We start from the raw sequence: 57,671 nt of genomic DNA, 5'->3' as shown, positions 1-57,671 counted from the left end.
GTGATCGACGTCCAGTCCATCGTTTGAGAATACGTCCTGCAACGTAAGCAAGGATGCCCTTTAGGGGAGTGGCAACACTCCCTCTTTTTGGATTCTCCCACCCTATTTCGGAGCCACACCATGCATATCGATGACCACTCCCTGTGCAACGACTTCCCTCAGCAACGTGAACTCATTCTGCGCCTGATCAATGGCAATGAAGAGTTTGCCCGCATCGCGGAAGCCTATACCCGTATCGATATCGAGATTCACGCCCTGGAAGTCGATGAATCGTCGATCGGCGATGACTCCATGCACCAACTCAAGCACCAGCGCAGCCTACTCAAGGATGGCCTGTACGAGCGAATGATGGCGGCTGAGTAAAGCGACGACTGCTCATTACCTGAAAATAGCGGCCGATTATTATCCATCGGCTTGTGTGACTGACTACCTCTATCATTAGATTGCCTGATCAGCTGGCCTTTGCAGGCCGGCTACTCTTTTTTCGGATATAGAAATGCATACTCCCCCCTTTAACAGGCCTACGGCATACATCCAGATAATCCAGTTTCTGAATCATCGCTCCAAGCTTGCTGGCACCATGATCAGACGGCTTCAAGTCGGGCATCTTCTTCTTTAGATAACTTCCTACTGCTGATAAGGAAGTCCAGCCATCTTTCTGCTGCAGTTCATTCACCGCATTCAAGATATGCGACCTCAACTGCCTCTGTGCCTTGGTCGGCTTGACGAGGGCTACCGGCTCAGCGGCCGGCTTGCTGACGGGCATGGCCGGGACGGGCTTCTCAGCCACCTTGCGCAGCCCTTCGCTGTAGATGAACTTGTCACAGGCAGACACGAAGGGCTGAGGTGTCTTGTCTTCACCGAAGCCATATACCAGCATGCCGCTCTCTCTCAAACGAGCCGCCAGCCGTGTAAAGTCGCTGTCCGAAGAGATGAGGCAGAACCCCTCCACGTTCCCCGAGTACAGCAAGTCCATGGCATCGATGATCAACGCAGAGTCAGTTGCATTCTTGCCCTGGGTATAGCTGAACTGCTGAACCGGATGAATGGCATGACGCAGAAGATGCTCTTTCCATGGCGCAAGATTCGGCGTCGTCCAGTCTCCGTAAGCCCGCTTGATGGTGCTGACACCCAGTTTTGAAATCTCTGCCAGCAGCGCTTCGCAGATAGCAGCCTGCGCATTGTCAGCATCAATAAGTACCGCCAATCTATTGCGTCCTATCTGTGACATGTATCGCTCCATGATGTACGTCACTGAAATCCTGTTATCTCTCCTTGGGATAATATGTCATGTAATGACCTTGATGCTCACCAGATAAGTCATACCCTTAGCAAACGCCTCCTAGCCGGTTTCAAATCCCTCTATCAAGGCATCCATCAAAACCCTCACTCGCCGAGGAAGAATCTGCGTCTCCGGGCGGACGATGTAGATGCTGGTATCTGCGCCGTCCCCACGTATGTCTTCCAGCAGCGGGAGCAAGCGTCCAGAAGCCAGGTCATCGGCGATCAGGTAGTGCGGCAGACAGGCAATGCCGCGACTGCCCAGACAGGCGGCGTGCAGGGTTTCCAGAGAATTGGAGAGGAAGCCGCAACGCATGTCGGGCAGTGACTTGAGCCCCCAGGCGTTGAACCCGCCGGGAAGATTCAGGATCAGGCTGACATGCTCCGCCAGCTCCGGCACTGAGCGCGGCGTGCCGTGGCTTGCCAGATAGTCCGGTGATGCACAGATGACGCGATGATTGGTGGCCAACCGCCTGGCGATCAGGCCGAGCTCGGGCTGTGCGGTGCTGCGTATCGCCAGATCCATCCCTTCATGGACCAGGTCGACCACCGCGTCCGACAGCGTCAGGTCAACGATCACCTCGGGATAGCGCTCCATGAAGCGCAACAGCAGGGGCATCACCTGCAGCTTGCCCAATGCATTGGAACACGAGAGGCGAATGCGCCCCTTGAGCGCGCCGCTGCCTTCGGCGATCTCCTGTTCTACATTGCGCAGGCGCTCCTGCAACTCGCGCGTCTCCAGGGCATAAAGCTGCCCCGCTTCACTCAAGCGCATCTGCCGAGTGGAGCGAATCAACAACTGGGCACCAAGACGCTGCTCCAGCTGCGCGATGCGCTTGCTGATCGCGGAGTGGGTAATGCCAAGCTGGCGCGCCGCCCCGGTGAAGGTGCCGGCGTCGACGACGGCGTGAAAGATGTCGAGGTCCGTATGCGTTTTCATATGTTCCATTTGCTCACGGATACTGTGCGCGCACAACGGATTATCACCGTCCGCAAGGCATGTCACCCTGTCATCAGTTCCTGAAATGACAGATTTAGTGCCACATTGCTCGCCATATCCCTTGCCACATCTTTTACTTAACGCGCACCTAGAGAGACATCGCCACCATGACAGACCAGCCGACAGCCTCCGCCCTGTTCACCCCTTTCACGCTGCCAAGCGGCCGGGTGCTCGCCAACCGAATCGTCAAGGCTGCGATGTCGGATTCTCTCGGCGATGGCACGGGGCACCCCAGTGAGGCACAGCTGCGCCTTTACGAGCGCTGGGCAGAGGGTGGCGTGGCGGCGTCACTGGTCGGTGAGGTACAGCCTGATCACCACCATGCCGAGAAACCGGGCAATCTGGTGCTCAACGCGCAGTCGGATCTCGCAGCCTTCACGCAACTGGCCCAGCGCGGTCAACAGCACGGTGCAGACCTCTGGCTGCAGCTCGGCCACGCCGGTGCGATGGCCTACCCACCGACCAGCACGGCGCACGGCCCCAGTGCCCTGGATATTCCCGGGCTACGTTGCGAGGCCATGAGCCTTAAGGCCATCAAGGCATTGCCCGCGGCCATGGCAACGACGGCGCGCCTGGCCCGTGACGCCGGATTTGGCGGAGTACAGGTGCATGCGGCACACGGCTTCCTGCTCAGCCAGTTTCTGTCTCCCCTCTTCAATCAGCGCACGGATGACTACGGCGATAACCTGGAGAACCGCATGCGGCTGATGAGGGAAGTGATCATTGCCGTGCGTGAGGCCGTCGGCCACGACTACCCGGTCATGGTGAAACTCAACTCCAGTGATCAACTGCAAGGCGGTTTCGAGGAGTCCGAAGCGTTGCAGGTGATAGCGGCACTCGATGAGTTGCCCATCGATCTGATCGACATCAGTGGCGGCACCTACTTCCCCGGCGCCAGCTCGGCGTCGGATGCCAGCGCCAGCGGCCCCTACTTCGTCGAATTCGCCAAGCGTGCACGCGAGGTAACGACCCTGCCCCTGATGGCAACCGGCGGCTTCAAGACACTCGCGCAGGCCGAAGACGCCGTGGCACAGGGCGCCGTCGACCTCGTCGGCCTGGCCCGACCACTGGCGCTGCACCCGTCACTGCCCGCCCTCTGGCAGGCCGGAGAATGCCCCGCGCCAGAATTCCCGCGTTTCAGCGCGCCGCCTGAAGGCGGGGTGACAGCCTGGTATACCCTGCGCCTGACCCAGCTGGGGGAGGATCGTGAGCATGAATCACTGGGCGAACTGGAGACGGTGCTGGCCGACTATGAAGCCCGCGACGCCACACGCGCCGAGACCTGGAATGCGCACTTCTCTAACTGAGTCGCTTTCAGTAGGACAGACGCAGAACGCCGCAGCGCTGACGCTGCGGCGTTCATGTTTCAGTCCCTTGCAGTGATGCATGTCAGGTCGTGGGAAACCGCACCAATGAAGCGTCTTCAGGCAGCGTTGTGCACACTGACTGAAGGCGCTTCACTGCCGCCCCTGTTTCCCTGCGACTTGCCCTGGCGCTGATAGCTGCCCTTGCCCTTGCGCGCCTTTACCACGCGTTGCTTGAACATCGGGGTACGCAGCGCCGCCTTGAGCGCGTTGTCTTGCACCTTGCGCTTGTGAGTCATGGTGTCTTCTCCTGTAGCTTCTCTATCGCCAGTCCAGTATACGCCCTTTCGGCATGCAGAGTGATCAACCTCCGCTTCCCCCCTCGTCGCTGGCCTGGTGAGTGAATAGCCCCGCGAATAGTTCTGCGAATAGCCCAGCAGATCCTCTAGCCCTCCCCACCAGCGAATCCTCCAGCAAATCCTCCAGCGAGGATCATTCGATAATCTGGCGCCCTTTTCCCTCCTGATCCCGTCTCTTTCTCCATTCACACAGCACTCACTATTGTGACACCCCTTTTCCATCCTCCTCACACCCCTATTTTACGCAAAATCACAAAATTACCAGCACCCACTTGCTTGACCAATAGATCATTTCAGCCCTCCACCCGCTTGACTCAGCATGCCTTGAATAGGCAGAAAATCATCCACCTTCGAATCGACATTGCAACACGGCAATCTTCTTTTCTTTCCACATGAAAAACAAGCCAGATAACGCCACGGAAAACCACCACCACAACATCAAAAATATACACGCAAATCAACAGTTTACAAAAAAATAACCCGAGCCATGAGTCGATAAATCGCATCCTTGCGCTTGGCCTTTCCAAAGTGACACAACCCGAAATAATCTTACCATTAAAGTCTAAACACCCTCGTGATCGTGTACACTTCATACACTCAGAATCAATGCCTCACATTTGAGATGGCGCATCATTTCTGCGAGGATGCCTCACGTTCCGCGAGCCGTAGATTGCTCTCAAGGCAAGAAAAATACGGCTTCCGTGTTCAGGTTCAGAGAAATGTCAGGTGGCCAGTCAACTGGATTCCTTACCTTTCCAGGCCACTCAAGCGCTGGATAATGCTCATTATTATCGCGCTCCACTACATAGGAAAAAGCACCTGGTCAACACGAGATCCCGCAACTCGTTGTTCACGGAACATGACGTCTCATTACAGTCTCAACAGGAAATACCCATGACAAAACGCATTGCGATCATTGGCGCAGGGCCGAGTGGCCTGGCACAGCTGCGCGCCTTTCAATCTGCCGCTGACAAGGGTATCGATATTCCCGAGATAGTCTGTTATGAAAAACAGAGTGACTGGGGTGGTCTGTGGAATTACAGCTGGCGCACCGGTCTCGATCAGAATGGTGAACCCGTCCACGGCAGCATGTATCGCTACCTGTGGTCCAACGGCCCCAAGGAATGTCTGGAGTTCGCGGATTATTCCTTCGAGGAGCACTTCGGCCATCCCATCGCCTCGTACCCGCCACGTGCGGTGGTCTTCGACTACATCAAGGGTCGGGTCGAGAAGGCAGGCGTGCGCAAGTACATCCGCTTCAACTGCCCGGTGCGCCACGTCAGCTTTGACGACACCCGCGAGCAGTTCACCGTCAGTGTCCATGACCTGCAGGCCGATGCGGTCGTTCAGGAGCAGTTTGATCACGTCATCGTGGCATCAGGTCACTTCTCGACCCCCAACGTGCCGGAATTCCCGGGGTTCTCGCAGTTCAATGGCCGTATTCTGCACGCTCATGACTTCCGCGACGCGCTGGAATTCAAGGGCAAGGACCTGCTATTGATCGGCAGCAGCTACTCTGCCGAAGATATCGGTTCACAGTGCTACAAGTATGGCGCTCGCAGCATCACCACCAGCTATCGCACCGCCCCGATGGGCTTTGCCTGGCCGGACAACTGGGAAGAGAAGCCGCTGTTGCTGAAAGTGGACCGCGACACGGCCTATTTCCGCGATGGCAGCAGCAAGAAGATCGATGCCATCATCCTGTGTACCGGCTACCTCCACCACTTCCCCTTCCTGGATGAGCCACTGCGCCTCAAGACGGGCAATCGCATGTGGCCGCTCGGTCTCTACAAGGGCGCTGCCTGGGAAGAGAATCCGCGCATGTTCTACCTCGGCATGCAGGACCAGTGGTACACCTTCAACATGTTCGACGCCCAGGCATGGTGGGTGCGTGACGTGATTCTCGGTGAGATCGCGCTGCCCAGCCGCGAGGCGATGCAGGCGGATAGTCAGGCATGGCGTGACAGGGAAGAGACACTGGACAGCGATGAATCAATGATCCTCTTCCAGGGTGATTACGTGAAGTCACTGATCTCGGAGACGGATTATCCGAGCTTCGATATCGACGGCGTCAATCGCACCTTCCTCGAGTGGGAGCACCACAAGCACGAGAACATCATGACCTTCCGTGACTACTCCTACCGCTCGCTGATGACCGGCACCATGGCCCCGCGCCATCACACGCCCTGGCTCGACGCGATGGATGATTCGCTGGAAGCCTTCCTGGCGCAGCCCGACAAGAGCGCCAGACAAGCAGGCGGCGAGACAGCCACCGCCGAGCAGCTCGCGACTGACGACGCCTGAGCAGGCCATCTCAGTCAGCAGCCGTCTGAGCGAGCAAGCCGTCTGAGACGACGAGCTGCGTGATCCTCCAGGCAACGATGCCGCCGAGTCATGACACGACTCGGCGGCATCGTTCTATCAATTCACACGTGCAACAGCTCACTCGTGCAGGAGCTCACACGTGCAGCAGCTCACACGTGCATGAGTGAACCAGTGCATGAATGAATCAGAGCAAGCGTGCGCAAAGGCCTGCGCCTTGCGGCCGGCCCTGCTCAGGCTCTATACCGCTTCGCGACTGTCGCTGCTTGGCAGATCGCAAAGTGATGTCAGCGCCTGCGGCTGCGCGATGACCCGCTCCGGCGCCATGCTGGCCAGTCGCTCGGGGCTTTGCCATCCCCAGCTGACCGCAGCGGCACGACACCCTGCCTCGTGCGCGGCGCGAATGTCGCTGACGGCGTCGCCCACCATCCAGCTGCGCTCCACCGCCACTTGCGGCGCTGCCAACAGACCCGCCAGCTTGGCCCCCTTGCTGCCCGCGATCTCGCCGCCCAGCACCTGTGACACGCAATCCGCCAGGCCGGCGGCGGCCAGCGTGGCACGAATCATCTCGCTGTGATTGGCCGACAGCACCATGACGTCGCCCTGCTCGGCGAGTGCCGACAAGGCCTCGCGCATGCCGGTGAAGACCGCCGGCGGCGCCGCCTGGCGGGTATAGGCAAAGACATGCGCGGCAAAGCGCGCGACGGCCTCGCCCGTGAAGCCCTGCACACGCGCCATCTCCTCGAAGGTCACGTTGTCCAGCGACTCCCAGCTGTCGCGTTCCAGCACGATCGTCCGCCCTTCCAGGTGCGCCGCATGCGCACAGGCCTTGAGGCACAGTGTCAGGCTGTCGGCAATCACACCATCAAAATCAAAGACATATAACGCTTTGTTCATTCTTTTGCTGCCTCAGCTGCCTGCAAGGTATTGCTCAACGGCTCGCGCTCGCGAGTCGGAATCCGCTCATCGCGCTGCAGAGCGATCAATTCATCGAGCGCCTCCAGCGACTGGGCGGCCTCGAGCGTGTCGTGGAAGAAATAGCGGCGACTGTCATCCATGTAGAGGTGCAGGTGATTGACGATCTGCTCCTCGCCTATCATCAGCACGCCATAGGCCGGCGGCTCATGACTGCCTGCAAGACAATCCGCCGCGGAGACCAGATCCAGCCCGACCTGATGATTGACGCCCGGCAGGGTCGAGAACGAGAGCCCTCGCCAGACACCGCTGGCCGGACGATGCACATGCCCGAACAGCAAGTGCTCGACGTTGCCATGCCGCTGGATCACGTCATGCAGCGCCTGTGAATTCTGCAAGCGGATGCCATCCATGTAGCGGATACCGAGGGCCATGGGCGGATGATGCAGCGCCAGCAGAATACGGCGATCGTGATGCGCAGCCAGACAGGCATCCAGCCACGCCAGGCGGGACTCACACAGCAGACCGCCATGCTCCCCCGCGACGGCCGAATCGAGCATCACCAGCACGCAATCATCGGTGCCGGGGCCGAAGGCATGCGCATACTGCACGAAGCCTCCGTCATCACAGGGCAGCTCCGGGAAGGCGGCCTGCAGAGTCTCACGCGCATCGTGATTGCCCATGCCGAGGAAATACGGCATCGACAGTTCTTCCAGCACCTCACGCAGCGCCTCGAAGGCGGCCGGCTCACCGCGATCGGTCAGGTCACCGCTGATGATCACACCCTGAGCATCGCCGTGGTGCAGATTGATATCGGCGACGGCAGCCGCCAGCCGTGCACGCGGGTCCAGCCCGTAAAGTCGCTTGTCAGGGGCGACCAGATGGGTATCGGTCAGATGAATCAGTTTCATGCTATCGCGCGTTCCATGAGTGCCACCTTGAGGGGCCGCCATTATCAAGCTCTCAGGTGACGACTGCGTGACGCACGCCACACTCTCTTCGCGCAAAGCCAATCGGGTGCAATGGCACCTATCAAAAACGCCGCAGCGCTGAGCGCTGCGGCGTTTGATATGCCGGTCTTGATGCCCTGAGGGTCACGGCGTCTTCTTGCTCTCGAAGGACGCTTTCTCGTGGCGCAGGATGTTGGCGCTCAGCGCAATGCAGACGCCAGCGGCGACCAGCAGGCACACCGCCACGGCACCAGAGTTGCTGAAGAAGAAGGCGTAGTTGCCTGCGTGTACCACAGTATCGACAGTTTCCATTGCAAGACTCCTTGCGAAAGCGGATATCGGTTCGGTCTACCAGTACTGCAATAACGGGGCCAGTCAGCGCTTATCTCGACATCATCTCGACAGACCGGCCCCTTCAGAAGGTGCACCGGGACTCAGCTACCAGGGCTCAGCTGATGTCCGGGCGCTTGTCCATCGGCGCCGCGACCACCCCACCGGAACGTGCCGGCACACTCGAAGATGACTCGGTTGCCATGCTCTCCGGGTAGGCCTTGGCCGGGACTTCGAACAGGTCCAGCCCCAGTACTTCGACATGCGGCGGTACGCGCAGCAGGTTGAACTTCTTGAGCAGATAGGCCACGCCCCAGCCCGGAATGAAGCCCGTCAGCGCCATCACCACCGCGCCGGTCAGCTGGCCGGTGAAGGAGACGTCCGGCACGCCTTCGCCGACATTCGGGAAGCCGGCCGCGAAGATGCCCACCAGTACCACGCCGTAGAAGCCGCAGAAGCCATGCACCGCGAAGGCGCCGACGGAGTCATCCAGGCCACGCTTCTCGAGCAGTGCGCCGATCTTCGGCATCAGGGCGCCACCGGTGACCGCCAGCACGAAGGCCAGGCCCGGGTTGTAGAGATCCAGCCCCGCCGCGACGGTGATGATGCCGCCCAGCGCACCGGACATGGTCCAGAAGGGATCACGCGAGGACAGATAGGCACCGATCACGCCGCCACCGAAGCCCATCAGGGTATTGAAGGCGAAGGCAGAAAGGTTGGTACGATTGCCGTAGATGGTGGTCCAGCCGATGTCACCGGTGTTGAAGATGATGCAGCCGCCGAGGAAGCCGAAGAAACCGACGATGATCAGCATCAGGCCGATCAGGGTCATCGGCATGTTGTGCGGCGCGATCACCTGCGGCTTGCCATCGTCACTGTACTTGCCGATGCGCGCGCCCAGATTGAGCAGCACCCCCAGCGCGAAGAAGCCGGCCACGGCGTGCACCACACCGGCGGCGCCGACATCGTGGTAGCCCAGCTTGTGCAGCATCCAGCCATCCGGATGCCAGCCCCAGGCGCCCGCCATGATCCAGACACCGGCACCGAGAATCACCGCCAGAATCAGGAAGGCCCCCAGGCGGATGCGTTCGATCACCGCCCCCGACAGGATGGAACCGGTAGTCGCGCCGAACAGGGCAAAGGCGGCGAAGAAGATGCCGGTGCCCATGTCATCGGCGTCCGGACGCATGCTCGCGCTCCACGGCAGAGCGGCGGACGCCTCGATGGGGATCAGCCCGTTGGGGAAGGCGTTGTAGATCCACCAGCCCACGAAGTAGAAGGCGGGGATGATCGAGGCCAGCGTCAGCACGTTCTTCATGCCGGATGCCAAGGCATTCTTGGAACGTGAGGCACCGATCTCATAGGCCAGAAAGCCTGCATGGATCAGGAACATGATGGCGGTACACCACCAATAGAACACCTCGATGTTCATCGCCTGATGCATATCCAATATGCTTTGCAACGTCTTTTCATCCATCGTCTTTTCTCCTTTACCGGAGCTTGTGGATCAGCGCGCCTCACTGTGCAAGCGGCACTGCCCGTCCGGGGGTTGTTGTTGTTTTTCAAGGGGACCTGCTGGATAAAGCAAGCGACATGCCAGATGACCCTCATCGGCCACCCTCAGCAATTCGTTGTTTTTACTGCATCATTCTTGAAACCGAGGACTCCTCTTCAGATATGAAGCCCATGAAGCCTTCCCTGCGAGGAGGATGGGCGTTATTGAGGCATGCCGGCCACGGCATGCACCGTGAGATGACTTGCAGGGCGCTGCATATACGCAAGTCATTGCGCGCGACTCACCTCTCATGCTTCCCCTCCTGGCAGTGAGATCAGCTACGCACCTTGAGGCGCTCCGGGTCATGGAAGGGCAATGTCACCACCTCGGCGGCGAGGCGCTTCTGATGGCCATCCAGCTGGCCGATCTCAAGCTGGGTTCCCGGGCTTGCGAAGTCCGGTGCCAGGCGGCACATCGCGATGGAGCGATCGAGCAGCGGCGACTGGGTGGCACTGGTGACCACGCCCACCGGATAGCGGCCGTGATAGACGAGATCGCCGTGGCTGACCAACTCGCTGCTGTGCATCTTCAGACCCATCACGCGATGCCGTGATTCCGGCGCCTCGCGTTGCAGCGCTGCCCGCCCGACGAAGTCATCCTCCTTGCTCTTCATCGGCACGGTGAAGCCGATGCCCGCCTCATAGGGGGAGGTCTGCGGGCAGAATTCATGACCGGCGAAGATCAGCCCCGCCTCGATTCTCAGCATGTCGAGGGCATCCAGTCCCAGCGGCGCGATGCCATGGGGCTCACCCGCCGCCCAGATCGCTTCCCATACGGCCGGGGCATCCTTGGGATGACACCAGACTTCATAGCCGAGCTCACCGGTATAGCCGGTGCGCGACACCATCAGCGGGATGCCATCCGGTCCCGACAGACGACCGATCATGAAGCGGAACCAGCCCAGCGTTTCCACCTCAGGCTGGGTGCGCGCATTCCAGATCAACGGCGCCAGCACCTCACGACTCTTCGGTCCCTGCAGCGCGATGTTGTGCAGCTGATGGGTGGAGTCACGCACCGTGACGCGATAGCCCTGGCGCTGGGCAAGCTCCCTGAGCCACTGGCCGCTGGCCGCTGGCCGGGTCACCGCAGATCCAGCGGAAGGTCTGTTCGCCCATGCGGAACAAGGTGCCGTCATCGAGCATGCCGCCGGTTTCCTGACACATGGCCGAGTACACCACCTCGCCGATGGAGAGCCGTCGTACATTGCGGGTCAATGCGTATTGCAGCAGGCGTTCGGCATCGGGGCCGGCGACCTCGAACTTGCGCAGCGCCGAGAGATCCATCATCGCGACCCGCTCGCGGCAGGCCAGATATTCGGCCCGCGCACCCCACCCTTCGTAATGCGTGGCCAGCCAGTAGCCGTGGTAGTCGATGAACTGCTTGGTCAAGGCGGAGGTGCAGGGATGAAAGGCGGTGGGCAGTGTCATGCGCGGCAATTCCTCGGGCCGATTGCGATAGGCGATCCCACGGGGGAAATCATGTTCAGCGGCGTAGATGCGCACCTGGATATCGGTCGGTACCCAGCCGTTGGCGGCGTCGATGTCATCCGGACAGGCCGATGAGGCGCAGATGAGGTCACGGTCGGCGCGCAGCAGCACGTAGTCGCCGGGGCGCGACCAGGGCTCATCCACCGCCAGGGTGCCGCAAGGCTCTACATAGGCATTGAAGAAGAAGTTGATCGCCGGCCAGCTGGCACGCTGTTGAATGCCATGCGACGCCGACAGGGCGTTGTTGAAATTGATCGTGCAGCTATCGTGGCCGAAGTAGCCGTGGTGTTCGTAATACTGCGGCGAACAGGCGAGCATGAAGCTGTCATGGCGCCCCACCGTGTCCTGCACGACCTCAAGCATCGGATGCAGGTGCTGATCGAAGAACACGGAGTAGAGCCCCGGGTTGGGCATGCAATGACCGGACAGGCTGCGCGTGGCGCCGGCGTCCAGCCCCAGCTCTTCCCCCTGCGCCCAGGCATTGGCATCGAAGGCCACGAAATCGGAGCACTGGCGACCCGCCACATCGATGATCTGGATCCACTCGCCCTGCTTGACCTCATAGACCTCGACCGTGCCCGCCGCGACTCGCCGCTCCTGCTTGATCGACGCCAGGGGGACGGGTAACTGCTCCTGATCGGGCACGCTCTGAAAGTGCGCGACCTCAAGCTCGGTGGCCAGATGCTCACCATCGATCGACATGTCATCACCGGGGGCCAACAGAATCAGGCGCGCGGCAGGCGCTTCCAGCGGCCAGCGAATCTCGGCCGGCAACCCGGCCACTGACAAGCGCTGCCACTGCGACAGTGGCACCTGCGCGACTCCCAGCGCTGCCAGACGCTGCTGGGTGAACGGGCTTCGCACCTGCTCGGCCTTACCCTCTTCTGCCCCTTGTGGCTGGCTGGCAAAGGCATGTTCTTCCAGACAGGTGATGCTGGCGTAGCGCGCGAGTGTCAGTCCATCGACTGCGTTTGCAAGCTCTCCAGCTTCTGCCTCTGCAACTTCTGCCCCTCCAGCTTGTGCCACCCCGTGCTCTCCCTCCCGGCCCCCCTGGCGGCAATAACAGCCACTCGCAGGCCTGGGCACCATCGACGGATGACACCTGCACGCTGTCCCCCGGCGACAGCTCAAGCGCCAGCGCATCCAGCCCGGGTATTCGATAACGATACGGCTGGCACGGCGTGGCAGCGGGTATCTCGACTGCAAGCTCCATCGTGGTGATACCTCTTGTGGTCATGGCAAGTGGGTCCGGCGTTGCACGCGTGATGGGGTGAAGCAGCTCCCCGATGTGCCTGGATGGTGCATATCCCCTTCTGCGACGCACCACGTTCTTCATGGTGAATTAAATTTACTCACAGTGGAGATCGCGACAATCCATCAAGAGAGGTACCCATGAAGGGGTAAGCCGTTCACTGGCATGAAGCTTGCTCATCAAGCTTGCTGACGCGACATCGCAAGCCCGAAGAAAGAACCCCGAAGCAGGAAGTAGAGAGAGGAGCTCGCATGCAAGTCATTCTCGGCGCAGGGAAGGAAGGCAAGGTGCCTGCTGCACGAACGGCGGCCGCCCTGGTTGATGTACGCCGAGCCGACGACCCACTGCACTCCTCCCCCGGCGATGCGAGACGCGAGACGCCCAAGCTCGACGCCATCACCCTGCGCATCGCCACCTGCGCTGACCTCACGGAGACGCTGCCATCATTGCTGGGAGAGCTGCTGCGAGAGCTTTGGGGGGAACTTCAGGGAGAGAGGATGGGCCTCTTCAGCCAGCAGATTGCCGGCACTCAGGCTTGCTCACGTCCTGTCGAGAGCTGCGTGCTGCATCGCGGGGTCGATCAGCAACGCCATGAGGTGATCGCGCCGACTGGCCTCGCCCTGCCCGCAAAGACGCGTCAGACCCTGCTGGAGATCGTCAGCCAGATTGCTCACGACGCGCACGTCAGCCGTCAGCCGCTAGCTGTCTCGGGCAAGCCCCACGGGGTATTGATCGCCCTCACGCACACCACTGACAGCCAGGCGACAGGCGATGACTGGTTGTGGCTTGGAGAGCCGGCCGCCGAAGCCCTCGAATCGAGGCTCGCGAGCGCCGCCATCGATGCCCTGAGCCGTGGCCTGGCACTGCATCAGCAGCAACAGGCGCGTCACGCTGAAGACAGGAAGGCAGCGGTGGATCAGGCACTGAAGAACGAACGTCGACATCTGGCGGCGGAACTGCACGACACCCTCGCCCAGGAATTGAGTTATCTGCAGATGCAGAGCGCACGCCTGACTCGCGCCGCTCGTCATGCGCCACAGGAAGTGCAGGCACTGGCCGAGGACGTGCATACCCAGTCCCGGCGCGCCTTGCGCCAGACCCGGGAGCTGATCAACGGCGCGCACGCCACCTGGGGAGACGCGCCGCTGGCCTGTGTGCTGGACAACTTGGGTATACGGATTTAATGGTTGATGGGGCACCTTCACCCCATCAATCTGATACCACCCTCAGATGGTTGATAGATCGACTCCGTAGTTGAGTTCCTCTGCGAAGTCCGGCAGTCCGTAACCGATGGTTTTCTTGTAGAAAGGAGAGACCTTCGCAGTCGGTGCCTTCTTCTTGTGCTTCGTGGTGTAGAGCATTCGTGCCCGCATCACCTCGAAGGAGTAACCGCGCCCTTCACGGTTCTTGTCCTTGGCCAGTCGGTTGATGGACTCCGTGTAAGCGTTGGTGACGGGCATGTCCGTCTCGAAGTAGGTCATGGTCTCTTCGCGCCAGTTTCCCACTGCCCTGACCAGATCGCTCCAGACTTCCTTTTGGCCCTTCGGGATGGTGGCTATCCACTCGTCCAGGGCGGCTTCTGCCTGGAGCCGTGTGGTGGCGTCCCAGATGCCGTAGAAGCGCTCCTTGTGCTCGTAGGCGGCCAGCAGTTGCGGGAACGCGCCTGTCCAGGTCTCCATGATGAGGCGCTCCCGGTCTGAGACTTCGTGAGCGCGTTTCAGCAGGATTTTCCGGTCTCCCTTGAGAGTCCGGCTCTGGGACGGTTTCAGCTCCTTTCTGAGGCCCTTGCGCACTCTCTCTAGGGCATCGTTGGCCATGCGCACCACATGGAACTTATCGACCACGATACGGGCCTGGGGCAGCGCAGCCTTGACCGCTGCCCGGTAGGGGTTCCACATGTCCATGCTGACGATCTCGACCTTCTGCCGGTCTTTCAGCTTCATCAGGTAGTTGGTCACCACGTCCTGGCGGCGGGTGGCCAGCAGGTCGAGCAGGGTTCGCTCCTCAATGTTGGTCAGAATGCAGCGGTAGCGCTTGTTCAGGTATAGCTCGTCAATGCCCAGGATGCGGGGCGTCTCGAAGCGGTGCCAGCGCCCCAGGAACTCGGCGCGGGCGTTGAAGATGTCGCGCACCGTCTTCTCGTCCAGGCCGGTCTGTGCCGCCACAAAGGTGTAGGGGTGGTTGAAGGATTCCTTCTCCACGTACTCATGCAGCCGCAGTGTCATACGGAATCCGTCCACCATCTCCGGTAGCTGGGGCCTGAATGTTGTCTTGCAGGCCCGGCAGGTGTATCGGCGGCGGACCACCCAGAGAGTGACCCGCTTGCCGTGGATGGGCAGATCACGATAGGGAACGTCACGCTTGCCGAACCGTACGAACTCACCCTGCACGCCGCATTCCTCGCAGGCGATGGGATCGGGCACGTCCACCTGGAAGTGCATTTCGTCGTCGGTTGATTTGCAGCCCAGTACTTGGTATTGCGGCAGGTGAAGGATGTTGTCGGGAAGTTCGGTCATGGTGTTGTATAGGCGTAGGTGTCAGTCAGATCCATCCGACTCGGCATTGGTGTTTGCTTTTTTACCCAACAAGCTGCTGGAAACGAAAAGTAAGGCACCGAGGACAATTGCAATATCAGCCAGGTTGAAGGCCGGCCAATGCCAGTCTCGCCAATAGAAATCAAAGGAATCCACAACATAGCCGCGAAAGACCCGGTCAATCAGGTTGCCCATGGCGCCACCGAGGATAAGACTGTAAGCGATGGCTTCTCCTTTATGACGATTTTCAAGGATCAGCTTGATCAGAAAAATCGAGACCACTACCGCGATTCCGATAAAAAAGTAGCGCTGCCAGCCTCCACCATTCGCAAAAAGACTGAATGCGGCACCGGTGTTCCATAGGTGCACCCAGTTAAAGAACGGGGTCACCGAAACATACTCGCCATAGGCCATTGATTGCTGCACCAGCCACTTTACAGCCTGATCAGACGCTGCCAGCAGGCCCGATATGGACAATAGGGCATACGGCGAGAGCTTTTTGCCAATAATGAGCATTATTTAACCCTTCAACGCCAAAATGCGTCTGGCACCGTTAAGTACAATGCCCCCCGCGATGGTGCCGATAATCAGATCCGGATAATTGGAACCGGTCCACGCGACCAGGGCGCCGGCGGTGATGACCCCCAGGTTGATCACCACGTCGTTGGCCGAGAATATCCAGCTTGCCTTCATGTGCGCCCCGCCTTCCCGATGTTTGGATATGAGCAGCAGACAACTGGTATTGGCAATCAATGCGACGAATGCGATAGCCATCATCACCAGCGATTCAGGCTCACTACCGAATACAAAGCGTCTCACCACCTCTACGAGCACGCCCACAGCCAAGATCAGTTGCAGTACACCAGCAAGATGCGCGGCACGTACCTGCATTTTCACGCTATGTCCAACCGCATAAAGGGCAAGCCCGTACACCGCCGCATCGGCAAAATTGTCCAGGGATTCTCCAATCAGGCCGGTGGACCGGGCGATCAGACCGGCAGTCATTTCCACCACGAACAGAAGTGCATTGATGCCGAGCAACCAGCGCAGGGTCCCGGATTCTTGCTTAGCAGAAGCTGCCGAAAACTCGGCGGCCTTGATGGTCTCCGGATTTGCAGCGACGGTTTCCTGAAGCGAGGCGCCTAGCCCCAAGGTCTTCAGTTTCGAGGTGACGGGCTCGACCTCGCCGTCATGCACGACCTTCAGCCGGCGGTTCGACAAGTCGAAGGACAGCGCCCGAATCTCCTCAAAGCCGTTCAGGGCTAGGCGAATCATTCGTTCTTCTGATGGACAGTCCATCTTCGGCACGGCATAAACACTGACCCATCTCCCTGGCGCCTCGGAGGAGGCCTGTATATCGGTATCCGCTGCGGACGTTGCATCACCGCCACAGGCGCCACCACAGGATTTGCTCATGATACGACTCCACTTGAACAATGTTGTGGTACCATTTAAAACTATAAAGCTACTATAAGGTCAATAGAGTAAAGAATCCGTTGGGGAGGAGGCTGATGCGCATTGGTCAGTTGGCGCAGTTGGTAGGGGTCGAAACACAGACGATCCGCTTCTATGAACAGCAGGGCTTGTTGCCGCCGCCTGATCGGCAGGACAACGGTTACCGTGTCTATACCGAGAAGCATGGTGAGGGGCTGGCCTTCATCCGTCGCTGCAGAATCCTGGGCCTGTCACTGGCTGAGATTCACGAACTACAGAGCTATCAGGACGACCCTCATCAGCCTTGTACCGCCGTCAACACCTTGCTCGATGATCACATCTCTCATGTGCGGTCGCAGATAACCGCTCTGCAAGCGCTTGAGAAACAACTCGTTTCACTGAGAGCGAGTTGCAACGATGACCGGGAAGTTGAGGCGTGTGGGGTTCTTGCTGGAATTAGCGAAGGAAACATGCACCAGCAGTAGGTGAAGCATCAACCAGATAATCCGATGAGATGCCGGTCTGTCTCACTCTCATGCAAAGGTAAGATCAACCATTTAATCCGCTTACCCGACAACTTGATCGAGGAATTCGAGACACGCTCAGGCATGGTGTTCGAGCTCGACAACCGCATCCAGTCGCTGCACCTCCCCGATGCCCAGGCCCTGCAGGTGATGTTCATCGTGCGCGAAGCGATGACCAACAGCGTGCGCCATGCTCGAGCCCCCCACCTGCGCCTGCAATTGCTCTATCAGTCTTCAGGGCCTCATCAATCTTCAGGGCCTCAGCCAGCGGAGCGGGTGTTGCTGACCATCGAGGACAACGGCTGCGGCTTTGACCCCGCCGACGTCGCCCCCGCCCATTTCGGGCTGGGCATCATGCAGGATCGCGCACGCCAGCTCGGGGCCGACTTCGCCATCACCCAACCCCGCCATGGCGGTACCCGCGTGACACTGAGCTGGGAGCGCCACGACACATGACCGTGACTCGCCAGATGCCCTCGACACACCAGACACCCTCGACACCCCCGACACGAGTCGTGCTCGTCGACGACCATCCGCTGTTTCGGCGTGGGCTGGCTGAGCTTTTGAGTGAAGGTGGCCTGTTCGAGGTCGTGGCCGACTTCGATGACGGCACCGATCTGCTCGACGCCCTGCCCACCCTGGCCCCGGAGCTGGTGATCGTCGACTGGCAGATGCCGCAGCTCGATGGCCTGACCCTGATGCGCCATCTCAAGCAGCGTGATGCCACTCTCAAGGTAGTGCTGCTGACCGCCTCCGATGACAGCCGCCACCTGTTGGATGCCATCCAGCAAGGGGCGGATGGCTACCTGATGAAGGACACCGACCCCGAACGCATTCTCGAGCGCCTGCAGGCCGTGATCGACGGCAAGCTGGGGCTGGAGGAAGAGACCTTGCTGCTGCTCGCCCGGCGTCTGCAGCAGGACCACCGCCAGCGCGAACAACACTCGCAAGCACAGACACATAAACAGCAGCATAAACAGGAGCAGGAGCAGACTGAGGCGCTGCCAGCTGTGGCGAATCCCCCTGCTGGCCCCACGCTCGACGGGGCCGCCGCTCTCGACCGACCCACGACACCTGACTGGCCCACGGCAGCTGACTGGCCCAAGGCACCTGACTGGCCCACGGCACCTGAATGGTACGAAGGCCTGACCGAGCGTGAACGCGATACCCTCAAATGGATCGGGCGCGGCCTCAGCAACAAGCTGATTGCCCGCGAGCTGGGCATCAGTGACAGCACGGTGAAGGTCTACGTCAAGAATCTGCTGCGCAAGCTGAACCTGCATTCGCGACTGGAGCTGGCCGCCTGGGTCTACGCTCACCCGCTGACGCCCGCGAGCGATGCCAGCCGAGCGCTCGCCGAGGACGCGACAGGCGCCGAACAGGATACGACCCGGGCCAAAAAGGAGAGCCTGCGATGATGCGCTTTCTCGAACAGTTCGCCTCCGCCTCGATTGCCTCGCCCGCCTCGATTGCCTCGCCCGCCTCGACTGCCTCGACTGCCTCGCCCTTCAGCGCACAGGCGATTCTCGATGGGCTGAGTGATGCCGTGCTGGTGGTGAATGCCGACAGTACGCTGCTGTATGCCTCGCGCGGCTGGCAGTCCCTGAGCGGACACGAATCGCGCGACCCACGGGAAGACATGCCACCCGCCACTCGAGCGGACGGGCACGGCACGGCAGCGCAGCGCCTGCGCGATGCCCTGCACCCCGCGGATCAATCGCGCTGGGACATGCTCGCCCGCCACGTTTCGCGCCGCGAACGCCCTGACTGCTGGCGATTGCGCATCATGGGGGCGGACCACCACTATCGCTGGTGTGAAGTGCGCAGCCAGTCGCTCTCGCTGGCCTCGCCCTGGCCCGCCACGCTCACCCTGCATGACATCAGCGAGCGCGTGCAGCAGGAGCAGATCGACGCCGCCAACCTGCGCAGCCTGACACGGCTGATCAAGGGGCTGCCCGCGATGGTCTATCGCGCGCGCAACAACCGCCACTGGTCGATGGAATACATCAGTGACGGCTGCCTGGCCATCACCGGCCTCAGCCCCCAGCAACTGCTCGACCATCCCTCCCTCACCTACGGCGAGATGATCCATCCCGAAGATGCCGACCGCGTGTGGGATCAGGTGCAGGCAGCCCTTGAGGCCCGCACTCCCTTCACCCTTGCCTACCGCATTCGCCATCGCAAAGGCGAGGTCATCCGGGTGCAGGAAAAGGGCCATGGCATCTATTCACAGGATGGCACGCCCTTGGCGGTGGAGGGCATCATCTTCGCCGTCGACACCTCGGATATTCCAGGCGTACCGCCATCGACTGACGCATGAAATGAGACATGAACTGAGACATGAACTGATGTACCCCTTTATGGCTACCCTTTCCGAGCAATGTGCAGCCGGAGCACATCTCGCTAGCCTGTTTCGTTGTCAGTGTTTCACGACGTCACCACGTCCTGAAGCCTCGGATAACGCATGAAGACACAACAAGAACAGGAAGGTATCCATGACCCAACGTATCGCGATCATCGGTGCAGGACCCAGTGGCCTGGCTCAATTACGTGCCTTTCAATCCGCCGCCGACAAGGGCATCGAGATTCCCGAGATTGTCTGTTACGAAAAGCAGGATGACTGGGGCGGTCTGTGGAATTACAGCTGGCGTACCGGACTGGATGCCCACGGCGAGCCGGTCCACGGCAGCATGTATCGCTACCTGTGGTCGAATGGCCCCAAGGAATGTCTCGAATTCGCCGACTACTCCTTTGAAGAACATTTCGGGCGCCCTATCGCCTCCTATCCGCCGCGCGCGGTGCTGTTCGACTACATCAAGGGTCGCGTCGAGAAGGCCGGCGTGCGCAAGTACATCCGCTTCGGTTGCCCGGTGCGCCAGGTCACCTTCGATGATGCCAGCCAGCAATTCACGGTCAGCGTGCATGACCAGGCGCTCGATCTGGTGACCAGCGAAAGATTCGATCACGTCATCGTGGCCTCCGGGCATTTCTCGACGCCTAATGTGCCGGAATTCCCCGGTTTCTCGAGCTTCAATGGCCGCATTCTGCATGCCCATGACTTCCGTGATGCACTGGAATTCAAGGGCAAGGACCTGCTGTTGCTCGGCAGCAGCTATTCCGCCGAGGACATCGGCTCGCAGTGCTACAAGTATGGTGCGCGCAGCATCACCACCAGCTATCGCACCGCCCCGATGGGCTTCAAATGGCCGGACAACTGGGAAGAGAAGCCGCTGCTGGTGAAGGTCGATCGCGATACCGCCTATTTCAGTGACGGCAGCCACAAGCGCGTCGATGCCATCATCCTGTGCACCGGCTATCTGCACCACTTCCCGTTCCTCGAGGAGTCGCTGCGCCTCAAGACCCAGAACCGCATGTGGCCGCGGGGGCTCTACAAGGGGGTGGCGTGGGAAGAGAATCCGCGCCTGTTCTATCTCGGCATGCAGGACCAGTGGTACACCTTCAACATGTTCGATGCCCAGGCCTGGTGGGTGCGTGATGCGATTCTCGGCACCCTGCCCCTGCCGTCATTGGACGCGATGCGTGCAGACAGTCTGGCGTGGCGGGCCCGCGAGGAAACGCTGGAAAGTGATGAGGACATGATTCTCTTCCAGGGCGATTACGTGAAATCGCTGATCGAGGAGACCGACTACCCGAGCTTCGATATCGATGGCGTGAATCGTACCTTCCTGGAATGGGAGCATCACAAGCACGAGAACATCATGACCTTCCGCGATCACGGCTATCGCTCCTTGATGACCGGCACTCTGGCGCCCAGGCATCACACGCCGTGGCTGGAGGCGATGGATGACTCGCTGGAAGCCTATCTGGCCCAGCCGGCCGAGGCCGCGACACCATCCGATGCGGAATCAGACATTCAGGCGACGACCACGCCGCTGGCCTCCTGACGCTCCTGGTCACCAGGGCTCGTGTTCAAAGGGGCTCTTGTTCAAAGGAGCTCTGGCCAAACAAGGCTGCGCCAACGACTTGCCAGGCAGCAGGTGGAGGGACAACAGGCGGAGGGGCTCCCTCCGCCTTTTCCTGCATCAAAACATCAACAAAAACTCATATAGACTGGTATTGGTTGTTGGATATTGATGAAACGCAGGTCTCTCACAGGTAATGAAACGCCGTATTTCTCGACACCCCACAAGGACACCCCACAAGGACACCCGATCACCATGCGCATCACGCTCTACTTCCTGATCTCGACCCTGTGCGAAATCGGCTGGGCCACGGGCCTGAAAGTCGCCGACAGTCCGCTGGAATGGGCACTGACGGTGCTGCTGGTCATCATCAGCCTGAGTCTGGTCACCCAGATCGCCAAGACACTGCCCGCCAGCACCACCTACGCCATCTTCGTCGGCCTGGGCACGGTGGGGACGGTGGTGGCTGACCTGCTGTTCTTCGATCTCGAATTCCAGTGGTCCACGCTGGGCTTCGTGGTGCTGATGCTGATCGGCATCATCGTGCTCAAGACGGCCCCCAGCGCGCCTGCCGACAAGCAGCCTCGCGCGAGTGCCACACCGCAGACCACCCTCAGTGAATGACCAGGAGTGACGTCATGGATTGGGTCTATCTGATCGCCGCCGGCTGCTGTGAAGTCGTCGGCGTCACCGGTTTCAACCAGTACGCCAATCAGCACCGCCGCATGGGCGTGTTGCTGGTCGCGCTGGGCTTCAGCTCCTCCTTGAGCCTGCTGTATCTGGCCATGGACACCATCAGTCTGGGCATCGCCTATGCCGTGTTCTCCGGCATCGGGACCGTGGTCAGCGCCATCATCGGCGTGCTGTTCTGGCGCGAGCACTTCTCGTTTCGCCGCATGGCCTGCATCGGCGTCATCGTGCTGTCCATCGCTGGTCTGCACCTGTCCGGCGGGCATTGAGCGTCGGTCGGCGCTTGATTATTGCCATATGTGCAATAACCAATTGCCGACAGGCGCCTTTTTCTGCCCGCGCCAGTGCACTAGCCTCGTGAACCAGCCTCCTGGACTCGGCACCGCAGGCACCCGCCTGAGTGCCTGTCCTGCGGCATCCTCTGACAACCCATCGTGAAGGAGGTCTCGTTCATGTCAGCGCCCGTCCCTACCCGCATGGCGTTCGTCAATTATCAGCTCGACCGCCCGGAAGGCCTGCAGATCAAGGTGGACCCGAACGGCGAGACCGGTCGCCGTATCGAGCCGGAGCATGACCGCCGCGGTGTCAGGCTGCAGGACCTGCGCGCCACACCGCCCAGCTTCGCCTGCCAGGGGCTGCTGTTTCTCGACACGCCCGAACTTGCCGTCGATGTGCGCGATGCCAAGGTGCGCGATCGCCTGCACACACCGGCCATCGAGGCATTGCTCAAGCAGCAGCTCGGCGTCAGTGAGGTGCAGGTGTTCGACCACACCCTGCGCGGCTTCGAGGGTGAGCGCGTGCCGGCGCAGCATGTGCATGTCGACTACTCGCCGCGCTCTGGACCGCAGCGCGTGCGCGATCTGCTCCCGCCCGAGCAGGCGGAGCAGTGGCTGAGCGGCCACTACGGCATCGTCAATGTCTGGCAGCCGGTCGAGCAGGCCGTCGCACGTGACCCGCTGGCCTTCGCCGATACCCAGAGCGTGCAACACGAGGACTGGGTCAACATCGACATCCTCTATCCGGACCGCTGCGGCCAGATCCAGGGCCTCGTGCACAATCCGGCTCACCGCTGGTACTTCGCCTCACAGATGCGCCCCGACGAAGCCATCGTCTTCAATGCCTTCGACAGCGCCGGCAAGCCGCCGGTCGCGCATACCGCGGCCGAGCTGCTCGATACGCCCGACGATGCGCCGACACGCACCAGTCTCGAGACGCGGGTATTGGTCCGCTATCCCGACTGAGGTGTCACGGCCGCTGGTTGATAACGGCTGGTCGGTGGCGGCTGGTTGAAAATGACTGGTTGGTGGCGGCTGAGCGCCGCGGTCGAGATGGCAGACACCTGGCCCATCCGGGTTGCTGCCCCTCGCCCGCCCCTCGCCCGACCTTATCGGCACTCGCCACCAGATGACCGTCGCCCAGGCCTCCCTCCTTGCAGGCCTGGCGGCCACCGCTTGGCGGCCACCAGATTCTCGTCTCACATTCTTCGTCATTCAGGAGCTTTGCCATGAGCTTGTCTTTCCATGTCGTCCGCCACGAACGCGGCTTCTCTCCCACGCCCCTGCCCATCTGGACCGACAACGGCGACGTGTCTGATCTCTTCGAGGCCGACGCGGCGCCAGAGGTGGTCCGTCAGGAAGTCGAGGGTGTCCCGGGTGCCTTCCAGCTGCTCAATGTGCTGACACCCGCCGAGGCCGACAACTTCGTCGCCGCCCTGGAGGAAATGGGCTTCGAGGAAGATGCGCCCGTCTCCCTGCCGCGTTCGGTACGCCACAACCACAACGTCAACTGGGTCGTCAGTGAAGCGGTCGATCAGGTCATCTGGCAGCGTTCGGCGCCGCTGGTGACCGAGCAGATCCAGGGCGAAGGCGCCAAGGGCATCAATGCGCGCTTTCGCGTCTATCGCTACGAGGCCGGCGACTTCTTCAAGCCGCACACCGATGGTGCCTGGCCGGGCAGTCGCGTCATCAATGGCGAGATCGTCCAGGACGCCTATCCGGGCCTGATGAGCCAGTACACCTTCCTCATCTTCCTCAGCGATGGTTATACCGGCGGGCGCACCGAGTTTCTGGTCAGCCGTCGCGACCCCGGCAAGCCGGCCCAGTCGCAGGATGATATCCAGAAGGTATCGGTCTCCACGCCCAAGGGTGGCGTACTGTGCTTCCCGCATGGCTCGCACCCGCAGCACTGCGTGCATGCCAGCGAGCCGATCCGCGACGGTGCCAAGTACATCATCCGCAGCGATATCCTCTATTGATGGCTGCCTGATGAGCAGTGGCCAGGCACCGCTTGGTAGATGCTGCTTGGTAAGTAGCCAGCGCGCAGCCTGAAAACACGAAGGGCCCGATCTCTCGAGACCGGGCCCTTCGTGTTTTCCTGCGTGTCGTTCACAGGGCTTGTCAGCAGGACAGCCGCTCGCGGCGGGCGAGCAGGAAGTCGACCCAGGCACGTACGCGCGGGTTGTGCTGATTCTCGCGCGCGAAGACGACGTGGATACCGGTGTCGAAATCCGATGAAGTGACTTGAAAGTCCTCCAGCACCGGCAGCAGGCGGCCACTTGCCAGCTCTTCCCTAATCGCCCAGAGCGGCTGCACCACCACGCCGGCGCCCCCCAGAGCTGCCTGGGTGAGAATGTCGGCGTTGTTGGTGCGCAGCGCGCGGGCGCGCACCGAGATGCGATGCTCCCGATCGCCTTGCACCAGCCGCCAGTGATGATTGGCGGTGGTATAGCTGAAGGTCAGCAGACGGTGCTGCTCCAGGTCCTGTGGCTGATGGATAGACGGCTGGGCGGCGAGGTAGGACGGCGCGGCAGCCAGCACGAAGCGCTGATCACTGATATGGCGCGCGATCAGGCTCGAATCTTCCAGATGGCCGATGCGCAGGGCCACGTCGAAGTGGTCCTCGACCAGGTCCACCCGCTGGTCGCTGCTGACGATATCCAGCGCCACCTCGGGATAGCACTGCATGAACTCGCTCACCAGCGGCGCCAGATAGAGGCGCGAATAGCGCCACGGCACCGAGATGCGCAGCGGCCCCGCGACCCGCTCACTCAGCGTCTCCAGCTCATCCTCCAGCTGGTCCACCTCGGCCAGAATGGCGCGAAAGCGGATCAGGGCGCGCTCGCCGGCCGGCGACAGCCGTACATGGCGCGTGGTGCGCACCAGCAGCGGCTCGCCCAGCTGGCGCTCCAGATGATTGACGTGACGCGTCGCCGTGGAACTGGCGATATCCAGCTCCCGCGCCGCCACGTTGAAGCTCTGATGCTCCGCCACCTTGAGAAAGGTGCGCAGGCGTTGGGTCAGTTCGTTCATGGTGCTCCTGCTGTGCCCTCCATCGAAAGGTCGGCGTCCTTGTCGTACAGCCAAGCGGCCAGACAACCGGTTGGCGCTCGCCAGCCACGAGCATATCATCGACGCACCGCAGGATGACCGCGACACGAGGATGAACGACATGGACATGACAAGCAGCATGAAAGGACTCGCCGGTGGCGTCCTGATCGGTCTCTCGGCAGTGATGCTGATGGCCTTGCTGGGACGTATCGCCGGTATCAGTGGCATCACGCGCGGTGCGCTGCTGGAATCAGGCCAGGACCGCCGCTGGCGTCTCGCCTTCGTGCTCGGGTTGATCAGCGGCCCGCTGCTGCTTTTGCTGCTCAATCTTGACTGGGGCAATGTGGCCGCAAGCACGGATGCGCTGATCGGCAATCCCGCCAGCGGGGTGCTGAGCATGATGTTCGCCGGTCTGCTGGTAGGTATCGGAACAGGCATCGGCGGCGGCTGTACCAGTGGTCATGGTGTCTGCGGTATCGCGCGTCTCTCCCCCCGCTCGCTGGTGGCTACGGTGGTGTTCGTGACTGTGGCCATGCTGACGGTGTTCGTGAGCCAACATCTGCTGGGGGAGTCACCATGAAAACGGTCATCGGCTTTCTCACCGGGCTGGTCTTCAGCCTCGGGCTGACACTCAGCGGCATGACCGACCCCGCACGTGTGGTCGGCTTTCTCGACGTGGCCGGAGACTGGGACCCCACGCTGATCTTCGTGCTGGGCGGTGCCGTCATCACCACCTTCCTCGGCTATCGACTCGTCTGGCGGCGTGGCACTCCCCTGCTGGGCGAGCGCTTCCAACTGCCCACGCGCCGCGATATCGATGGCCGCCTGCTGCTCGGCGCGGCGCTGTTCGGTATCGGCTGGGGGCTGAGCGGCTACTGCCCCGGGCCTGCCATCGTCTCCAGCAGCGCCATGAGCCTGCCATTGGCGGGCTTTCTGGTGACGATGCTACTGGGCTGGTGGCTGGCCACCCGCCTGACGCGCAATAGCTGATCTGATACCCCGCCTTGAAACGCAAACGCCCGCCAAATGGCGGGCGTTTGCGTCTTCCTACATGGGAGTCCGTCACGACTAGACGATGCCCTTGGCCTTCATTTCGCGCAGCACGGCAGCGACATAGTGCATCTCCTCCGGCGTGCCGAGTGACATGCGACACCAGCCATCCGCCGGCGGGAAGGCACGCCCGATCAGCACGTGGCGTTCCTTCATCGCGGTCTGGAATTCCTTCAGCGGCCTGGAGATACGGTGGAAGACGAAGTTGGTCTGCCCCGGCAGATACTCCCAGCCCAGCTCGTCGAGCGTCGCCGTGAAGATGGCGCGCGCTTCATCGTTGCTCTGCTTGCTGTGGACCAGAAACTCCGGTGACTGCATGGAGGCCGTCGCCGCCATCACGCCAGGATATGACAGCGTCATGGCATCGTCTTCGACATAGTGGGAGACATGCTCGAGACGATCGACATCGCCGACGGCGTAGCCGACACGCAGGCCAGCCATGGCGTGAATCTTGGAGAAGGTCTTCAGCAGCAGGATGTTCTTGGCGCCACCAGCAATCAGATGATCGGCGGAGCGGAAGGCAGGGTCATTGACGAATTCGGCATAGGCTTCATCGATGATGAACAGCGTATCGTCGCGGCTGTCGTTGACCCAGGCCTCCAGTTCATCACTGGAAATGATGGTCGAGGTCGGGTTGTTGGGGTTCACCAGATAGACGATGGAGGGGCCGGAGTGGTCGGCCACGGCCTGCTTCATGTCGGAAATCTTGAATGACCAGTCCTCGCGCGAGGACGGCACCTTGCGAATGGCGAGGTCATAGAAGCCGGCATACAGGGCGCCATCGCCATAAGTCAGCTCGGGAATCACCAGCTGGGTATCGGGAGTCGCATGGGCCAGCACACTGGCACGGATCGCATCGGAGGAGCCCGGCGTGAACAGAATGCTCTCGCTCGGCACCTTGTGATGAGTCGCCACCAGGGACTGCAATTTGCCCAGATGGGCGAAGGGATACCGATTGGAATGCGGGATGGATGCCGCTGCGGCACGCTGTGCAGACGGTGCCATACCCAGCGCATTCTCGTTGTAGTTGAGCCGCACCGGAGACTTGGCGGAAGGCTTGAGCACCGCCGCCGCAGGTGCCGTCTCCTTGGCCAAGGCACTGGGAATCCCCGGCAGGAACTGACCCAACGCCGCCCCGGCAATTGCCGCCCCACTCATGCCCAGGAAACCACGACGCGAACGCGATGATGGAGAGCCCTTCTCAACCGCCTGAACCACAGAAGACTCCTGCAGATCCTTCTCGACTACGTCTGTCATCGTGTGTCCTTTGTCTATCGCTGCTGCCCTTCCCCCTCGTGTGAAGCCACACGGGCAATCGGGAGCAAGCCGTTGTTTTTGTATGTGCTAATAAAGCACCACCAACGTATAAGACTTTGGTGAGAGGCACAACGAAACGACGCGCCGGATCGCGCAACCATGCGCCGCGGCAAGGGCAACCCCTCGGGGAAGTCGCGCACTGCATTGTGAGCGCTCGGTAAAGCAGATAAATAAACTGCTCATGACACGAAGACGCCGGCCATTGGCCGGCGTCTTGAATCCCATTCAAAGCTGAATCATCCAGTAGATTCCTGAGCAATCTCCCTGACGACCAGGCTACCCAGCTGACGAGTGTTGTGCGGATTGCCGTTGCCATTCACCAGCGGCAGATTCAACTGTTTTGCCAATTCACGCAGCACTGGCTGAACAGGGCTCACTGACTGCATCCCCTGACCATCATCACGCTCGACTTCGATGCTACCGTTCTCAAGCTCACGAACAAGACAAGACGCGAACATGACTTCACGCACGGCTTTCAGCTCGCTGCGTGGCTTCGTAGTCTTGGCCAATCGAGACAACGAGATACTCTGCTTGCCCGCGCGCTCCGGCGACATCAGCGACCGGGCCTCTTCCACTGTGGCATCCAGCAACTTCTCGATCTGCATCTCTTCTGTATTGATACGCAGGATGATGATGCGCTCCACTTCATCCAACGAACGGGGATTGAAAGCAACATTGCCCCCACCGCCCATCATCGCAGTGGTTTTGACCGAGATTCGCTCACCGTCACCGCTTACCACGTCATAGCCGCGCTGATTCACCTCGGTCGCCATCTGACCATTGGTGATCAATGCAGCGTAAAGCTCACCAATGCGTCCGCAAAGATGACGTAGCTCAGTCGGCGGCACGCCCCAGTTCAGTTCTCGCTCGAACCAGGCCATTGCCTCACCCAAGGATTGGATGATCTGCATCTGTGAAAGTGCCATGATCAACTACTCATAGAAGGTTTACATATGCATAATGCATTTATATTACGGCCTTATACGCTCTTCAAAACGGACTGACTTGTTCATCACTTTCAGTTTTGCAAGAGAAATCTGAAACTGCCCGTTACTAGGTAATTTCTTTTCAGAAAACTGCTGCCAGACTAATGACCCAGGGCCATTATAGATTTCTTCAAAGCTACCATCGGGTAAAATCTTGATCACAATTGCATGCTCGGGCTCACTGCGAAATGCAACCGATTTCGCTTGTGTTGCCTTGATTTCGATCTTGGTACCGCACTTGGCGATAGCGTCATACCCTTTGTTGGAAGCAGTCAAAAGCTCTAGATCATATGCATTGGCAACTAGACACTCTCCTAGACTCCCTACCATATGGCCATCCGGAGTGAAATGTCGCCCGGGGAACATTTCTTCCAGCTCATTAACAATATTATATAAGTCGCCTACCAAGCTTTTGAGTTTATTTTTATCCACAATTTAGTCATCAATTATCCAAGGTAATCACATATTATCTTTACCATATTTTGAAAACAACCAATTGTGTATTAAAAATATCTCTGGATTTCTCTCTCACTGGTCACTGGATAGCACTCACTCTCGACTGACTTCACCAAGGTGCAAGAGACGGAGAAATTCATCAAATTGGTGCAGCGTACGCTTTCGATATGCATATCCATGCTGCATGAAATCTTATATAGCATTGTTTTATATGAAGAAATTCTCTCCGGCACACTTCCTGCTAGACATTCACCGAGGCACCGATAGGCATACAACAATCGAAAATCTACACCAATGGAGCGCTAGGGTTCCGGTGACTGGCTGATAGCCGTCACGACTGGTCCGAGAGCACTCGACCTCCAAGCTGGGGGTTACACGGCGGGACAAAAGCCCGGGAGACGCAAAGCCTGTAAAGGTCGGCGCCTCTCACTTTTTCCGCCGGAGATAACGACAATGACCCAGCTCACTCGCCTTTCCCAGTCCGCGACTTCCCCCTCGGATGCCAGCGCCCAGGTGTCATCCGCTGCTGTCTCATCTGCTTCATCCGCCGTTTCCCGAAACGCTTCCAGACGTGCTGCGCTGGCCGGCGCCCTGCTGCTTGGCGCATCGCTGAGCCCGCAGGCCATGGCGCAGGATTCCTTCAGCGTGTGCTGGTCGGTGTATGCCGGCTGGATGCCGTGGGAATACGCGGACACCCAGGGCATCGTCGACAAGTGGGCCAGGAAGTACGACATCAATATCGATGTGGTGCAGGTCAACGATTACGTCGAGTCCATCAATCAGTACACCTCCGGCAATGTCGATGGCTGCGCCATGACCAACATGGACGCCCTCACCCTCCCCGCCGCCAGCAGCGTCGATTCCACCGCGCTGATTCTGGGCGACTACTCCGATGGCAATGACGGCGTGATGGTCCGCGATGGCGATTCCATCGAGTCCCTGAAGGACCGCGAGGTCAATCTGGTGCAGTTCAGCGTCTCCCACTACCTGCTGGCACGCGCGCTGGACAGCGTCGGCATGAGCGAGCGCGATCTCACCACCACCAATACCGGCGATGCCGACATCGTGGCGCTGGCCAGCAACACCGACACCCAGGCGGTGGTGACCTGGAACCCGCAGCTGGCCACGCTCAAGGAGATGCCCGGCTACACCGAAGTCTTCAACTCCAGCGACATCCCCGGCGAGATTCTCGACCTGATGGTCGTCAATACCCAGACGCTGAAGGACAACCCGGACTTCGGCCACGCACTGGTCGGTGCCTGGTATGAGGTGATGGAGAAGATGAAGGCCGGTGACGAAGCCGCCCTCTCCCAGATGGCCGATGCCGCCGGCACCGACCTCGCCGGCTATCAGTCCCAGCTGGCCGCGACCCACATGTACTACACCCCCGCCGAGGCCGTGGCCGCCTTCAATGCGCCGAGTCTCAAGGACACCATGCAGCACATCGCCGACTTCAGCTTCGCGCAGGGCCTGTTGGGCGAAGGCGCCCCGGATGCCGGCTTCATCGGTATCGAGACCCCCGCCGGCGTCATCGGCAATGAAGGCAACGTGATGCTGCGCTTCGACCCGAGCTACACCGCCGCACTGGCCGACAGCCAGTAACGCCACGCGGTGGATGCCGCACACGCTCCGCGGGGCAGCCTGCCTCGCGGAACGTGAACCGACCGCCTCCCTCGACCGCACCCTCGTTCGCACCCGTGGAGCCCGCGCATGAAACGCCTGATCAATCTGACACCCTCCCGTGGTGGCCGCTGGCTGCTCGGTGGCCTGCCCTTCGCGCTGCTGGCCATCCTTTACATCGTGCAGTCCAACCAGCGACTGCTCGACAACCCGAATGACCGCCTGCTGCCGTCCTTCGCCGCCATGGGCGAGTCGTTCTCGCGACTGGCCACCGAGGTCAACGTGCGCACCGGCGATCTGCCGCTGTGGACCGACACCTTCGCCAGTCTCGAACGCCTGCTGGCCGGCGTGCTGATCAGTGCGCTGATCGGCCTGACCGTCGGCCTGCTCACCGGTGGCCTGCCGCTGCTGCGCGCCAAGCTGTCACCACTGATTACCGTGCTGTCCCTGATTCCGCCGATGGCGATTCTGCCGATCCTGTTCATCGCCTTCGGTACCGGCGAGCTGGCCAAGATCGCGCTGATCGTCATCGGCATCACGCCCTTCCTGATTCGCGACCTGCAGAATCAGGCCCTGCGCCTGCCCGATGAGCAGCTGATCAAGGCCCAGACGCTGGGCGCCAGCTCCTGGCAGGTGCTGACCCGCGTACTGCTGCCCCAGCTGACCCCGCGCCTTCTGAGCGCCACGCGCCTGGCACTCGGCAGCGCCTGGTTGTTCCTGATCGCCGCGGAAGCCATCGCCGCCCAGGACGGCCTCGGCTACCGCATCTTCCTGGTGCGTCGCTATCTGGCGATGGACGTCATCCTGCCCTACGTGGCCTGGATCACGCTGCTGGCCTTCCTGCTCGACCGTCTGCTGGTGCTCGTCTCGACCCGCGCCTTCCCCTGGTACCACGCTGAGGAGAGCCAATCATGAGCCTGATCCACGCCAAGGGCCTCGAGAAGCACTACGGTCAGCAGGTCGTGCTGGAACGCATGAACCTGACCGTCGAGGCCGGAGAATTCATCACCCTGGTCGGCGCCTCCGGTTGCGGCAAGACCACCTTCCTCAAGCTGCTGCTGGGCACCGAGGGCGTCTCGCGCGGTGAGCTGCTGCTCGATGGCAAGCCCATCCCCGGCGAGCCGGGCCCGGACCGCGGCATCGTCTTCCAGAAGTATTCCGTCTTCCCGCACCTCACCGTGCTGGGCAACGTGATCATGGCCGAGGAGCTGGCACGTGCCCCGCTGACCGGCAAGCTGTTCGGGGCCAAGCGCCGTGAAGCCCGGGTCGCCGCCGAAGCGCGTCTGGCGGAAGTCGGCCTGTCCCACGCACTGGACAAGTACCCGCATGAGCTGTCCGGCGGCATGCAGCAGCGCCTCGCCATCGCCCAGGCGCTGATGATGAAGCCGCGCATCCTGCTGCTGGATGAGCCCTTCGGCGCGCTGGACCCGGGCATCCGCAAGGACATGCACCAGCTGATCCTGCGCCTGTGGGAAGAACAGCAGCTGACCATCTTCATGATCACCCATGACCTCAAGGAAGCCTTCGAGCTGGGCTCGCGCGTCTGGGTGTTCGACAAGGTGCGTGTCGATGCGCAGGCCCCGCAGGCCTATGGCTCGACCATCACCTATGACCTGCCCACCGAGCGCAGCAAGGCCAACACGACGTCACGCCAGCCGGGTGCTCGCCCACCAGGCTCTGACCAGACGACGCTCGAGCGCGAGCACGAAACGCTGACGACACCAGCCCACTCCGTTTCCCAAGCCACTCTCACCGGAGGCCAATTCAATGAACATACCGCTTGATGCCGCAACCGCCGCCCGCACCAGCTTTACCGCGAGCTTTACTGCAAAGTACAAGACCCATCTGCCCGGCGGCCATCACTGGTCGATGCGCATGCCGCGTGGCAGCGCGCTCAAGCTGACCGCGAGCGAGGCCAACGCCAATGTCGGCCTGGTGATGTACAACCCGCTGGATACGCTTGAGCGCCTCAATCTGCCGGATACCCTCAAGGGTCAGCACACCTTCCGCCTCACCGAAGGCCACTGCCTGTATTCCGACATGGGCCGTATCTTCGCCTCCATCATCCAGGACGATCTCGGCTGGCATGACAGCGCCAGCGGCAACCTGATGGAGCACCACTTCGCCGCCAAGGGCTGGCACAAGAAGGCCTATCAGCAAGCCTTCAATGACTTCACGCCCAGCGGCCACGACAGCCTGCTGATCGAGATGGCCAAGTACGGTCTGGGCGAGCGCGACCTGTGCGCCAACCTCAACCTGTTCTCCCGCGTGCGCGCCGATGAAGACGCCAATCTGCACTACGTCGCGGACCACTGTGCCGCCGGCAACAGCGTCACCCTGCGCTTCGAGATGGACACCCTCGTCATGCTGCACACCTGTCCGCATCCGCTGGACCCCGCCGAGGACTATCCGCTGCGCGGCGTGGACATGACCTTCGGCACCGCGACGCCGATGGATGAGCACGACGCCTGCTATCTGTCGCGCCCCGAGAATGCCCGCGCCTACGCCAACAACCAGCTCTATCACCTGGCGGGCTGAGGCGTCCCCCGACAGCAGACGGAGGCCACGCCGACTGGCTCGTGGCAACTGGAAACGACGCCCCAGATGACAAGGACAAAGGACATCCCAATGTGCACCTCGACACTTGAACACCCCCATGCCCACACCCCGGCCGCGACGGACGGCGCCCCGCTGAGCTACGCCGACCCCGCACAGCAGCCGCGCGAGCTTGAGCGCACCGTCGAGGCCGGCGATCACTTCATCGGCCTGGTCCGCGCCGGCCAGCACCTGCGTATCACCGACCTGCATGGCAATCAGGCCGCCGACACCCTGTTCTTCTCAGCCGACGACACCGCCGAGCGTTACAGCGCGATGGACACCGTGCGCGAGCAGGGCAAGGTCTACCTGACCACCGGCACGGTGCTCTATTCCACCCGTGGCCGGGCGCTGCTGACCATCACCGGCGATACCTGCGGTCGGCATGACACCTTGGGCGGTGCCTGCTCCAGCGAGTCCAACACCGTGCGTTACGACCTGGAGAAGCGCCACATGCACTCCTGTCGCGACAACTGGATGCTGGCCATCGCCCGCTACCCGAAGTACGACCTGACCAAGCGCGACATCGGCCACAACATCAACTTCTTCATGAACGTGCCGGTCACCGCCGATGGCGGCCTGAGCTTCGAGGATGGCCTGTCCGGCCCGGGCAAGTACGTCGAGATGGTCGCCGAGCGTGATGTCTACGTGCTGCTCTCCAACTGCCCGCAGCTCAACAACCCCTGCAATGGCTACGACCCGACACCGGTCGCCATCCGCATCAGCGACTCGCCCTTGGGCTGATCGGCCGAGCTGATCGGCCGAGCTGATCCGCCGAGCTGACAGCGAAGCTTTCGAACACGCATACGACAAGAAACGGCCGAGCCCCGCCTGACGATGTCATCTCTCCTGCATCACTCGTCAGCCCCCAAGGCTCTGCCCGGCTACCGGACGACCGGCAGCTCACAGTTTGAAGGCGGGACGACCCGCCGCCGGAAGGATGACTCCGTCATGTTCCACAAGGTCCTGATTGCCAACCGTGGCGCCATCGCCACCCGAATCCAGCGCACGCTGCGTGCCCTCGGTGTCCAGAGCGTCGCCGTCTACGCAGAAGCCGACCGTGAATCCCCCTTCGTACGCGAGGCCGATGAAGCCTACAGCCTCGGCGAAGGTGCCGCCGCCGAGACCTATCTCGACATCGACAAGCTGATCGCCATCGCCCGCGAGAGCGGCGCCCAGGGCGTGCACCCGGGCTATGGTTTCCTGTCCGAGAACACCCGCTTCATCCAGGCCTGTGACGCCGCCGGCCTGGTCTTCCTCGGCCCGACCGTCGAGCAGATCCACGCATTCGGCCTCAAGCACGAAGCGCGCACCATCGCCGAGAACGCCGGCGTGCCGCTGGTGCCCGGCACCGGCCTGCTGGACGATGTCGCGAGCGCACTGAGCGAGGCCGCCCGTATCGGCTATCCGGTGATGCTCAAGTCCACCGCCGGCGGCGGCGGCATCGGCATGCAGGTCTGTGACGACGAAGCCTCCCTCAGCCGCGCCTTCGATTCGGTCAAGGGCCTAGGCGAGCGCAACTTCGGTGATGGTGGCGTCTTCCTCGAGGCGTACATCGCCCGCGCCCGTCACCTGGAAGTGCAGCTGTTCGGTGACGGCGAAGGCACGGTGATCGCGCTGGGCGAGCGCGACTGCTCCAGTCAGCGCCGCCATCAGAAGGTCATCGAGGAATGCCCGGCACCGGGCCTACCCGAGCGCGTTCGCGAAGACATGATCGCCACCGCCATCCGCCTGGGCGAGGCCGTCAATTACCGCAGCGCCGGTACCGTCGAATTCATCTATGACGCCGAGCGTCAGGCCTTCTATTTCCTGGAGGTCAATACACGCCTGCAGGTCGAGCACGGTGTCACGGAGCTGGTGTGGGGCGTGGACATCGTCGCCTGGATGCTCAAGTTGGGCGCCGGTGAGCTGGGCAATCTGCGCGAGCTGGTCGCGCCGCTGACTCCCCGCGGCCACGCCATGCAGGCACGTGTCTATGCCGAGAATCCGCAGCACGATTTCCGCCCTTCCAGCGGTCTGCTCACCGAGGTGGAGTTCGCCAATGACGCCGTGACCGCCGCCCTCGCCGACGACAGCCAGCTGCGGGTGGATCACTCCATCGAGGCCGGCTTCGAGGTCCCCGCCTGGTTCGACCCGATGCTGGCCAAGGTGATGGTGCACGCACCGACCCGCGAGCAGGCGCGCGGCGATCTCTCCAGGGCATTGGCAGCCTCTCGCCTCTACGGCATCGAGACCAACCGCCAGTGGCTGTCGCACCTGCTGGAAGACCCGCGCTTCATCAATGTCGAGATCTACACCCGCTGGCTGGAAGGCCTCGAGTGGGCCGCGCCGACCTTCGAGGTACTCGTCCCCGGCACTCTGACCACCGTGCAGGACATGCCGGGTCGCCTGGGCCACTGGGATGTGGGCGTGCCGCCCTCCGGCCCCTTCGATGACTACGCCTTCCGTCTCGGCAATGCGTTGCTGGGCAACGCCGCCGATGCCGCAGGCCTCGAAATCACCCTCAATGGCCCGACGCTACACTTCCACCGCGCCACGCGCGTGGTACTGGCCGGTGCGCCGCTGCCCGCCATGCTGTCCGTTTCAGCACCGCAAGACGGCGCTGATGACACCGCGACTCACGAGCTTGCCCTGTGGCAGGTGCATGAGATCGCCGCTGGCAGCACCCTGAGTCTGGGCAAGGTCGCCGCCGGCGCGCGCAGCTATCTGCTGATCGCCGGTGGCATCGACTGCCCGCAGTATCTGGGCTCGCGCGCGACCTTCACCCTGGGCCAGTTCGGCGGCCATGCCGGACGTGCGCTGCGCAGTGGCGACACCCTGCCGCTGGCCGATCTCGCCGAGTGCCACCTGCCCGCCCTGACCCGGCTGCCCGAGGCGCTGATCCCGCAGGGCGCTGGTGCAGTGAATGAGGCGCAAGGCAAGAATGATCAAGGCAAGACAACGGGCCGCGAATGGCAGATCGGCGTGCTCTACGGCCCGCACGGGGCGCCGGACTTCTTCACCGAAGACGATATCAGCACCTTCTTCGGCCACCGCTGGGAAGTGCATTACAACTCCAGCCGCACCGGCGTACGCCTGATCGGCCCGCGTCCGCAGTGGGCGCGCGCCGATGGTGGCGAGGCCGGACTGCACCCCTCCAACATCCACGACAACGCCTACGCCTTCGGCACCATCGACTTTACCGGCGACATGCCGGTCATCCTCGGCCCGGACGGCCCGTCACTGGGCGGCTTCGTATGTCCGGCCACCGTGGTGCGTGCCGAACGCTGGAAGCTGGGCCAGCTGGCCGCCGGCGATCGCATCCGTTTCGTCGCGCTGACTCTGGAGGAAGCTCGCGCCATCGAGGTGCAGCAGGACGCCGTGATCGCCGCCCTCGCCAGTGGCCAGCTCGACACTCTGGAACAGCGCCAGGCGGAGACCAGCGGCGCCACGCTGAGCGCCATCGCCGCAAAACGTCCGCGCCCCGATGACTCGCCGGTGCTCAAATGCCTGAGCGCCGAGCAAGGCGGCGAGCAGATCGTCTATCGCCGCGCCGGCGATGACTTCCTGCTGATCGAATTCGGCCAGATGGAGCTGGATATCGCGCTGCGCTTCCGCGCCCATGCCTGGATGCTGTGGCTCAAGGAGCACCCGCTGCCCGGTCTGATGGAGATGACCCCCGGCATCCGCTCGCTGCAACTGCATTACGACCCGCGCAGCCTGACGCTCGAGACACTGATGGCGCATCTCGAACAGGCCGAAGTCGCGCTCAAGGATGTCGAGGACATCGAGATCGAGGCCCGCACCGTGCACCTGCCGCTGTCCTGGGATGACCCGGCGTGTCAGCAGGCCATCGACAAGTACCAGCGCTCGGTGCGCCCGGACGCCCCCTGGTGCCCGAGCAATCTGGAATTCATTCGCCGCATCAATGGCCTCGCCGATGAGGCGGCAGTGCGCGAGACGGTACTCAACGCCCGCTATCTGGTGATGGGCCTCGGCGATGTCTATCTCGGCGCACCGGTGGCCACGCCGCTGGACCCGCGCCAGCGGCTGGTGACCACCAAGTACAACCCGGCACGTACCTGGACCGCCGAGAACTCGGTGGGCATCGGCGGCGCCTATCTGTGCGTGTATGGCATGGAAGGCCCGGGCGGTTATCAGTTCGTCGGCCGCACGCTGCAGATGTGGAATCGCTATCGCCGCACCGAACACTTCACCACCCCGTGGCTGCTGCGCGTGTTCGATCAGCTGCGCTTCCATCCGGTCAGCCATGAAGCGCTCGAGCAGATCCGTCGTGATCATCCACAGGGGCGTTACGACCTCAAGATCGAGAAGACCCGCTTCCGTCTCGCCGATTATCAGGCGCAGATCACCGAGCACCAGGCCGAGACCGATGCCTTCCGCGAACGCCGCCAGGCCGCCTTCCAGCAGGAAATCGACGACTGGCATGCGCGCGGCCAGTTCACCTTCGAGGATCAGATCAACGAGGTGCAGGAAGCCGACAGCCTGAGTGATGACGAGCTGGGCATCGAGACACCGGTCACCGGCAGCCTGTGGAAGCTGGAAGTCGCCGAGGGCGATGACGTCGAGGCCGGCCAGGTGGTGGCGCTGGTCGAGTCGATGAAGATGGAAGTCGAGATTCGCACCCACACCGCTGGCCGTGTCGTGCGCCTGCCGATCAAGGAAGGCAGCGGCGTCGCCCCCGGCCAACCACTGATCGTGCTGTCGACCGCCGTGGAAGCCACGGATTCCGCTGATGCCAGCGCACCAGACAACGCCCGATCGACCCTGTCCTCCGAGGAGACGCTGTGATGATGACCCATACCCCGCTCAACCTGAGCATCACGGCGCTGAGCAAGGCCTATCAGGCCGGTGAGATGACGCCGCGCCAACTGGTGGATGAGCTGCTGGCCGCGCAGGCCGAGACCGACGCCGCCTGGATCACCCGCCTGTCAGCACAGCAGCTGGAACCCTATCTGGCACGTCTGGACGACGTGGCGCCCGAGTCGCTACCGCTCTACGGCATTCCCTTCGCGATCAAGGACAATATCGATCTCGCCGGCGTGACCACCACCGCCGGTTGCCCGGACTTTGCCTACACGCCGAGCGATGATGCCTTCGTGGTCAAGCAGTTGATCGCGGCAGGCGCGATTCCGATGGGCAAGACCAATCTGGATCAGTTCGCCACCGGCCTGGTCGGTGAGCGCGCCCTGCCGGTCTACGGCACTCCGGCCAATGCCTTCGACCCCGCCTTTGTGCCGGGCGGTTCCAGCAGTGGCTCCGCCGTCGTCACTGCCCAGGGCCAGGTCAGCTTCGCGCTGGGCACGGACACGGCGGGCTCCGGTCGTGTGCCGGCCTGTTTCAACAATCTGGTGGGCGTGAAGCCGACCCTCGGCCTGCTCAGCGCGGGCGGCGTGGTCCCGGCCTGCGCGACGCTGGATACCATCTCCATCTTCGCACTCGGCTGTGATGATGCCGCGCGCGTGCTGTCCGTCACCGCTCAGTTCGATGCCGACAACCGCTGGGCGCGCGAGCATGACTTCGCCGTTCACGGCCAGGCCTATGGTGTGCTGCCGGACCTTGCCGGCCTGCGTATCGGCGTGCCGCCGCGTACCCAGTGGCACACCGACGCCGATTACAGCGGCTACATGGAAGCGGCAATTCGTCAGTGCAAGGCACTGGGGGCCGAGCTGGTCGAGCTGGATTGCAGCCCGCTGCTGGCCGCCGCGCGCCTGCTGTATGAAGGCCCCTGGGTGGCGGAGCGCTATCACGCGGTGCGCGAGCTGATCGAGCACAACCCCGAGGCGCTGCACCCGGTGACCCGCGAGATCACCCTCGGCGGTGCCACGCCGCTGGCCGTCGATGCCTTCGATGCGCGCTATCAGCTGGCCGAATACCGCCGTCAGGCCGAGGCGCTGCTGGCGCAGGTGGACGTGATGCTGGCACCGACCACGCCGCGCTTGCCCACCAAGGCGGAGCTGGCCGAGGCGCCGATCGCGGTCAATTCGGAGCTGGGCACCTGGACCAACTTCATGAACCTGCTGGATCTGAGCGCGCTGGCCGTGCCGGTGGGCTTCAATCGCCAGGGTCTGCCGGGGGGCGTGACGCTGTTCGCGCCCGCCTTCGAAGACCTGCAGCTGCTCAGCATCGCGCGTCTGCTCGAGCACGAGTTCGCGCTGCCGCTGGGTGCCAGCGCCGTCGCCCGTCCCCAGGCGCGCCTCGCGGAAAGCCAGCTTCCCGCGGCGGCCAATGGCCGACTCGAGATCGCCGTCTGCGGTGCACACCTCAGCGGCATGCCGCTCAATCATCAGCTCACCCAGCGCGATGCCCGTCTGGTCGCGCGCACTCACAGCGCGCCGAGCTACCGCCTCTATCAACTGGATGACGCGACACCCGCCAAACCGGCCATGCTGCGTGCCCCGCAAGACGGCACCAGCATCGCGCTGGAGGTCTGGTCACTGCCCATCGGCAGTGTCGGCAGCTTCCTCGCCGGCATCCCCTTCCCGCTGGGACTGGCCCAGATCGAACTCGAAGATGGCCGCTGGGTCGCGGGCTTCATCTGCTCGGTGTCCGCTGACAGCGGCGTGCCGATGACGGACATCAGCGAGTACGGCGGCTGGAAGGCGTGGGTCGAGCGCGAGTGAGCGCGCCGTAACCTCTGATCCGTAACCCTGAGCCGTCCTGCACCACAAGACAAAGAGCAACAGATCTGAAACGAAACGCCCCGCGACCGGATGAACGGTCGCGGGGCGTTTCAGTATGTCGCTTGCGTGCGTGGCCTGAATGCGTGGAGCGCGCGCGTGGCCCGCATGCATGGCCTGTATGAGAGGCCCGGCGGCTGTCTCAGGCCTGCCGCATGACCAGACCCATCGCCCGATAGCACCACGCCGGGCTCATGAAGTTCCCCGAAATTTTCATTCTTGGCATCCCGCAAAGCGTGTCTGGCATTTCGCAAAACAAAAGTGCCGCCAGCGGGTAAATAATAATGATTATTATAAACAACTAGGGAACGCAGTCTTGGCTCACTCACTCCGCCGTCCAGGTTTCACTCGCTCGCCACTCGCCCTCTCCATTGCGCTCGCGACCTCGTCACTGCTCAGTGCCACCGCTATTGCGGACGAGACACGCACGCTTGAGGCGATGACCATCGTCGGCGAGGCGCAAGGCGGCACCACGGAAGAGACTCAGGCGTATACGGTCGACTCCAGCACCAGCGCCAATGGCTTGACCCTGTCGCCACGCGAGACACCCCAGTCTGTCAGCTTTCTGACCCGCCAGCAGATGGATGATGAGGCGCTGACCAGCACCACGGAGGCGATCAACCGCCTGCCGGGCGTGTCCTCCAATCGCCTGGACGGTACCCGCGCCAGCTTCCAGTCGCGCGGCTATACCATCCGCAATTTCCAGTTCGATGGCCAACAGAGCAACACCAGCAGCTTCTGGCCGTTCGGCGACGCCGAGTGGGACACCGCCATCTATGATCGCGTCGAGGTAGTCCGCGGGGCCACCGGCCTGATGACAGGCGTCGGCGACCCGTCCGCCACCGTCAACTTCGTGCGCAAGAAGCCGCTGGACGAAGCCGCGGCCAGCGTGACAGGCGCAGTCGGCAGCTGGGACCGCCGGCGTGGCGTGGTGGATGTCAGCACGCCGTTGGATGATGCCGGCAAGGTCGGCGTACGCTTCGTGGCCGCCAAGGACCGCTCCGACAGCTTCATGGATGATGTCGAGAATGACCGCGAGACCCTCTACGGGGTGATCGCCGCGGAATTGACGCCTGACACCGAGCTGAATGTCGGGGTCGAGTATCAGCGCTATGACCAGGATGGCGCCTATCTGGGCGTGCCGCTCTACTACACCGACGGCACGCGCACCGACTTCGACCAGTCGGTCGCCAACAATACCGAATGGGCGCACTTCTTCACCGAGAACACGCGCGGCTTCGCCGACCTGACCCACTACTTCGCCAACGGCTGGAAGGCGACCGCCGCCTACAGTCATGGCGATGCCAACTACGGGCTGACCTACAACTACCGTGGCGGCTATGTGGATCGTGACAATGGCATCCTCTACTACGACAGCAATCGCGAGTATCCGACGACCTCCTATCTGGTCGACTATCGCGGTGATCGCACCCAGAAGAACCTGAACTTGAGCGCTGAGGGCCCCTTCGAGCTGCTCGGTCGTGAGCACCAGCTGGGCTTTGGCTACATGCGGCTCAAGGAAGAGTACGAGATCTGGAGCCGCACCCCGGCGAGCGCCGTGCCGGCGCTGGGCAGCTTCACCGATCGCGATGACCCGGCGCTGGCCGAGCCGGAATGGGGCGAATGGGGGCTGACCGACGACACCGAAACCGAGCAGAGCGGTTTCTACGCCGTGACGCGCTTCTCGCTGGCCGACCCCGTGCACCTGATCATCGGCGCCCGCCTGACCGACTGGGAGATCGACCAGGACTACCGTGGCGAGCGCAGCTATGAATACAACGACGAGTTCACGCCCTATGCCGGCCTGATCGTCGACATTACCGACAACCTCACCGCCTATACCAGCTACACGCAGATCTTCAACACCCAGAGCGAACGTGCCCCCGATGGCGCCCTGCTCGACCCGCTCGAGGGCACCAGCTATGAAGCGGGCCTGAAGGCGGCGTTGTTCGAGGACCGCGCTGACGTGTCCTTCGCCGTCTTCCGCAGCGAGCAGGACAATCTGGCCGTCGAGATCCCCGGCGTCTATGTCGCCGGCACCACCGATCAGGCCTACACCGAGTCCGACGGCGCCGTGGTCGAAGGCTTCGAACTGGAAGTGGCCGGTGAGGTCGCGCCGGGCATCAATCTCTCCGCCAGCTACGCACTGGTAGACGCCGAGGACTCCGATGGCACCCAGCTCAATACCAGCTATCCGCGTCAGCAGGCCAAGGTCTACGCCACCTGGCAGCTGCCCGGCGACTGGTCGCGTCTGACGCTGGGCGCTGGTGGCACCTGGCAGGGTGATACCTACAAGGATACCGACACGCCCACCGGTACCGAGAAGGTCGGCCAGGGCGATGTCTTCCTCGCCAACGCCATGGCGCGCTATCGCTTCAATGACAACTTCAGCACCCAGCTCAACGTGTCCAACCTCTTCGATGAGGAGTACTACACGCAGCAGGGCTTCTACAGCCAGTACCTGTACGGCGCGCCGCGCAGTGCGCTGCTGAGCATGACCTACGACTTCTGACCACGGGCCCGCCCTGCCGACAGGGCACTCGTCTCCACACGTAACGCTTGCCTACCCACCGACAGCCCCTTCCCGCCAGGGGCTGTCATCTCGTCTCTGGCCAGCGGCGTCTGCCGCCAGCCGATCACACAAGGAGTCTCCCTTGCGACTCACGCGACTTTCCTGCGCCATCGGCCTGACCACCGTCATGGCTGCCTGCCTCACACCTGCCGTACAGGCACACGAGTCAGCGACTGCACATACGTCGTCTGCCAGATCATCTGCCACCTCCGCCGAGGCAACGGCGCAGTATCCGCTCACGATCGAACATGCCTTCGGCACTACCGTCATCGAGAGCAAGCCGCAACGCATCGCCGCCGTCGCCTGGGCCAATCATGAAGTGCCGTTGGCGCTGGGCGTGGTGCCGGTGGGCTTCCCCCGTCAGGACTTCGGGGATGATGACGGCGACGGCATGATGCCGTGGGTCAAGGCGCGCCTGGAAGCACTGGGGGCCGACTCGGCCAATCTGTTCGATCAGGGCAAGACCCTCGATTTCGATGCCGTAGCCGCCAGCCAGCCGGACGTCATCCTCGCCGCCTATTCAGGATTGAGCGAAGACGATTACGCGAAGCTCAGCAAGATCGCGCCGGTCGTGGCGCGCCCCGGCCCGCGCTGGTCTTCCAGCTGGCGCGACATGATTCGCCTCGACAGTACCGGCATGGGCATGGCCGCGGAAGGGGAAGCGCTGATCGAGCGTCTCGAGGCGCAGGTCGCCGAGAACATCGCCACCCACCCGGAGATCAAGGGCAAGTCGGCCATCACTCTGCGCTATATCGACCCCGAAGACCCGACCCGGATCGCCTTCTACAACGACAACGATGCCCGGGGGCGCTTCCTTGCCGAGCTGGGGCTGACCTCCCCGTCCTTCGTGACGGCGAGTGCCAGCGACGGCAGGATTGGCGGGCGAGTGCCCCCGCAACAACTGGCGGAGCTGGCCGACGTCGATATCATCCTGACCTATGGTGGCCAGGCGCTGATTGAGCGCCTCAACCAGCACCTCGCGGACAATGACCTGCCCATCTTCAGCAACGACAGGGTCATCCTGCTGGAGAATGACCCGATGGGCACGGCGGCCAACCCGACACCGCTCTCGATGCCGGAAGTGCTCGATGCCTACGTGACCCAGCTTGCGCGAGCAGCGAAAGCCTCGAATGGCTGATGGTGGCTGGCTTGTTCTACTGAAACAGGCGACTGGCTCAGAACAACTGAACCAGGCGGGCGCAGATAAGACCCGCTACCTGAAAGACGAAAACCCCGCGACCGGTGACCCGGTCGCGGGGTTTTTCATGCTGCCTGAACTCGCCCGATCTACTTCTTGAGGCTGTCGATCAGCAGCTCAGCGACACCTTCGGAAGACATCGGATTCTGGCCGGTGATGATCAGGCCATCCTGAATCGCGAAGGAGGTGAAATCGGCCTTCTTCTCATAGATGCCGCCTTTCTGCTGCAGAGCATCTTCGACCAGGAACGGCACGACATTGGTAAGGCCAACGCCTTCTTCTTCGCCATTGGTGAAGCCGGTGACACGCACGCCATCCACGAAGGGAGTGCCGTCAGGCTTGCGGGCGTTCAACAGCACTGCCGGGGCGTGGCAGACGGAGCTGACCGGCTTGCCAGCCGCATGGAACTGCTCGATCAGGCGGATGGAATCCGCGTCGTTGGTCAGATCCCACAGCGGGCCGTGGCCACCCGGGTAGAAGATGGCGTCGAAGTCTTCGACCTTCATGTCTGCCAGCACGGCGGTGGTGGCAAGATCCTGCTGAGCAGCGGCGTCCTTGTCGAAGCGACGCGTGGCATCCGTCTGGAAATCCTCGCCTTGGCTTGCCGGATCCAGCGGCGGCTGACCGCCCTTGGGAGAGGCCAGCGTCACCTCGATGCCGGCGTCCTTCATGACGTAGTAGGGAGCCGCCAGCTCTTCCAGCCAGAAGCCTGTCTTCTTGCCCGTGTCACCCAGCGTATCGTGGGATGTCACTACTACCAGAACCTTGCTCATGATGCTCTCCTCAACGTGCGGGATAGCCCGCAACGGTCACTTCACGAAAGATGTCGGCGACGTGATGGTCACCACGTGATGCTCACCACGTGATGGTCACCAAGTGATGCTCGCCCAGTGTTGAATGAAGCTTACTGCTCACGCCACCATCATCATAATCGATAGTCCGGATAGCCACTATCGCACACACAAATAGTTGTCTTGGGCCAGCGTGCTCATCGACCCATTCACTTGCCAACTCGCATGCCGGAAACCGGCTCAATAGGTCGGCATCAGATGCACTTCGCGGATATTGGCACGCGGCGAAGCACTGATGGCGTAGAGCACGGCATCCGCTACATCCTGCGGGTCCAGCTTGTCCGGCTTGGGCTGATCGAAGAAGGCGGTATTGACCATGCCCGGGGTAATGGTGGTGCAGCGGCCTTGCCACTCGGCCATTTCCATCGCCAGGTTCTGGCCAAAGCCGTAGGCAAACCACTTGCTGGAGCTGTAGATGGAGCCCGCATGATTGGCGCGGCCGGCCACGGAACTGGTGAGGATGAAGTGGCCCTTGCTCTCTCTCAGGTGCGGCAGGGTCGCGTGGGCGGTCCACAGCAGCGCATTGATGTTGATGTCGATGACTCGCTTCCACTCCTCGGGATCGCCGTTCTCGGTGCCTGCCTGGCTGACGCCGGTACCGGCATTGGCGAACGCCACATCCAGACGGCCATGCTGGGCCACGGCCTGCTCGACGACTTTGGCAAGCTGATCGTAGTCCGTCGCATCGGCGGCAATCGCCAGCACCTTGTCGCTGCCCAGTTCATCGACCAGCGCATCGAGGCGCTCCTTGCGACGGGCGGTCGCGACGACCTTGTGCCCGGCCTTCACCAGTGTGCGCGCGGTGGCCTCACCGATACCGCTGGAGGCGCCGGTGATCAGCACGATCTTTTCCTCTTCGGCTTGCGTCCGCTTCACATCACTCATGGCTCACTCCTGTGGGTCGCTTGGATCACTCGTCGTGTTCTGATCACTACCCTACCGCCTGAACTTGCCATCGTGATAATCGATAGTACAGATAGCTGCTATCATCCAGACAAATAGTGCTCACTCGCCGGAGTGCAGCCGCGACACTCCGCGACACTCCGCCTGCTCTGGTAGTCATCATGAAGCTCAACTACGACCTCAACCTCCTGCGCACCTTCCATGCGCTGTATCTCGAGCAGAACGTCACGCGCGCCGGCGAGCGTCTGCACCTGAGTCAGCCCTCGGTGAGCGCGGCGCTCTCCAGGCTGCGCGAGCTGTTCAATGACCCGCTGTTCATCCGCGACCGCCAGCGCATGCGCCCTACCGAGAAGGCCGACCACCTGTTCCCGACCATCGAGGCGGCGCTGACCGACCTCGACGGCCTGATCAACAGCGAGCGGCACTTCGACCACACCACCGAAAGCCGTCATTTCGAGATCGCTGCCAACGATTACTTCGAGGTGCTGATCCTGCCGCAACTGGCGACGATCCTGCGTGAACAGGCGCCGGGCATCACCCTCCAGGTGCGCCGTCTCTCGCAGGACATGAGCGAAGCCGGCGTGATGAGCGGCACGACGGACCTCGCCTTCGGGCGTCAGGTCGATCCGCCCGAGAATCTGGTGGTCAGGGAAGTGATCACGGAAGGCATCGACTGTCTGGTCGGCAACGGGCATCCGCTATTGGAGCGCCTGGATGATGAAGGCCGCATGACAAAGGCGGATTTCGAGCACCACGCCCATGTGCTGGTTCAGCCCCATACCCGCCTGAAAAGCGGCATCTTCAAGCAGCTCGAGGGCCAGGGGCTCAAGCGTGAGGTGGCCCTGGCGGTCACCTACTTCATGGCCGTGCCCTCCCTGCTGGAGCGCTCGCCTCTGATCGCGAGCCTGCCCACCGGGCTATGCCAGCACTTCTGCCGCCAGTTCGCCGTCACCCGTGTGGCACCGCCCCTCGCCTTCGCCTCCTTCCCCTTCCACTTGAGCTGGCATCGCCGCTATCAGAAGGACCCCGCGCATCGCTGGATCCGCGAGCAGATCATTGAATGCTGTCAACGTCTGGCGGAGGGACAGCAGGTGCTGCTCTGATCCCTGAGCCCTGAGCCCTGAGCCCTGAGCCATGTGCCATGAGCACAGAAAATAAGCGCCCGGCTACGAAAACGGCCCCTCACCATCCAGTGAGGGGCCGTTCTTGTCATGCCACGGGATTCAACAGGCGAGCATCAGCCCTGCTTGGCCGCCAGGGCAGCACGATGGGCGTGCAGTTTCTGGTAGCTTTCGATCAGGCGCAGGTGGCGATCGAGCCCTTCCAGCTGCATGTTGGTCGGTTCCAGACCATGGAAGCGCACCTCGCCCTGCACAGAGCCCACCACGGCAGCCATGGTGTCTTCACCGAACATGCGGCGGAAGTTGTAGAGGTAGTCCTCGAGTTCCAGCTCGTCATCCAGCGTGATCTCCAGCACCGCCTTCATGGCCTGATAATAGAGGCCACGCACGACGGTGTTGTCGTTGTACTGCAGGAACATCTCGACACGATCCAGCGCGTCCTCGTGCTGACCCAGCGCGAGGTTGATCATCAGTTTCAGCTCGAGAATCGTCAGCTGACCCCAGATGGTGTTCTCGTCGAACTCGATGCCGATCAGCGTCTTGATGTCCATGTGCTCATCAAGCTGGCTCTCTTCGAGACGCTCGCCCAGGTCCGCCAGCTGCTCGTCATCGAGACGATGCAGATTGAGGATGTCCTCGCGGTAATCCAGCGCCATGTTGGTGTTGTCCCACACCAGGTCCTCGACCGGATAGACCTCGGAATAGCCCGGCACCAGGATACGGCACACCGGCGCGCCAAGATCCTCGTGCACCGCCATGTAGGCCTCCTTGCCGATCTCATCGAGGATGCCGAACAGATTGGCGACTTCTTCTTCATTGCTGCCGGAGAAGTCCCACTCGACGAACTCGATGTCGGTCTTGGAGCTGAAGAAGCGCCAAGAGACCAGACCCGAGGAGTCGATGAAGTGCTCGACGAAGTTGTTCGGCTCGGACACGGCCAGCGAGTTGAAGGTCGGCGGCATGAAGTCGTTGAGCCCCTCGAAGCTGCGGCCCTGCATCAGCTCGGTCAGGCTGCGCTCGATGGCGACCTCAAAGCTCGGGTGCGCGCCGAAGGAGGCGAAGACACCGCCGGTCTTCGGGTTCATCAGCGTGACGCAGGCCACTGGGAACTGACCGCCCAGCGAGGCGTCCTTGACCAGAATCGGGAAGCCCTGGGCTTCCAGCGCCTCGATGCCTTCGACGATTTCCGGGTACTTGGCCAGCACCTCCTGCGGCACGTCCGGCAGGGTCAGTTCCTGCTCGAGAATCTCGCGCTTCACGGCACGCTCGAAGATCTCGGACAGACACTGCACCTGGGCTTCCGGCAGAGTATTGCCGGCGCTCATGCCGTTGCTGAGATACAGGTTCTCGATCAGGTTGGACGGGAAGTAGATCGTCTCACCGTCCGAACGGCGAGTGAACGGCAGGGACACGATGCCACGATCCGTACGCCCGGAATTGGTGTCGATCAGATTGGAGCCACCCAGCTCGCCGTCCGGATTGAAGATCTCCAGGCAGTAGTCATCCAGCACGCCTTCCGGGATCTCGTCGTTCGGGCCCGGCTGGAACCACTTCTCGTTCGGGTAGTGCACGAACTCGCTGTCAGCGATGGCTTCGCCGAAGAACTGGTCGTTGTAGAAGAAGTTGCAGCTCAGGCGCTCGATGAACTCGCCCAGGGCCGAGCACAGCGCGCTCTCCTTGGTCGAGCCCTTGCCGTTGGTGAAGCACATCGGTGAGGCGGCATCACGAATGTGCAGCGACCAGACGTGCGGCACGATGTTGCGCCAGGAGGCGATCTCGATCTTCATGCCGAGATCATTCAGCAGGCCCGTCATGTTGGCGATGGTCTGCTCCAGCGGCAGGTCCTTGCCTTCGATCCAGGTGCTCTGCCCTTCCGGCGGCTCCGCCATCAGCAAGGCCTGGGCGTCCTCATCGAGGTTGTCGACCGTCTCGATCTCGAAGCCCGGGCCGGTCTGGACGACCTTCTTCACCGTGCAACGCTCGATGGAACGCAGGATGCCCTGGCGGTCCTTGTCGGAGAGGTCTTCCGGCAGCTCCACCTGGATCTTGAAGATCTGGTTGTAGCGATTCTCCGGGTCGACGATGTTGTTCTGGGACAGACGGATGTTCTCGGTCGGGATGTCCCGCGCCACGCAGTACACCTTCACGAAGTACGCCGCGCACAGCGCCGACGACGCCAGGAAGTAGTCGAACGGGCTCGGCGCCGACCCATCACCCTTGTAGCGGATGGGCTGATCGGTGATGACCGTGAAGTCGTCGAATTTCGCCTCGAGCCTCAGGTTGTCGAGAAAGTTGACCTTGATTTCCATGAACGATGCACCGCTGTAAAGAGTGTGGGCGCCAGCACGCCAGTCTGACGGCTACGCGATGGCCGCCATTATCCAGATTTTGGGGGCCTGCGTCGCGGGTGAGGCGAAAAGCGAAACGCCATGACTTTCTTGACGGTAGGGGGATTGTCACCTATTGGTTAATTTATACGCATAAATACAATAATTGATGCATTGCCATGCTTGGTCCCCTGTCGTTGTCCACGACAGGTCACAACACGCCCCACCAACCACAATAAAGGGGAATGCAATGAGAAAGCGCTTCACAACCCGCAAGGTCGCCATCTACGGCAGCATGCTGCTGGGATTCTTGATGCTCGAGAGTCCATTGATGCTGATGGCCAACAAGATCGAGCCCATGGTGATGGGAGTTCCGTTCTTCCTCGTCTGGAACCTGGTGTGGTGGGGCTTCCTCACCGCCGTGTTCCTGTATGCCTACCTGACCAACTGGGGTAGCGCCAGAGCCCCTTCCACCGGCGGCAAGCGCTGAGGAGCTCACCATGACTGGAAGCATCTTGATCATCGCGGCCTTCATGATCATTCCCTTGATCGTCGGGCTCGTCTCGGCCCGCAAGTCCCAGACGACCAGCGAAGACTTCTTCGTTCAAGGGCGGGCCATGGGCAGCATTGCCGTGTTCTTCACGGTGGCGGCCACCTGGTGGAGCGCCTTTGCCTTCCTGGGATCGAATGCCACCTTCTACACCAGTGGCCCGATCTATCTCACCGCGCTTGCGTGGAACCTGCTCTTCGGCTTCATGTACTACTGGGTGGGCAAGCGCGTCTGGTATCTCGGCAAGCGCTTTGACTACCTGACGCCGTCAGACCTGATGGGCGATTTCTACAACAGTGAAGCACTCAGAGTCCTCGTTGCCGTCATCACGCTGATCTTTACCGTGCCATACCTGCAGATCCAGCTGACAGGCGGCGCCTACCTGATCGAAGTCGCCTCCGGTGGCGTCGTGCCCTTCTGGCTGGCCGCACTGCTGTTCTACTTCATCATCATCGTCTATGTGTGGGTCGGCGGAATTCGCGCCATCGCCTGGACAGATGTGATCTACGGGGCGCTGCTGTTCTTCGGCATGATGTATGCGGGCTACTACATCGCCGGCCAGGCAGGTGGCCCGACCAGCATGTTCGCTCAGCTCGCCAGCGACTCGCCCGCGCATCTGACGCTGCCGGGGCCGAATGGCAACATGGGCTACTCCATGTGGTTCTCGCTGTTCGTGATCGTGGCCATCGGTGCCTTCATGGGTCCCCAGATCTGGCTGCGCATGTATTCGGTGAAAAGCGGCAAGCTGTTCGGCTTGATGCCCTTCCTGCTGGGGCTCGCCGCCTTCGCCTACTTCGGCTCGGTACTCACGGGGTACACCGGTGTACTGCTGGAGCCTGGCCTGGAGAACGCTGACCAGATCCTGCCCGTCATGCTGATGAACTATGCGCCCTACCTGCTGGCATCGTTGATCATGGCGGCTGGCGCGGCAGCGGCGATGTCCACCGCCAACTCCCAGATCCATGCGGTATCGACCGTCGTCACCATGGATATCTACAAGCGCTACGTGAACCCGCAAGCGGATCAGAAGCGCATCGTCCACATCGGGCGCCTGTCACTGGTCGGCTTCTCTCTGGCGGCCTACATCCTGGCACTGACCGTTCCGGGGCTGCTCGTCACGATCGGGATCGCGGCACTGGCGGGCACCGCTCAGCTGATCGTGCCGACACTGGGCGCCATCACCTGGCGTAAGGCACACCCGCAAGCGGCCTTCTGGGGCCTAATTCTGGGTATCGTGACCGTCCTCTGGCTGTCCTACGGCGCCAGCGTCAGCAACCCGCTTGGCCTGCATGCCGGCATCTGGGGCCTGATCCTCAATGCGTCAGCCTTCGTCATCATCAGCCTCGCCTTGCAGCGCAAGGATGCCGATGTGGTGGAACGCTTCGCGCAGGCGCGTCGGGATTACACCGCGGAATATCACCCGGAGCAGCTGGAAGATGATGCGGCTCCCTCACCTCAGGTGATCGAAGCCCGCTGACCAGCGACAAGGGCCTGCATTGCGCAGGCCCTTTTCATTGCCGAGCACATCTCACGTGCCGAGAACGTCCCACAAGCGATTACCTGATCACAGTACCTGATAGCCGGCACTTGATAGCCAATGGACAGGATCTGACATGACCCCAGCCTCTCTTCCCACGCAATTATCTGAATTGACCGCCACTGACGCCCTGACGCTATTTCGCCAGGGTGAGCTATCCCCTGTCGAGCTGACCCGGGATTGTCTGGAACGTATCGACACGCTCAACCCCAAGATCAATGCCTTCGTGCATATCGCCCATGATGGGGCAATGAAGGCGGCGAGAGACGCCGAAGCCCGCTGGATGAACGGCTCGCCCTGCGGCCCGCTGGACGGTGTACCGACAACACTCAAGGACCTGACGCTGTCCCGGGACATGCCAACCCGGTACGGCTCTGCCACCACATCACCCGACGGGGGGAGTGACGTCGATTCCCCCGTCGCCGCGAGCCTGCGCAAGGCAGGCGCCGTCTTTCTCGGCAAGACAGCCTCACCGGAGTACGGCTGGAAAGGAGTGACGGACAACCCGCTGCACGGCGTGACCCGCAACCCCTGGAATACCGCGCTGACGTCGGGTGGATCCTCAGGCGGGGCTGGAGCAGCGGCCGCGCTGAACCTGGGCATGCTCCATCAAGGAAGTGACGCGGGCGGTTCGATCCGCATACCCTGCAGCTTTACCGGCACCTTCGGCCTGAAACCCACGTTTGGCTGGATACCTCAATGGCCGACCAGCGCCATGTCGACACTCTCACACCTGGGACCGATGACGCGGACGGCGTCCGATAGCGCCCTGATGCTTGCCAGCATGGCAAGACCGGATGCCCGAGACGGATTGCTCGGCAACCCGCATGGTATTCATTGGAATGCGCCACTCCCATTGTCTCTTGAAGGATGGAAAATCGCTTACAGCCCGACGCTTGGGTATGTCGACGTTGCACAGGACATACGCCTGCGAGTGGACGAAGCGGTCGCTCTACTGTCGAGACTGGGCGCTGACGTCATCGAGATAGACCCCGGGTTTTCCTGTCCCCTCGATACCTTCAATACCTTGTGGTTCGCGGGTGCCACCCAGGTGGTCGAAAAGATGACCGACAGCCAGCGAGAGCAAATGGACCCGGGCTTGCTGGACATTGCAGAGCGCGGCAACAACATTTCCTTGTCGCAATATCTGGCGGCAAGACGAGAGCGGACTGCACTTTGCGCACACATGCAATCCTTCCACGAGCAATGGGATCTGCTTGTTACCCCCACCTTGCCCATTTCACCCTTTGTCGCTGGGCACAACGTCCCACCCGGCGAGAAATACACTGACTGGATGGACTGGACGCCGTTCAGCTACCCCTTCAACCTGACCCAACAACCCGCGGCATCACTCCCCTGCGGATTGGATGACAATGGGCTGCCTGTCGGACTGCATCTGGTGGGAGGAAAGTTCCAGGATATGAAAGTGATGCATGCGGCCATGTTGCTTGAGGAGATGCTTCCTGGCCTTGTCTATCCCAAGCCCTAGCCAAGAGAAGTCCATCAACCAGCCGCCGAGCTTATGGCATGCCTCAAGCCTCTGGCTTCAGCTCGCTTCACTCCTCACATCCCACCCCGCCCCGCCCCGCCCGAGCAATCGTGCGGGGCAGGCGTATTGATGAGAATCCTGATACCCACAGCATCAGGAATTTGATGCTAAAGATCGGCGCAGCCGTGTCAATAAAGGATTCAACAGTAAATAAACATTACTTCAGCACAATCGCATCAAGGATGTCCGCAGTCGATGACGGATTGATGCCTCCCCTCTCTTGCCAGGAACTCTCCCATGCTGCTCGATCGTGCCCAGGCCCTGCGCCGTGCGCTGGAAGACCACACTGCCTGCATCTTCTTTCGCCCGGATGGCAGCATTCTTGGCGCAAGCGACGCCTTTCTGTCAGCGACGGGCTATCGCCGTGATCAGGTCGTGGGGCAGCATCACCGCATGTTCTGCTCGAGCGAGGTCCATCAGGCCCCGGACTATCAACACTTCTGGCATCAGCTGGTCGCCGGCCATTCACGCGGTGGCACCTTCGAGCGACGTGATGCCAGAGGCGCGACCTTGTGGTTGGAGGCGACCTACCTGCCGGTCATGACTCGCCGCGGGCGTGTGCGCTACATCATCAAGATTGCCCGCGATGTCAGTGAGCGTCACGAGAGCGCCAGCAGTCAGGACGCCATTCTCACCGCGCTCAACACCTCGATGGCAGTGATCGAATTCGCGCCGGATGGCACCGTGCTCAAGGCCAACGACAACTTCCTCAAGGTGATGGGGTATCAGGCCCATGACGTCATCGGGCAGCATCATCGTCGCTTCTGCGCTGACAGCTTCTATGAGGAAAACCCCGACTTCTGGCGCGAGTTGGCCAACAACAGCTTCAAACAGGGGCGTTTTGCGCGCGTCACGGCCAATGGCAGCCCGATCTGGCTGGAAGCGACCTACAACCCGGTGCTCGATGCCTGCGGCAAGGTGGTTCGCGTCATCAAGTTCGCCAGCGATATCACCGCCGAGATGCAGCAGCATCAGGCAACGCGAGACGCCGTCACTGCCGCGCGCACCAGCGCCCAGCAGACGGAGACCATCGCCGCTGACGGCCTGACACAACTGGCGGCCGCCGTGGAGGATGTCACCCGCGCCGGCACGGAAGTCGCGACGGCGCGGCAGGTCATCGAGGCGCTCAATCATCATGTGAGAAGCATCAACCAGATGGCCGAAAGCATTTCCCACATTGCGCAGCAGACCAACCTGCTGGCCTTGAACGCGGCGGTCGAAGCCGCCCGCGCGGGGGATCATGGCAGAGGCTTTGCGGTGGTGGCCCACGAGGTTCGGCGCCTGTCACAGGCCACTACGCAATCCGCCGAGCAGATCAGCAAGGTATTGCGCGACAACACGGCCTTGATCCGCCAGGGGGGCGAGCGCATGAATACCGTCGTCATCCACAGTGAAGCCGGCCAGCAGAGCGTCGATCAGACCCAGGCGGTCATCGCCGAGATCCTGGCCGGTGCCCGGCAGGTCAGCGCCGCGATCGATCGCCTCTGAGGCTAGCCGGCGCCATCCATCCGCCAGCCGTTGCATGCCCTTGCATACGACGACGCCCCGCCCACGCTGAGAGATCATCAGCATGAGCGAGGCGTCATATTGCAGCGTGACAGCGGTTCCCGGCGCGCTTCAGCCAGCCAGAGAGCCGAGCGTCTTCTCCATCGTCGCGACCACTTCACGGCACAGCGCATCATCGAGTGCGTCGGCGTGCGGCGGTGCGAATCGCTGGGCGTCGTTGTCGAAGTACTGACCATTGGCGCCGGCGAATTCCTCATCCAGTGCCGCACGTACCAGGATATCAGCACCGATACCCAGGTCCTTGCCCGGCACGCCGAAGCCTTCCTTGACCATCTTGCTGGCCAGCAGAGAGCCCGGGTTGACCGCGATCAGGATCGGTCCCTGGCCTTCCCAGTCCTGGGCAAGCGTGCGGGTCCACATGGTGATCGCGAGCTTGCTCTGGGCATAGGCCGCGTAGTGGTCGTTGAACGCGACCTCTCCGATCAGCGCCTTCAGGTCCACGGAGGATTGAGCCGCCGAGGACAGGTTGACGACCCGCCCGGCCGGACGCAGTGCCGAAGCCAGTTTCTGGGTGAGCAGATACGGGGCAAGGGTGTTGACCACGAAGCGCAGGTCGAGACCGTCAGCCGTCACGACGCTGGGGGCCTGGAAGACACCGGCATTGTTGATCAGGACATCCAGACTGGCATTGGCCGCCAGCACTTCGCTTGCCAGTGAATCGATGGCGGCCAGATCGGACAGGTCGGCCACGAAACCTGCGACACGCTCAGCCCCTGCCAGCGTTGCAAGTTCGGCGACGACGCCATTGACCTTCTGCTCGCTGCGCCCGTGAATCAGCACGCGATGGCCGCGCTCCAGCAGGGCCTTGGCCGTGACCAGGCCGATGCCATCGGTAGAACCGGTGATAAGGATGGTTTTCATGCGCTCTCTCCTTGAAATGTCACACGACGCTTGAGACGCGAACGACAGGGCGTGCCCTATGGCCACACCCTGTCGTTCATCTGTGCCAGCGCAGTGTCAAATGCTGCCGCCTGGATGGCTGGCGGGTCTCGCTATCAGACCTCTCTATCAGGTCCCGCTATCAGACCTCGACGATGACCTTGCCGGTTGCCTTGCCGCTGCCCAGGCGGGCGTGGGCCTGGCCCACTTCCTCAAGCGGGAAGACCTGATCATCGATGATCGGCTTGAGCGCGCCGGCATCGGCGATACGCGCCATGTCGGCCAGAATCTCGTGGTGCTGCTGACGACGGAAGTCATGCAGCATCGGGATCAGCATGAAGACGACATGCAGTGACAGGCCCTTGAAGTGCGCGGTGGACAGGTCGATTTCCATGAAGGACACGGTCGTCGAGACATGGCCATTGAGCGCGGCAGCCTCGAAGGAGGTCGGCAGGTTGGCGCCGCCGACGGAGTCGAACACGATGTCGAAGCCCTTGCCGTCGGTGTGCTTGGCCACATAGTCGGCGACCTGCTCATTGCGGTAATTGATGGCACTGGCCCCCAGCCCTTCGACCAGCGTCTCGTGCTCATCACGACCGACGGTAGAGGCAACATCGGCACCGAAGTGACGGGCCAGCTGGATGGCGATGTGCCCCACACCACCCGCCCCACCGTGAACCAGCACCTTCTGACCGGCCTCGATGTTGGCGCGCTTGAGACCTTCATAAGCCGTGATGCCGACCAGCGGCAGCGCCGCGGCTTCCACCATGCTCAAGGACTTCGGCTTGTGGGCGATCAGGCGGACATCGGCGGCGATATACTCGGTCAGGGTGCCCGGAAGGTCGGCCAGGCCACCAGCACAACCATAGACTTCATCCCCGATGGCGTAGCCTTCGACGCCCTCGCCCACGGCTTCGACGGTACCGGCGAAGTCCATGCCCAGCAGCGACGGCAGTGCGGGAGACAGTGGCAGCTCAGGGCCCATCTCGCGAATCATGGTGTCGACGGTGTTGATACTCGTGGCGGCGATACGCACCAGTACCTGACCTGCCGCCGCTTGGGGCTTGGCGATTTCGGCCGCTTCGAACACCTCGGGACCACCGAATGATTTGACGAGCATCGCTTTCATGAGTCTGTCTCCTGCGTGGATGTGGAGCCAGCATAATTGTCATGGGCCTGAATGATAAACGGCGATAAACTACAATCAGTTTATTGGTTTTATTGAAAGTATTGGATGTATTGGGCGTGTTGGACGTATTGAGCTTGTTGGATGTAGTGGACGTCACGAACATTGCGCCAAGCCGTAGCTGGCGTGCCTCTCGCCATCGGGAGCCACGCACGTCGACGCAAATGAGGACACCCGCATGAATCTTGAGCACCTGAAGCTGTTCGTCCGCCTGGCCGCCGTGAACAGCATCAGTCAGGCCGGCGAGGACCTGGGACTGTCGCCCGCCGTCGCCAGCTCTCACTTGCGCAAGCTCGAGGACAGTCTGGGGGTGCGCCTGCTGCATCGCACCACGCGTCATGTGGCACTGAGCGAAGAAGGTCGTGCCTTTCTCCCCCATGCAGAGGAGGTACTGATCAGCGCTGAGGCCGCGCGGGCTGCCGTCGGCATCGGCACGACCTCCCCCAGCGGCACCTTGCGCATCACCGCATCCGCCTCCTTCGGGCGCATGCACCTGGTGCCGGGCCTGGCCGGTTTTCTCGAGCGCTGCCCTGATCTCGAACTGGACCTGCGACTGACCGACACCATCGTCGATCTGGTCGAGGGCGGCTTTGATATCGCCATCCGCAACTCCGCCCTCAAGGATTCCAGCCTGATCGCGCGGCGCCTGGCACCGGACAAGCGCATTCTGTGCGCCTCGCCGGACTATCTCGCGCGCCATGGCACACCGACGCATCCCTCGATGCTGCACGAACACGAATGCCTGACCCTGATCGGCATGGACCAGTGGTGCTTTCAGTGCGAGAACGGCGTCGAGCCGATTCGCGTCAAGGGGCGTATCCGCACCGACAATGGCGAAGCCGTTCGTGACGCCTGCGCCGCTGGCCTGGGCATCACCCTGTCCTCGACATGGAGCATTTACCGCCACCTGGCCGAAGGCAGCCTGGTAGAGGTGCTGCCCGAGACGCCCTTGATCAGCGAGACCGGCATCTGGGCGGTCTATCCCAGCAACCGCCAGCTGGCCCCCAAGGTGCGCGCCTTCCTGGACTACTTCTCCGAATACTTCGGCAGCCCGCCCTATTGGGATGTCCAACAGGGCTGAGACGCCGGAAAGCCCGTCATACCGCCGCCAGCACCCAGCGCTGAAGCATCGGCTTGTAGTGAGCGAAGTCCGGCGTCTGCATGCCGGCCACCTTGGCGGCATCATCCAGGCGCCGCACCTTGAGAATGGCCGCAAGCTGGGGCAGCTGGGCAAAGGCCGCGGCCTCGTGCGGCTCCATCGCCCCGCCCTGCAGGGCCAGGCTATCCAGCGAGGCCTGTGACAGACAGGCGCGATAGCTCGGCTCCACCGCGACCAGATAACGCTTGGCCGCCACGTGCTGGCGTACCGGCTCGACGATCTCGGCCGGGAAGAAGCGCGCCAGCCAGTCGGCACCGCTGACCTGATGACGATTGTCCTGGCCGTTCATCAAGACCTCCGGCGGCAGCCCATTGGCGTAATGCCCCACGTCATGCAGCAAGGCGGCCAGAATCACCGACTCGGATTCCCCCTGCTGCTCGGCC

General features: G+C 61.9%; 53 protein-coding genes and 1 riboswitch (2 of these 54 cut by a window edge). Of the genes, 31 read left to right on the top strand and 22 right to left on the bottom strand.

What is annotated here, in order from left to right:
* Positions 1-27: the 3' portion of an enoyl-CoA hydratase/isomerase family protein gene (locus tag U0O11_RS07050; protein WP_324692358.1), read on the top strand. The gene continues 819 nt to the left of window position 1, outside the view; only the last 27 of its 846 coding nucleotides appear in the window; its start codon lies beyond the left edge, outside the window; it ends in the stop codon at positions 25-27.
* A 93-nt stretch (positions 28-120) separates the two neighbouring features.
* Positions 121-363, top strand: a complete 243-nt coding sequence (locus U0O11_RS07045) for a YdcH family protein (protein WP_324692357.1) — start codon at positions 121-123, stop codon at positions 361-363.
* A gap of 88 nt (positions 364-451) precedes the next feature.
* Here U0O11_RS07045 and U0O11_RS07040 read toward each other — a convergent pair whose 3' ends face one another.
* A complete protein-coding gene (locus U0O11_RS07040) occupies positions 452-1,231 on the bottom strand; it encodes an NYN domain-containing protein (protein ID WP_324692356.1) in 780 nt (259 codons plus the stop codon).
* A 111-nt stretch (positions 1,232-1,342) separates the two neighbouring features.
* Entirely contained in the window at positions 1,343-2,221 is an 879-nt protein-coding gene (locus U0O11_RS07035; RefSeq protein WP_043332196.1) for a LysR family transcriptional regulator, read from the bottom strand.
* A 167-nt stretch (positions 2,222-2,388) separates the two neighbouring features.
* Here U0O11_RS07035 and U0O11_RS07030 point away from each other — a divergent pair, with 167 nt between their 5' ends.
* Positions 2,389-3,588 carry an oxidoreductase gene (locus tag U0O11_RS07030; RefSeq protein ID WP_324692355.1) on the top strand — a complete coding sequence of 400 codons (1,200 nt, stop codon included), beginning with the start codon at positions 2,389-2,391 and terminating at the stop codon, positions 3,586-3,588.
* Positions 3,589-3,704: 116 nt separating this feature from the next.
* Here U0O11_RS07030 and arfA read toward each other — a convergent pair whose 3' ends face one another.
* Complete coding sequence (gene arfA / locus U0O11_RS07025; RefSeq protein WP_043332202.1) at positions 3,705-3,884, bottom strand: alternative ribosome rescue factor ArfA; 180 nt, start codon at positions 3,882-3,884, stop codon at positions 3,705-3,707.
* 954 nt (positions 3,885-4,838) lie between these two features.
* Here arfA and U0O11_RS07020 point away from each other — a divergent pair.
* Entirely contained in the window at positions 4,839-6,248 is a 1,410-nt protein-coding gene (locus tag U0O11_RS07020; protein ID WP_043332205.1) for an NAD(P)-binding domain-containing protein, read from the top strand.
* Between the two features lie 258 nt (positions 6,249-6,506).
* Here U0O11_RS07020 and U0O11_RS07015 read toward each other — a convergent pair whose 3' ends face one another.
* The 6 genes from U0O11_RS07015 to U0O11_RS06990 all read right to left on the bottom strand — a co-directional run bounded on the left by U0O11_RS07015 (position 6,507) and on the right by U0O11_RS06990 (position 12,529).
* A complete protein-coding gene (locus tag U0O11_RS07015; protein ID WP_225347935.1) occupies positions 6,507-7,163 on the bottom strand; it encodes an HAD family hydrolase in 657 nt (218 codons plus the stop codon).
* Positions 7,160-8,092, bottom strand: a complete 933-nt coding sequence (locus tag U0O11_RS07010) for a phosphodiesterase (RefSeq protein WP_225347934.1) — start codon at positions 8,090-8,092, stop codon at positions 7,160-7,162. Before U0O11_RS07010 ends, U0O11_RS07015 begins: the two co-directional genes overlap by 4 nt.
* A gap of 183 nt (positions 8,093-8,275) precedes the next feature.
* On the bottom strand, positions 8,276-8,443 hold the full coding sequence (locus U0O11_RS07005) for a hypothetical protein (protein WP_153635554.1): 168 nt from the start codon (positions 8,441-8,443) through the stop codon (positions 8,276-8,278).
* Positions 8,444-8,579: 136 nt separating this feature from the next.
* Positions 8,580-9,938 (bottom strand): ammonium transporter, encoded by a 1,359-nt coding sequence (locus U0O11_RS07000; RefSeq protein WP_253061789.1) that lies wholly within the window; start codon positions 9,936-9,938, stop codon positions 8,580-8,582.
* Between the two features lie 352 nt (positions 9,939-10,290).
* Positions 10,291-11,100 (bottom strand): aminomethyltransferase family protein, encoded by an 810-nt coding sequence (locus U0O11_RS06995; protein WP_324692351.1) that lies wholly within the window; start codon positions 11,098-11,100, stop codon positions 10,291-10,293.
* Positions 11,024-12,529, bottom strand: a complete 1,506-nt coding sequence (locus U0O11_RS06990; RefSeq protein WP_324692350.1) for a DUF1989 domain-containing protein — start codon at positions 12,527-12,529, stop codon at positions 11,024-11,026. The genes U0O11_RS06995 and U0O11_RS06990 overlap by 77 nt, the downstream gene beginning before the upstream one ends.
* Positions 12,530-13,006: 477 nt before the next feature.
* Here U0O11_RS06990 and U0O11_RS06985 point away from each other — a divergent pair, with 477 nt between their 5' ends.
* Positions 13,007-13,939, top strand: coding sequence for a histidine kinase (locus U0O11_RS06985; protein ID WP_052384365.1), 933 nt, complete (start codon positions 13,007-13,009; stop codon positions 13,937-13,939).
* A gap of 42 nt (positions 13,940-13,981) precedes the next feature.
* Here U0O11_RS06985 and U0O11_RS06980 read toward each other — a convergent pair whose 3' ends face one another.
* The 3 genes from U0O11_RS06980 to U0O11_RS06970 are packed head-to-tail and all read right to left on the bottom strand — an operon-like array spanning position 13,982 to position 16,705.
* Positions 13,982-15,271, bottom strand: a complete 1,290-nt coding sequence (locus U0O11_RS06980) for an ISL3-like element ISPpu12 family transposase (RefSeq protein ID WP_324692349.1) — start codon at positions 15,269-15,271, stop codon at positions 13,982-13,984.
* A 21-nt stretch (positions 15,272-15,292) separates the two neighbouring features.
* Positions 15,293-15,805 (bottom strand): signal peptidase II, encoded by a 513-nt coding sequence (gene lspA, locus U0O11_RS06975; RefSeq protein WP_003821921.1) that lies wholly within the window; start codon positions 15,803-15,805, stop codon positions 15,293-15,295.
* Between the two features lie 3 nt (positions 15,806-15,808).
* The gene (locus U0O11_RS06970) at positions 15,809-16,705 is read right to left on the bottom strand and encodes a cation transporter (protein ID WP_004364974.1); all 897 of its coding nucleotides are present in this window, start codon (positions 16,703-16,705) and stop codon (positions 15,809-15,811) included.
* 95 nt (positions 16,706-16,800) lie between these two features.
* On the opposite strand from U0O11_RS06970, the gene cadR reads away from it, so the two are divergent.
* From cadR to U0O11_RS06925, 9 genes are all read left to right on the top strand, one after another.
* The gene (gene cadR, locus U0O11_RS06965) at positions 16,801-17,208 is read left to right on the top strand and encodes a Cd(II)/Pb(II)-responsive transcriptional regulator (protein WP_007148576.1); all 408 of its coding nucleotides are present in this window, start codon (positions 16,801-16,803) and stop codon (positions 17,206-17,208) included.
* A 93-nt stretch (positions 17,209-17,301) separates the two neighbouring features.
* Entirely contained in the window at positions 17,302-17,703 is a 402-nt protein-coding gene (locus U0O11_RS06960; protein WP_043332223.1) for a sensor histidine kinase, read from the top strand.
* The gene (locus U0O11_RS06955; protein ID WP_317292900.1) at positions 17,700-18,665 is read left to right on the top strand and encodes a response regulator transcription factor; all 966 of its coding nucleotides are present in this window, start codon (positions 17,700-17,702) and stop codon (positions 18,663-18,665) included. Before U0O11_RS06960 ends, U0O11_RS06955 begins: the two co-directional genes overlap by 4 nt.
* Positions 18,662-19,567 (top strand): PAS domain-containing protein, encoded by a 906-nt coding sequence (locus U0O11_RS06950; protein WP_324692335.1) that lies wholly within the window; start codon positions 18,662-18,664, stop codon positions 19,565-19,567. The genes U0O11_RS06955 and U0O11_RS06950 overlap by 4 nt, the downstream gene beginning before the upstream one ends.
* A 175-nt stretch (positions 19,568-19,742) precedes the next feature.
* The gene (locus tag U0O11_RS06945) at positions 19,743-21,152 is read left to right on the top strand and encodes an NAD(P)-binding domain-containing protein (RefSeq protein WP_215824292.1); all 1,410 of its coding nucleotides are present in this window, start codon (positions 19,743-19,745) and stop codon (positions 21,150-21,152) included.
* 189 nt (positions 21,153-21,341) lie between these two features.
* Positions 21,342-21,794: a DMT family transporter gene (locus U0O11_RS06940; protein ID WP_084589279.1), complete on the top strand. Its 453-nt coding sequence runs from the start codon at positions 21,342-21,344 to the stop codon at positions 21,792-21,794.
* Positions 21,795-21,808: 14 nt separating this feature from the next.
* A complete protein-coding gene (locus U0O11_RS06935; protein ID WP_043332225.1) occupies positions 21,809-22,129 on the top strand; it encodes a DMT family transporter in 321 nt (106 codons plus the stop codon).
* A gap of 183 nt (positions 22,130-22,312) precedes the next feature.
* A complete protein-coding gene (locus U0O11_RS06930; RefSeq protein ID WP_156961859.1) occupies positions 22,313-23,101 on the top strand; it encodes a CmcJ/NvfI family oxidoreductase in 789 nt (262 codons plus the stop codon).
* Between the two features lie 263 nt (positions 23,102-23,364).
* Complete coding sequence (locus tag U0O11_RS06925; protein WP_225347925.1) at positions 23,365-24,114, top strand: 2OG-Fe(II) oxygenase; 750 nt, start codon at positions 23,365-23,367, stop codon at positions 24,112-24,114.
* Positions 24,115-24,256: 142 nt separating this feature from the next.
* Here the strand turns inward: U0O11_RS06925 and U0O11_RS06920 are convergent, their stop codons facing one another.
* A complete protein-coding gene (locus U0O11_RS06920) occupies positions 24,257-25,168 on the bottom strand; it encodes a LysR family transcriptional regulator (protein ID WP_043332228.1) in 912 nt (303 codons plus the stop codon).
* On the opposite strand from U0O11_RS06920, the gene U0O11_RS06915 reads away from it, so the two are divergent.
* Positions 25,167-25,766 (top strand): YeeE/YedE family protein, encoded by a 600-nt coding sequence (locus U0O11_RS06915; RefSeq protein ID WP_324692498.1) that lies wholly within the window; start codon positions 25,167-25,169, stop codon positions 25,764-25,766. The genes U0O11_RS06920 and U0O11_RS06915 overlap by 2 nt on opposite strands.
* On the top strand, positions 25,763-26,176 hold the full coding sequence (locus U0O11_RS06910; RefSeq protein WP_043332231.1) for a DUF6691 family protein: 414 nt from the start codon (positions 25,763-25,765) through the stop codon (positions 26,174-26,176). Before U0O11_RS06915 ends, U0O11_RS06910 begins: the two co-directional genes overlap by 4 nt.
* Before the next feature lie 78 nt (positions 26,177-26,254).
* On the opposite strand, the gene U0O11_RS06905 is transcribed toward U0O11_RS06910, so the two are convergent.
* From U0O11_RS06905 to U0O11_RS06895, 3 genes are all read right to left on the bottom strand, one after another.
* Entirely contained in the window at positions 26,255-27,493 is a 1,239-nt protein-coding gene (locus U0O11_RS06905) for a pyridoxal phosphate-dependent aminotransferase (protein ID WP_317292898.1), read from the bottom strand.
* Between the two features lie 296 nt (positions 27,494-27,789).
* Entirely contained in the window at positions 27,790-28,479 is a 690-nt protein-coding gene (locus tag U0O11_RS06900) for a DUF6998 domain-containing protein (protein ID WP_324692324.1), read from the bottom strand.
* A gap of 45 nt (positions 28,480-28,524) precedes the next feature.
* The gene (locus tag U0O11_RS06895) at positions 28,525-28,971 is read right to left on the bottom strand and encodes a DUF6998 domain-containing protein (RefSeq protein WP_200906750.1); all 447 of its coding nucleotides are present in this window, start codon (positions 28,969-28,971) and stop codon (positions 28,525-28,527) included.
* Between the two features lie 315 nt (positions 28,972-29,286).
* Positions 29,287-29,395, top strand: a riboswitch (guanidine-I (ykkC/yxkD leader).
* A 53-nt stretch (positions 29,396-29,448) separates the two neighbouring features.
* On the opposite strand from U0O11_RS06895, the gene U0O11_RS06890 reads away from it, so the two are divergent.
* The 9 genes from U0O11_RS06890 to U0O11_RS06850 all read left to right on the top strand — a co-directional run bounded on the left by U0O11_RS06890 (position 29,449) and on the right by U0O11_RS06850 (position 43,600).
* Entirely contained in the window at positions 29,449-30,597 is a 1,149-nt protein-coding gene (locus U0O11_RS06890; RefSeq protein ID WP_084589283.1) for a putative urea ABC transporter substrate-binding protein, read from the top strand.
* A 108-nt stretch (positions 30,598-30,705) separates the two neighbouring features.
* On the top strand, positions 30,706-31,530 hold the full coding sequence (locus U0O11_RS06885; protein WP_043332237.1) for an ABC transporter permease: 825 nt from the start codon (positions 30,706-30,708) through the stop codon (positions 31,528-31,530).
* Positions 31,527-32,399 (top strand): ABC transporter ATP-binding protein, encoded by an 873-nt coding sequence (locus tag U0O11_RS06880; protein WP_084589284.1) that lies wholly within the window; start codon positions 31,527-31,529, stop codon positions 32,397-32,399. Before U0O11_RS06885 ends, U0O11_RS06880 begins: the two co-directional genes overlap by 4 nt.
* A complete protein-coding gene (locus U0O11_RS06875) occupies positions 32,383-33,153 on the top strand; it encodes an urea amidolyase associated protein UAAP1 (protein ID WP_213114920.1) in 771 nt (256 codons plus the stop codon). Before U0O11_RS06880 ends, U0O11_RS06875 begins: the two co-directional genes overlap by 17 nt.
* 90 nt (positions 33,154-33,243) lie before the next feature.
* The gene (locus tag U0O11_RS06870; protein WP_084589286.1) at positions 33,244-33,954 is read left to right on the top strand and encodes an urea amidolyase associated protein UAAP2; all 711 of its coding nucleotides are present in this window, start codon (positions 33,244-33,246) and stop codon (positions 33,952-33,954) included.
* Between the two features lie 207 nt (positions 33,955-34,161).
* Positions 34,162-38,001 (top strand): urea carboxylase, encoded by a 3,840-nt coding sequence (gene uca / locus U0O11_RS06865; protein WP_324692319.1) that lies wholly within the window; start codon positions 34,162-34,164, stop codon positions 37,999-38,001.
* Complete coding sequence (gene atzF, locus U0O11_RS06860; RefSeq protein ID WP_324692318.1) at positions 38,001-39,833, top strand: allophanate hydrolase; 1,833 nt, start codon at positions 38,001-38,003, stop codon at positions 39,831-39,833. Before uca ends, atzF begins: the two co-directional genes overlap by 1 nt.
* 373 nt (positions 39,834-40,206) lie before the next feature.
* Complete coding sequence (locus tag U0O11_RS06855; RefSeq protein ID WP_324692316.1) at positions 40,207-42,402, top strand: TonB-dependent siderophore receptor; 2,196 nt, start codon at positions 40,207-40,209, stop codon at positions 42,400-42,402.
* Between the two features lie 142 nt (positions 42,403-42,544).
* A complete protein-coding gene (locus tag U0O11_RS06850; RefSeq protein ID WP_324692314.1) occupies positions 42,545-43,600 on the top strand; it encodes an ABC transporter substrate-binding protein in 1,056 nt (351 codons plus the stop codon).
* 149 nt (positions 43,601-43,749) lie between these two features.
* Here U0O11_RS06850 and U0O11_RS06845 read toward each other — a convergent pair whose 3' ends face one another.
* A complete protein-coding gene (locus tag U0O11_RS06845; RefSeq protein ID WP_054555908.1) occupies positions 43,750-44,433 on the bottom strand; it encodes a type 1 glutamine amidotransferase domain-containing protein in 684 nt (227 codons plus the stop codon).
* A gap of 258 nt (positions 44,434-44,691) precedes the next feature.
* Complete coding sequence (locus U0O11_RS06840; protein ID WP_192838068.1) at positions 44,692-45,396, bottom strand: SDR family oxidoreductase; 705 nt, start codon at positions 45,394-45,396, stop codon at positions 44,692-44,694.
* A 179-nt stretch (positions 45,397-45,575) separates the two neighbouring features.
* On the opposite strand from U0O11_RS06840, the gene U0O11_RS06835 reads away from it, so the two are divergent.
* Positions 45,576-46,517 carry a LysR substrate-binding domain-containing protein gene (locus tag U0O11_RS06835; RefSeq protein WP_324692310.1) on the top strand — a complete coding sequence of 314 codons (942 nt, stop codon included), beginning with the start codon at positions 45,576-45,578 and terminating at the stop codon, positions 46,515-46,517.
* Positions 46,518-46,651: 134 nt separating this feature from the next.
* Here the strand turns inward: U0O11_RS06835 and U0O11_RS06830 are convergent, their stop codons facing one another.
* Positions 46,652-48,844 (bottom strand): OsmC domain/YcaO domain-containing protein, encoded by a 2,193-nt coding sequence (locus tag U0O11_RS06830; protein WP_303567817.1) that lies wholly within the window; start codon positions 48,842-48,844, stop codon positions 46,652-46,654.
* 268 nt (positions 48,845-49,112) lie between these two features.
* Between U0O11_RS06830 and U0O11_RS06825 the strand changes: the two genes are divergently transcribed.
* From U0O11_RS06825 to U0O11_RS06810, 4 genes are all read left to right on the top strand, one after another.
* On the top strand, positions 49,113-49,352 hold the full coding sequence (locus U0O11_RS06825; protein ID WP_107335026.1) for a hypothetical protein: 240 nt from the start codon (positions 49,113-49,115) through the stop codon (positions 49,350-49,352).
* A gap of 10 nt (positions 49,353-49,362) precedes the next feature.
* Positions 49,363-50,889 (top strand): sodium:solute symporter family protein, encoded by a 1,527-nt coding sequence (locus U0O11_RS06820; protein WP_215824277.1) that lies wholly within the window; start codon positions 49,363-49,365, stop codon positions 50,887-50,889.
* Positions 50,890-51,025: 136 nt separating this feature from the next.
* Entirely contained in the window at positions 51,026-52,438 is a 1,413-nt protein-coding gene (locus U0O11_RS06815) for an amidase (RefSeq protein WP_215824276.1), read from the top strand.
* Between the two features lie 297 nt (positions 52,439-52,735).
* Complete coding sequence (locus U0O11_RS06810) at positions 52,736-53,986, top strand: methyl-accepting chemotaxis protein (RefSeq protein ID WP_215824275.1); 1,251 nt, start codon at positions 52,736-52,738, stop codon at positions 53,984-53,986.
* Positions 53,987-54,115: 129 nt separating this feature from the next.
* On the opposite strand, the gene U0O11_RS06805 is transcribed toward U0O11_RS06810, so the two are convergent.
* Complete coding sequence (locus U0O11_RS06805) at positions 54,116-54,925, bottom strand: SDR family NAD(P)-dependent oxidoreductase (RefSeq protein ID WP_215824274.1); 810 nt, start codon at positions 54,923-54,925, stop codon at positions 54,116-54,118.
* 160 nt (positions 54,926-55,085) lie between these two features.
* Positions 55,086-56,072 (bottom strand): zinc-dependent alcohol dehydrogenase family protein, encoded by a 987-nt coding sequence (locus tag U0O11_RS06800; RefSeq protein WP_215824273.1) that lies wholly within the window; start codon positions 56,070-56,072, stop codon positions 55,086-55,088.
* 235 nt (positions 56,073-56,307) lie between these two features.
* Here U0O11_RS06800 and U0O11_RS06795 point away from each other — a divergent pair, with 235 nt between their 5' ends.
* Positions 56,308-57,210, top strand: a complete 903-nt coding sequence (locus tag U0O11_RS06795; RefSeq protein WP_043332286.1) for a LysR family transcriptional regulator — start codon at positions 56,308-56,310, stop codon at positions 57,208-57,210.
* A 16-nt stretch (positions 57,211-57,226) separates the two neighbouring features.
* Here U0O11_RS06795 and U0O11_RS06790 read toward each other — a convergent pair whose 3' ends face one another.
* Positions 57,227-57,671, bottom strand: the 3' portion of a protein-coding gene (locus U0O11_RS06790) for an HD domain-containing protein (protein WP_225347909.1). 131 nt of this gene lie beyond the right edge of the window; 445 of the gene's 576 nt are visible here — the last part of the coding sequence; its start codon lies off the right edge, out of view — the gene reads right to left on this strand; the stop codon is at positions 57,227-57,229.

Origin of the sequence: Cobetia sp. D5 (assembly GCF_035666195.1) — a bacterium.
In the GTDB taxonomy this organism is placed as follows: domain Bacteria; phylum Pseudomonadota; class Gammaproteobacteria; order Pseudomonadales; family Halomonadaceae; genus Cobetia; species Cobetia amphilecti.
Note: the sequence above shows the minus strand (reverse complement) of the source record. Positions and strands in the feature narration are given on the sequence as shown.

What these genes read in the sequence shown, in the direction of transcription:
- U0O11_RS06940 (WP_084589279.1), top strand. Translation starts at nt 21,342, where the DNA reads ATGAAACGCAGGTCTCTCACAGGTAATGAAACGCCGTATTTCTCGACA.
- U0O11_RS07010 (WP_225347934.1), bottom strand. Translation starts at nt 8,092, where the DNA reads ATGAAACTGATTCATCTGACCGATACCCATCTGGTCGCCCCTGACAAG.
- U0O11_RS06950 (WP_324692335.1), top strand. Translation starts at nt 18,662, where the DNA reads ATGATGCGCTTTCTCGAACAGTTCGCCTCCGCCTCGATTGCCTCGCCC.
- U0O11_RS06820 (WP_215824277.1), top strand. Translation starts at nt 49,363, where the DNA reads ATGACTGGAAGCATCTTGATCATCGCGGCCTTCATGATCATTCCCTTG.
- U0O11_RS07005 (WP_153635554.1), bottom strand. Translation starts at nt 8,443, where the DNA reads ATGGAAACTGTCGATACTGTGGTACACGCAGGCAACTACGCCTTCTTC.
- U0O11_RS06825 (WP_107335026.1), top strand. Translation starts at nt 49,113, where the DNA reads ATGAGAAAGCGCTTCACAACCCGCAAGGTCGCCATCTACGGCAGCATG.
- lspA (WP_003821921.1), bottom strand. Translation starts at nt 15,805, where the DNA reads ATGCTCATTATTGGCAAAAAGCTCTCGCCGTATGCCCTATTGTCCATA.
- U0O11_RS06970 (WP_004364974.1), bottom strand. Translation starts at nt 16,705, where the DNA reads ATGAGCAAATCCTGTGGTGGCGCCTGTGGCGGTGATGCAACGTCCGCA.
- U0O11_RS06955 (WP_317292900.1), top strand. Translation starts at nt 17,700, where the DNA reads ATGACCGTGACTCGCCAGATGCCCTCGACACACCAGACACCCTCGACA.
- U0O11_RS06805 (WP_215824274.1), bottom strand. Translation starts at nt 54,925, where the DNA reads ATGAAAACCATCCTTATCACCGGTTCTACCGATGGCATCGGCCTGGTC.
- U0O11_RS06800 (WP_215824273.1), bottom strand. Translation starts at nt 56,072, where the DNA reads ATGAAAGCGATGCTCGTCAAATCATTCGGTGGTCCCGAGGTGTTCGAA.
- U0O11_RS06980 (WP_324692349.1), bottom strand. Translation starts at nt 15,271, where the DNA reads ATGACCGAACTTCCCGACAACATCCTTCACCTGCCGCAATACCAAGTA.
- U0O11_RS06890 (WP_084589283.1), top strand. Translation starts at nt 29,449, where the DNA reads ATGACCCAGCTCACTCGCCTTTCCCAGTCCGCGACTTCCCCCTCGGAT.
- U0O11_RS06885 (WP_043332237.1), top strand. Translation starts at nt 30,706, where the DNA reads ATGAAACGCCTGATCAATCTGACACCCTCCCGTGGTGGCCGCTGGCTG.
- U0O11_RS07015 (WP_225347935.1), bottom strand. Translation starts at nt 7,163, where the DNA reads ATGAACAAAGCGTTATATGTCTTTGATTTTGATGGTGTGATTGCCGAC.
- U0O11_RS06815 (WP_215824276.1), top strand. Translation starts at nt 51,026, where the DNA reads ATGACCCCAGCCTCTCTTCCCACGCAATTATCTGAATTGACCGCCACT.
- U0O11_RS06795 (WP_043332286.1), top strand. Translation starts at nt 56,308, where the DNA reads ATGAATCTTGAGCACCTGAAGCTGTTCGTCCGCCTGGCCGCCGTGAAC.
- U0O11_RS06840 (WP_192838068.1), bottom strand. Translation starts at nt 45,396, where the DNA reads ATGAGTGATGTGAAGCGGACGCAAGCCGAAGAGGAAAAGATCGTGCTG.
- arfA (WP_043332202.1), bottom strand. Translation starts at nt 3,884, where the DNA reads ATGACTCACAAGCGCAAGGTGCAAGACAACGCGCTCAAGGCGGCGCTG.
- cadR (WP_007148576.1), top strand. Translation starts at nt 16,801, where the DNA reads ATGCGCATTGGTCAGTTGGCGCAGTTGGTAGGGGTCGAAACACAGACG.
- U0O11_RS06915 (WP_324692498.1), top strand. Translation starts at nt 25,167, where the DNA reads ATGGTGCTCCTGCTGTGCCCTCCATCGAAAGGTCGGCGTCCTTGTCGT.
- uca (WP_324692319.1), top strand. Translation starts at nt 34,162, where the DNA reads ATGTTCCACAAGGTCCTGATTGCCAACCGTGGCGCCATCGCCACCCGA.
- U0O11_RS06845 (WP_054555908.1), bottom strand. Translation starts at nt 44,433, where the DNA reads ATGAGCAAGGTTCTGGTAGTAGTGACATCCCACGATACGCTGGGTGAC.
- U0O11_RS06830 (WP_303567817.1), bottom strand. Translation starts at nt 48,844, where the DNA reads ATGGAAATCAAGGTCAACTTTCTCGACAACCTGAGGCTCGAGGCGAAA.
- U0O11_RS06870 (WP_084589286.1), top strand. Translation starts at nt 33,244, where the DNA reads ATGTGCACCTCGACACTTGAACACCCCCATGCCCACACCCCGGCCGCG.
- U0O11_RS06920 (WP_043332228.1), bottom strand. Translation starts at nt 25,168, where the DNA reads ATGAACGAACTGACCCAACGCCTGCGCACCTTTCTCAAGGTGGCGGAG.
- U0O11_RS07035 (WP_043332196.1), bottom strand. Translation starts at nt 2,221, where the DNA reads ATGAAAACGCATACGGACCTCGACATCTTTCACGCCGTCGTCGACGCC.
- U0O11_RS06935 (WP_043332225.1), top strand. Translation starts at nt 21,809, where the DNA reads ATGGATTGGGTCTATCTGATCGCCGCCGGCTGCTGTGAAGTCGTCGGC.
- U0O11_RS06905 (WP_317292898.1), bottom strand. Translation starts at nt 27,493, where the DNA reads ATGACAGACGTAGTCGAGAAGGATCTGCAGGAGTCTTCTGTGGTTCAG.
- U0O11_RS06880 (WP_084589284.1), top strand. Translation starts at nt 31,527, where the DNA reads ATGAGCCTGATCCACGCCAAGGGCCTCGAGAAGCACTACGGTCAGCAG.
- U0O11_RS07030 (WP_324692355.1), top strand. Translation starts at nt 2,389, where the DNA reads ATGACAGACCAGCCGACAGCCTCCGCCCTGTTCACCCCTTTCACGCTG.
- U0O11_RS07000 (WP_253061789.1), bottom strand. Translation starts at nt 9,938, where the DNA reads ATGGATGAAAAGACGTTGCAAAGCATATTGGATATGCATCAGGCGATG.
- U0O11_RS06930 (WP_156961859.1), top strand. Translation starts at nt 22,313, where the DNA reads ATGTCAGCGCCCGTCCCTACCCGCATGGCGTTCGTCAATTATCAGCTC.
- atzF (WP_324692318.1), top strand. Translation starts at nt 38,001, where the DNA reads ATGATGACCCATACCCCGCTCAACCTGAGCATCACGGCGCTGAGCAAG.
- U0O11_RS07045 (WP_324692357.1), top strand. Translation starts at nt 121, where the DNA reads ATGCATATCGATGACCACTCCCTGTGCAACGACTTCCCTCAGCAACGT.
- U0O11_RS06945 (WP_215824292.1), top strand. Translation starts at nt 19,743, where the DNA reads ATGACCCAACGTATCGCGATCATCGGTGCAGGACCCAGTGGCCTGGCT.
- U0O11_RS06875 (WP_213114920.1), top strand. Translation starts at nt 32,383, where the DNA reads ATGAACATACCGCTTGATGCCGCAACCGCCGCCCGCACCAGCTTTACC.
- U0O11_RS07020 (WP_043332205.1), top strand. Translation starts at nt 4,839, where the DNA reads ATGACAAAACGCATTGCGATCATTGGCGCAGGGCCGAGTGGCCTGGCA.
- U0O11_RS06925 (WP_225347925.1), top strand. Translation starts at nt 23,365, where the DNA reads ATGAGCTTGTCTTTCCATGTCGTCCGCCACGAACGCGGCTTCTCTCCC.
- U0O11_RS06900 (WP_324692324.1), bottom strand. Translation starts at nt 28,479, where the DNA reads ATGGCACTTTCACAGATGCAGATCATCCAATCCTTGGGTGAGGCAATG.
- U0O11_RS06835 (WP_324692310.1), top strand. Translation starts at nt 45,576, where the DNA reads ATGAAGCTCAACTACGACCTCAACCTCCTGCGCACCTTCCATGCGCTG.
- U0O11_RS06985 (WP_052384365.1), top strand. Translation starts at nt 13,007, where the DNA reads ATGCAAGTCATTCTCGGCGCAGGGAAGGAAGGCAAGGTGCCTGCTGCA.
- U0O11_RS06810 (WP_215824275.1), top strand. Translation starts at nt 52,736, where the DNA reads ATGCTGCTCGATCGTGCCCAGGCCCTGCGCCGTGCGCTGGAAGACCAC.
- U0O11_RS07040 (WP_324692356.1), bottom strand. Translation starts at nt 1,231, where the DNA reads ATGTCACAGATAGGACGCAATAGATTGGCGGTACTTATTGATGCTGAC.
- U0O11_RS06910 (WP_043332231.1), top strand. Translation starts at nt 25,763, where the DNA reads ATGAAAACGGTCATCGGCTTTCTCACCGGGCTGGTCTTCAGCCTCGGG.